Source organism: Streptomyces sp. NPDC002309, from assembly GCF_053593375.1.
The window spans coordinates 1-41995 of record NZ_JBSFCI010000055.1 but is presented as its reverse complement, the minus strand read 5'-3'; the positions used below and the strand labels follow the sequence as shown (position 1 = coordinate 41995).

Annotated in this window: 37 protein-coding genes; 26 read left to right on the top strand and 11 right to left on the bottom strand. The window is 71.6% G+C overall.

Features of this window, described 5'->3' with window-relative positions; genetic code table 11:
* The first annotated feature begins 504 nt into the window (after window positions 1-504).
* On the top strand, window positions 505-687 hold the full coding sequence (locus ACWCPM_RS31625) for a hypothetical protein (protein ID WP_450979694.1): 183 nt from the start codon (window positions 505-507) through the stop codon (window positions 685-687).
* A gap of 305 nt (window positions 688-992) precedes the next feature.
* On the opposite strand, the gene ACWCPM_RS31620 is transcribed toward ACWCPM_RS31625, so the two are convergent.
* From ACWCPM_RS31620 to ACWCPM_RS31600, 5 genes are read right to left on the bottom strand one after another with little or no spacing between them, the layout of a single operon-like run.
* Window positions 993-1427 (bottom strand): acyl-CoA thioesterase, encoded by a 435-nt coding sequence (locus tag ACWCPM_RS31620; RefSeq protein ID WP_450979693.1) that lies wholly within the window; start codon window positions 1425-1427, stop codon window positions 993-995.
* Between the two features lie 2 nt (window positions 1428-1429).
* Window positions 1430-3313, bottom strand: a complete 1884-nt coding sequence (locus ACWCPM_RS31615; RefSeq protein ID WP_450979692.1) for an acyl-CoA dehydrogenase family protein — start codon at window positions 3311-3313, stop codon at window positions 1430-1432.
* Window positions 3314-3372: 59 nt separating this feature from the next.
* Complete coding sequence (locus ACWCPM_RS31610; RefSeq protein WP_450979691.1) at window positions 3373-4590, bottom strand: beta-ketoacyl-[acyl-carrier-protein] synthase family protein; 1218 nt, start codon at window positions 4588-4590, stop codon at window positions 3373-3375.
* On the bottom strand, window positions 4587-4829 hold the full coding sequence (locus tag ACWCPM_RS31605; protein WP_381406478.1) for an acyl carrier protein: 243 nt from the start codon (window positions 4827-4829) through the stop codon (window positions 4587-4589). The genes ACWCPM_RS31610 and ACWCPM_RS31605 overlap by 4 nt, the downstream gene beginning before the upstream one ends.
* A 37-nt stretch (window positions 4830-4866) precedes the next feature.
* Complete coding sequence (locus ACWCPM_RS31600) at window positions 4867-5892, bottom strand: beta-ketoacyl-ACP synthase III (protein WP_450979690.1); 1026 nt, start codon at window positions 5890-5892, stop codon at window positions 4867-4869.
* Window positions 5893-6318: 426 nt separating this feature from the next.
* Here ACWCPM_RS31600 and ACWCPM_RS31595 point away from each other — a divergent pair, with 426 nt between their 5' ends.
* From ACWCPM_RS31595 to ACWCPM_RS31500, 20 genes are all read left to right on the top strand, one after another.
* Window positions 6319-7044, top strand: a complete 726-nt coding sequence (locus tag ACWCPM_RS31595) for a 4'-phosphopantetheinyl transferase family protein (protein WP_450979689.1) — start codon at window positions 6319-6321, stop codon at window positions 7042-7044.
* Between the two features lie 242 nt (window positions 7045-7286).
* Window positions 7287-8336, top strand: a complete 1050-nt coding sequence (locus tag ACWCPM_RS31590; protein WP_450979688.1) for a hypothetical protein — start codon at window positions 7287-7289, stop codon at window positions 8334-8336.
* A gap of 151 nt (window positions 8337-8487) precedes the next feature.
* Window positions 8488-9108, top strand: coding sequence for a hypothetical protein (locus ACWCPM_RS31585; protein ID WP_450979687.1), 621 nt, complete (start codon window positions 8488-8490; stop codon window positions 9106-9108).
* Window positions 9109-9384: 276 nt separating this feature from the next.
* Entirely contained in the window at window positions 9385-10401 is a 1017-nt protein-coding gene (locus ACWCPM_RS31580) for a 3-oxoacyl-ACP synthase III family protein (protein ID WP_450979686.1), read from the top strand.
* The gene (locus tag ACWCPM_RS31575; RefSeq protein ID WP_450979685.1) at window positions 10398-10640 is read left to right on the top strand and encodes a hypothetical protein; all 243 of its coding nucleotides are present in this window, start codon (window positions 10398-10400) and stop codon (window positions 10638-10640) included. Before ACWCPM_RS31580 ends, ACWCPM_RS31575 begins: the two co-directional genes overlap by 4 nt.
* An 8-nt stretch (window positions 10641-10648) precedes the next feature.
* Window positions 10649-11275 carry a GNAT family N-acetyltransferase gene (locus ACWCPM_RS31570; RefSeq protein WP_450979684.1) on the top strand — a complete coding sequence of 209 codons (627 nt, stop codon included), beginning with the start codon at window positions 10649-10651 and terminating at the stop codon, window positions 11273-11275.
* Window positions 11272-12030, top strand: coding sequence for an SDR family NAD(P)-dependent oxidoreductase (locus ACWCPM_RS31565; protein WP_450979683.1), 759 nt, complete (start codon window positions 11272-11274; stop codon window positions 12028-12030). Before ACWCPM_RS31570 ends, ACWCPM_RS31565 begins: the two co-directional genes overlap by 4 nt.
* Window positions 12027-12938, top strand: a complete 912-nt coding sequence (locus ACWCPM_RS31560; protein ID WP_450979682.1) for an ACP S-malonyltransferase — start codon at window positions 12027-12029, stop codon at window positions 12936-12938. The genes ACWCPM_RS31565 and ACWCPM_RS31560 overlap by 4 nt, the downstream gene beginning before the upstream one ends.
* Window positions 12928-13824 carry a hypothetical protein gene (locus ACWCPM_RS31555; RefSeq protein WP_450979681.1) on the top strand — a complete coding sequence of 299 codons (897 nt, stop codon included), beginning with the start codon at window positions 12928-12930 and terminating at the stop codon, window positions 13822-13824. Before ACWCPM_RS31560 ends, ACWCPM_RS31555 begins: the two co-directional genes overlap by 11 nt.
* A gap of 13 nt (window positions 13825-13837) precedes the next feature.
* A complete protein-coding gene (locus ACWCPM_RS31550; protein ID WP_450979680.1) occupies window positions 13838-14986 on the top strand; it encodes a glycine amidinotransferase in 1149 nt (382 codons plus the stop codon).
* Window positions 14986-22269: a type I polyketide synthase gene (locus tag ACWCPM_RS31545; protein ID WP_450979679.1), complete on the top strand. Its 7284-nt coding sequence runs from the start codon at window positions 14986-14988 to the stop codon at window positions 22267-22269. Before ACWCPM_RS31550 ends, ACWCPM_RS31545 begins: the two co-directional genes overlap by 1 nt.
* Window positions 22266-23021, top strand: coding sequence for a thioesterase II family protein (locus ACWCPM_RS31540; protein WP_450979678.1), 756 nt, complete (start codon window positions 22266-22268; stop codon window positions 23019-23021). The genes ACWCPM_RS31545 and ACWCPM_RS31540 overlap by 4 nt, the downstream gene beginning before the upstream one ends.
* A gap of 66 nt (window positions 23022-23087) precedes the next feature.
* Window positions 23088-23435: a hypothetical protein gene (locus ACWCPM_RS31535; protein WP_450979677.1), complete on the top strand. Its 348-nt coding sequence runs from the start codon at window positions 23088-23090 to the stop codon at window positions 23433-23435.
* 41 nt (window positions 23436-23476) lie between these two features.
* Window positions 23477-24151, top strand: a complete 675-nt coding sequence (locus tag ACWCPM_RS31530; RefSeq protein ID WP_450979676.1) for a flavoprotein — start codon at window positions 23477-23479, stop codon at window positions 24149-24151.
* Between the two features lie 67 nt (window positions 24152-24218).
* The gene (lanKC, locus tag ACWCPM_RS31525) at window positions 24219-26846 is read left to right on the top strand and encodes a class III lanthionine synthetase LanKC (protein WP_450979675.1); all 2628 of its coding nucleotides are present in this window, start codon (window positions 24219-24221) and stop codon (window positions 26844-26846) included.
* Window positions 26846-27559, top strand: a complete 714-nt coding sequence (locus ACWCPM_RS31520; protein WP_450979674.1) for a GAP family protein — start codon at window positions 26846-26848, stop codon at window positions 27557-27559. The genes lanKC and ACWCPM_RS31520 overlap by 1 nt, the downstream gene beginning before the upstream one ends.
* A gap of 353 nt (window positions 27560-27912) precedes the next feature.
* A complete protein-coding gene (gene rsgA, locus ACWCPM_RS31515; RefSeq protein WP_450979673.1) occupies window positions 27913-29079 on the top strand; it encodes a ribosome small subunit-dependent GTPase A in 1167 nt (388 codons plus the stop codon).
* A gap of 159 nt (window positions 29080-29238) precedes the next feature.
* The gene (locus tag ACWCPM_RS31510; protein ID WP_450979672.1) at window positions 29239-30636 is read left to right on the top strand and encodes a DNA-3-methyladenine glycosylase 2 family protein; all 1398 of its coding nucleotides are present in this window, start codon (window positions 29239-29241) and stop codon (window positions 30634-30636) included.
* A gap of 47 nt (window positions 30637-30683) precedes the next feature.
* Entirely contained in the window at window positions 30684-31187 is a 504-nt protein-coding gene (locus tag ACWCPM_RS31505) for a methylated-DNA--[protein]-cysteine S-methyltransferase (RefSeq protein WP_450979695.1), read from the top strand.
* 41 nt (window positions 31188-31228) lie between these two features.
* Window positions 31229-31867: a LysE family translocator gene (locus ACWCPM_RS31500; RefSeq protein WP_450979671.1), complete on the top strand. Its 639-nt coding sequence runs from the start codon at window positions 31229-31231 to the stop codon at window positions 31865-31867.
* 7 nt (window positions 31868-31874) lie between these two features.
* Here the strand turns inward: ACWCPM_RS31500 and ACWCPM_RS31495 are convergent, their stop codons facing one another.
* On the bottom strand, window positions 31875-32357 hold the full coding sequence (locus ACWCPM_RS31495; RefSeq protein WP_450979670.1) for a DUF456 domain-containing protein: 483 nt from the start codon (window positions 32355-32357) through the stop codon (window positions 31875-31877).
* Window positions 32358-32781: 424 nt separating this feature from the next.
* On the opposite strand from ACWCPM_RS31495, the gene ACWCPM_RS31490 reads away from it, so the two are divergent.
* Window positions 32782-34161, top strand: coding sequence for a protein phosphatase 2C domain-containing protein (locus ACWCPM_RS31490; protein WP_450979669.1), 1380 nt, complete (start codon window positions 32782-32784; stop codon window positions 34159-34161).
* A gap of 103 nt (window positions 34162-34264) precedes the next feature.
* Here the strand turns inward: ACWCPM_RS31490 and ACWCPM_RS31485 are convergent, their stop codons facing one another.
* Together ACWCPM_RS31485 and ACWCPM_RS31480 are read right to left on the bottom strand one after the other, a co-directional pair.
* Complete coding sequence (locus tag ACWCPM_RS31485; protein ID WP_450979668.1) at window positions 34265-34453, bottom strand: hypothetical protein; 189 nt, start codon at window positions 34451-34453, stop codon at window positions 34265-34267.
* Window positions 34454-34642: 189 nt separating this feature from the next.
* Window positions 34643-35056 (bottom strand): SH3 domain-containing protein, encoded by a 414-nt coding sequence (locus ACWCPM_RS31480; protein ID WP_450979667.1) that lies wholly within the window; start codon window positions 35054-35056, stop codon window positions 34643-34645.
* Window positions 35057-35293: 237 nt separating this feature from the next.
* Between ACWCPM_RS31480 and ACWCPM_RS31475 the strand changes: the two genes are divergently transcribed.
* Entirely contained in the window at window positions 35294-35695 is a 402-nt protein-coding gene (locus ACWCPM_RS31475) for an SH3 domain-containing protein (protein WP_450979666.1), read from the top strand.
* A 63-nt stretch (window positions 35696-35758) separates the two neighbouring features.
* Here ACWCPM_RS31475 and ACWCPM_RS31470 read toward each other — a convergent pair whose 3' ends face one another.
* A complete protein-coding gene (locus ACWCPM_RS31470; protein WP_450979665.1) occupies window positions 35759-36898 on the bottom strand; it encodes a helix-turn-helix domain-containing protein in 1140 nt (379 codons plus the stop codon).
* A gap of 238 nt (window positions 36899-37136) precedes the next feature.
* Between ACWCPM_RS31470 and ACWCPM_RS31465 the strand changes: the two genes are divergently transcribed.
* Together ACWCPM_RS31465 and ACWCPM_RS31460 are read left to right on the top strand one after the other, a co-directional pair.
* Window positions 37137-37751 (top strand): hypothetical protein, encoded by a 615-nt coding sequence (locus tag ACWCPM_RS31465; protein WP_450979664.1) that lies wholly within the window; start codon window positions 37137-37139, stop codon window positions 37749-37751.
* Between the two features lie 393 nt (window positions 37752-38144).
* A complete protein-coding gene (locus ACWCPM_RS31460; protein WP_450979663.1) occupies window positions 38145-38633 on the top strand; it encodes an ATP-binding protein in 489 nt (162 codons plus the stop codon).
* A gap of 55 nt (window positions 38634-38688) precedes the next feature.
* Here ACWCPM_RS31460 and ACWCPM_RS31455 read toward each other — a convergent pair whose 3' ends face one another.
* Both ACWCPM_RS31455 and ACWCPM_RS31450 read right to left on the bottom strand, forming a co-directional pair.
* Entirely contained in the window at window positions 38689-39735 is a 1047-nt protein-coding gene (locus ACWCPM_RS31455) for a DUF2637 domain-containing protein (protein WP_450979662.1), read from the bottom strand.
* 267 nt (window positions 39736-40002) lie between these two features.
* Window positions 40003-40851 (bottom strand): (2Fe-2S)-binding protein, encoded by an 849-nt coding sequence (locus ACWCPM_RS31450; RefSeq protein ID WP_450979661.1) that lies wholly within the window; start codon window positions 40849-40851, stop codon window positions 40003-40005.
* Between the two features lie 167 nt (window positions 40852-41018).
* Here ACWCPM_RS31450 and ACWCPM_RS31445 point away from each other — a divergent pair, with 167 nt between their 5' ends.
* Window positions 41019-41822: a GntR family transcriptional regulator gene (locus tag ACWCPM_RS31445; protein ID WP_450979660.1), complete on the top strand. Its 804-nt coding sequence runs from the start codon at window positions 41019-41021 to the stop codon at window positions 41820-41822.
* Window positions 41823-41995 lie beyond the last annotated feature (173 nt).

The following is a 41995-nucleotide window of genomic DNA, read 5'->3' as shown; positions in this document are numbered from 1 at the left end:
AACTCGACCTCGGGCGGATCGAGCGGTTCCTCGCACTCGCGATGTCCAGCTCGAGCGGCGATGCGCCGCTGCATAAGTCGGCGCTCTCCTGGGAGAGCGCGAGTAATACGCAACAGTCCTCACCTGCACGGATGTAGTTTGGAGCGGCCGGATCAGTAAGGATCTTCCAGCGTCGCCTCCGAGGACATGACGAACCTTGAAGTCAACCGCTGACGGACGATCTTCTCCGTGGGCTTCTGCCCACGACCAGCACGAGTATCCCGTAGACCGGTCACACCAGCCCTGTGACGTCTTCACGTTGGCGGAGGCTCGGTGGAGGCCATCGTGGTGCGCACCGGGGTGCGGGTGGAGTCCACTCGGTGCGTACCACCCGGTGGGAGAGTGTGGTACATAGCGCGCAACTCGTCGTGCCGTGCGCGCACCAGTGCGCGCACGCCGCTGCCCTGGACGTCCGGTGTGCGTGGCGCGCATCGGACCCGGGAGGCCGGGCTCTGCGACCCGCGCGTGGGACAGCCCCCGGCACAGAAGGCGGCACGCGGACAGCAGCCGAAGGAGCGGCCCGGCAAGGCGCAGCGCGAGGCGATCAAGCGGGCGCAGGCAGCGAAGAAGGCGGTGCCGCCGCCGGGCGGATCGACGCGGACCGCGTACGGCGGTACCTGCCCGGCCTGCCCCCGTCGTGATGGCTAAGGAGAGCTGAATCTCATCCCGGAGTGCAGACCCGCAGGACGGTCGGGATTCGGGATGGAGCGCGGCCGGCGACCGGACCTGGGACTGGCCGACCACACGCATCCAGGTCGAGCACAGCATCGCGCACCTCAAGAAGTGACGGTTCCTGACCCGCCTGCGGCGGGCACATTAGGGACACTGTTCGGGCTGTTGCAGGCCTGCTCTCCCATCAGCAGACCGCAGGCGCCTGAACCCGCGGCACCAGAGGTGAACGCCGAGCCTCGCCGTAACCCTCGAGGCCTCGCCGTTTACCGTGCACGAGCTCGTTAGTTCTGGACCGTGGTCGCCTGGCCCGGTCCCCCGAGGTACTTCTCGAAGAAGGCGTGCTCGGCCTCGCTGATCCGGCGGGGACGACCCTTCTCGTAGTTGAACGCCGCCATGACCGTGGACGCGGTCGCGTAGGTCTTCTCGCCGTCCTTGATCAGATAGTCGACAGCGACCGTGGCCGACTTGAGGTCGGACACCCACATCTCGATGTCGACCGGCTCGTGCCGGTGCACCAGCTGGTTCAGATAGCGGATCCGGTGCTCCACGACCACCGAACCGCCGCGGAAGAAGGCGTCGCCCCGGGTCGGCCCCAGGCGGAAGATGAAGTCGACCCGAGCCTCCTCCAGGTAGCGCAGCAGGGAGACGTTGTTCACCACTCCGTAGGCGTCCATGTCCGACCAGCGGATCGGACAGGGGTACGTGTGCCGTGTCATCTTCACTTCCTGGGAGTACGCGGAGTACGCGAAGGGGGCATCGTGAGGGGGCCGGTCGCGCCCGTCACGCGGATCCGGCTCAGGAAGGCTGCCTCCGGGTCGTCGTACGCGAGGGGCGCACGCAGCAAGCCCGGGGTGAGCCGGAACGCCTCGATCAGGCGTCGTACATGCGGCCGAAGGCGCTCGCACAGCTTGTCGAGGGCGGCGGGCAGCCCCACGACCCCTTCCGCGGTCAGCAGGCCCTTGGCCAGGTACCAGCCGGCGTCCCGCCGGATCTCGACGAGTCCGTACAGCGACGCGAGCACGCCCAGGGCGGCCCGATCCTCCTCGTCGGCCAGGGCGGGGACGGCCGCGGCGAGCTGCTCCAAAGCGATGCGGACCCCGCGGGTCCGGGCCATGTCGAGGGCCGTGTTCACGGCGCCGTTCCAGGCGTCGAAGTACGTGCCCTCGGATTCCGCCATGTCCGCCCGCACCGTCCGGTGCAGAGAGTCCTCCCGATGGCGGAGCATCTCGACCTGGACGAGCGGGTCCTCGACGCCGTCCGCCGCACGCGGGGGCCGGGCAGCGAGAGGCCGGTCCTCGCCGGTGAGCAGCTGGCCGGCAGTCGTTGCGAGGAGCACCTGGTTGTCGCCCTCAGCGGTGATGAGTCCCTGCAGCAGCGAGCCGTACTCGGCGATCCGGTTGACCCGGAACCCGCCCTGCGCTCCGCAGCGCTCGCGGCAGATCCCGGCGACCTCGCTCATCTCCCAGGTGGAGAGCGCCTTCGTGAGGGAAATCAGGTGGTTCAGCTCGTCGGACGCCGGGCGGGGGTGGGCCTCGAACTCCCGCTTCGCGTGGTTGAGGAGCAGACTCGTCGCGTACACCTTGGCCAGCGCCGGGAAGAGGTCCCGCTGATGGCTCCGGTATTCGAGTACGGGCACGTTGTTGCGGCCGGGACCGCTGGTCAGCCTGGTCTCCGCGTACCGCAGGGCTGTGTAGACGCTCGCCTTCCCGGCCCCGACGGCGGCGCTCGCCACGCACAGCCGGCCCGGCTGGATGCGGCTCATCGTCTGGAGGAAGAGCCGGCGCAGGTTTCCGCCGCCGGGCTGGAACGTTCCGTCGGACGAGAACCCGCCCGTCTCGCCGTGGAGCAGGTTGCGGCGGGGGACGGTGACCCGGTCGAAGCGGGTGAGTGCGTGATCCACGCCCTGGGTCGGCTGTTCAGGACAGGACGTGACGTACACCCCCTCGGCCGGTTTCGTGCCGTCGCTGATCCGCACGAGGAATGCGTGGACCCCGTGGTTCTTGCCGTCGGCCTTGAGGCGGGCCAGGACCACTGCGAGTTTCGGTATGTCCGTGAAGCCGGTCGCGGACATGAACTTCTGCGCGCTCGCGTCAGGGGTGTGGAGGACGAACGACTCTGTCTCCGGGCTGTACACCGCCTCCGTACGGAGGGCCGCCACGTTGTTCCCGTATCCGAGCTCGGTCGCCATGTAGGGGCCGAAGGAGTCGAGCCGGTCGAGCTCCTCCACGTGGTCCTCGATGTCGTCCCGGCCCGCGCCGAGGTCGAGGACCGTACCGAGGGCGAGGTTGTGGTGCACGAGGAGCACCGAGAAGAGCGCGGGGTCCAGGAGGGGTGCCCACTCCGCCAGGGCGAACAGCCGGCGCGGCCGGCGCAGCATGTCCCGGGGCCGCTCCAGCTCCCGGTGCAGCACGCGGGAGCGCGCGTACGTCAGCTTCCCGGCCTCCACCGAGGTCAGCCCCTCACGGGGGTCGAACGCCGGGTCGAAGAGCACCGTGCGGATGTCGCGGTGGATCTCCTCGTACTCCCCGTCGAAGACGAGGCCGGACAGCGTGGTGGCGCCGTCATGGGCGCGGGGTTGGGGCTCGATCTGCGCGGTCCCCATGGATTCCTCCTCCGTGACATCGGGCATCTTCGTCCTCGTCAACCTGGTCGCTGCGTCGGTCAGGGCGTGAAGACGAGCGTGGCGTTCTGGCCGCCGAACCCGAACGAATTGCTTAGGGCTGCGCGGACGGGCCCGGTGCGGGCGGAGCCGCGTACGAGATCGACCTCGATCCGCGGGTCCGGATCGACGAGCCCCGCCGTCGGCGGGATCAACCCGTCGCGGATCGCGAGCGCGCAGTACGCCGCCTCGATGGCGCCTGCCGCGCCCAGCGGGTGACCGGTCACTCCCTTGGTGGAGCTCACCGCCACCCCGTTGCCCAGCAGGCGGCTGACGACCGCCGCCTCGGTGACGTCGTTGAGCGGGGTCGAGGTGCCGTGGGCGTTGACGTAGTCCACGTCGCCGGCGGTCAGGTCGGCATCGCCGAGCGCCGCCCGCATCGCCAGCTCGGCACCGCGCCCCTGCGGGTGCGGCGAGGTGACGTGGTGCGCGTCCGACGAGGCGCCGTACCCGGTAAGCCGGGCCAGCGGGCGGGCACCGCGAGCGGCCGCGTGCTCCTCGGTCTCGAGGACCAGGACCCCCGCGCCCTCGCCCAGGACGAATCCGTCCCGGCCGGAGTCAAACGGGCGGGAGGCCGTCGCCGGATCGTCGGAGCGCCGGGACAAGGCACGCATCCGGGCAAATGAGGATATGTACAGCGGGGTGATGGGGGCCTCGGTCCCGCCCGCGACGACGACGTCGGCGACATCCTGCCGCAGGAGCTCCCGGCCGAGGCCGAGGGCGCTCGCACCTGCCGCGCAGGCCGTACACGGGGCGAAGCAGGGTCCGTTGGCCGAGATGTCGATCGCAACCTGACCGGCCGCCATGTTGACTAGCCCCATCGGCAGGGTCAGGGGGGACACGGACGAGGGTCCCTCCTCCAGCAGAATCCGGTGTTGTGCCTCGAGGGTGGCCGTGCCGCCCGCCCCGGAGCCGATGATCACCGCCACCCGGGAGGAGTCCGCCCAGTCGCCCGGGGCCAGCCCGGCCTGCTTGAGGGCCTCGCGCGCAGCGACGACGGCGAACTGGGTGAAGCGGTCCCACTGCCAGGAACCGTGCCCCAGCTCCTGCGGGGAGAAGTCGGGCACCTGACAGGCCATCGTGACGGGAAGGCCGTCCAGCTCAGGGAGGTGGGCGGCCGTGGGCCGACCGGCGAGCACGGTGGCCCAGTTCGTTGTCACCCCGACTCCGGCCGGGGTGACGAGCCCCGCACCCGTGACGAGCGCCGGGAAGCCGCTCATCGGGCCGTGGCGCCCTTGCTCTCCAGGAGGGCCACGATCTCGCCGACCGTCGAAAGCTCCGCCATCTCGTCGTCGTCGAGCTCCACACCGAGCTGCTTGGTCAGTGCGGTGGCCAGCTCGATCTGCGAGAGCGAGTCCAGGCCCAGGTCGTCGAAGGTCGCCTCGGCTACAACGATGTCCCGGTCCATGCCGAAACGGTTGGCCATGACCTCGGCCACGGAGTTGTACATGCTGCTCATCTCTTCTCCTTGTGTACGGTTGTTGTGTATGCGGTGTTCAGCGGAGGCTTTCGACCGACAGATCCGGCCACTCCAGGACCGTCGAGCCCCAGGAGAGTCCGGCGCCGAAGGCCGACATGAGGACGCGCGCACCGGGCCGCAGGGTGCCGTCGGACGCGAGGTCGTTGAGCAGGAGTGGGATGGAGGCGGCGAGCGTGTTGCCCACGCGGTCGATGTTGACGGCCATCCGCTCCTCGGGCAGCCCGAGTTCCTCGGCCACGGCCCGCAGGATGCGGACGTTGGCCTGATGGCCGACGAACCAGTCCACGTCGCCCACGCCCCAGCCGGCCTTTCCGAGCGCAGCCGCAGCGGAGCCGGTCATGCGCTCGACGGCCTGCGTGTAGAGGGGGCGGCCCAGCATCCGCAGGTACCAGTCCCTGGGATCCACCGTGTCCGGGGCGGGCCCGCCGTCCGCGGACCGCTGCCGCGAGCCGCCTGCCGGGATCGCCAGCAGGTCGGCGCGCGCTCCGTCGCTCCCGAGGTCGAAGGGACCGAGGGCGCCCGGCTCCGCCGGATCGCCCTGGCGCAGGATGACGGCACCGGCTCCGTCGCCGAAGATGGGTGCGGTGGCCCGGTCGGCCGGGTTCACGAGGGTGGTGAACGCCTCCGCCCCGATGAACAGCACCGTGTCGGCCGCCCTGGCGGCGATCAGCCCCGCGGCGGTGGCGAGTCCGTAGACGAAGCCGCTGCACGCCGAGGCCAGGTCGAACGCGGCAACCGTTCCCAGCCCGAGGCGGTCGGCGACTTCGGGGGCGACCGCCGGGCAGATCCGGTCTGGCGAGGTGGTCGCCACGACGACTGCGCCGACGGCCGGGTGCCCGGCGGACTTCAGCGCCCTGGCCCCGGCCTCGATCGCCAGCTCCCGGGTCGAGAGGCCGTCGGTAACCCGGTGCCGCTGCTTGATGCCGGTCCTGGTCGTGATCCACTCGTCGGAGGTGTCCAGGGTCGCCGAGAGGTCCTCGTTGGACACCACATTCGGCGGGAGGTACCCCCCGAGGCCCGTGACCACTGCTGCCATCGCCATACCCTCCTGGTGAATTCGGCATTGTTCACTGCGGCGCGTGCAATCTCCCGCCCGGTTCCGGTTCCCGTACGCGCCGACTCCGGCACGTCTCGTATGAAGGGGACGGACCCGCAGGTGCGAACGTCTTCGGTGAGGTCCGTGCGAGCGAAGCGATGCCCACACTTTTTCGCGTGCACACGGAAAATTCGGGATTCCTGCCGGTCGGACCGCCCCGCGGTTCGCCCTCGGCACACTGCCGAGTAGCCGACGTCGATCACTCTGCTTTGGCCCTTTGGGTGTGTCAAGCGCGCTCCAGGCGCCCGCTGTTGACGCTCCGAAGTGCGGGTTCCGTGAATACTGAGGGACATGACAGAGTGCGACGCGAGTGAACCGGAACGGGGCCGGAGCGGCGTGACGAGAGGGGTCGGAGATCTATTTCCGGCGTCCGTGATCCTGGTCGAAAGGTTCCACGACGTCCTCGACGGGCGGCTCTCCGACGGACCTCTCCTCAACACACTTCGCCCCGACGGGCTGTTCCCCGAGGAGTGCGGGCTCGTGGACCGGGCTATCGACCGGCGCCGACGGGAGTTCACCACCGCCCGGATCTGCGCGCGCGAGGCCCTGCGCCTCCTCGGTCACTCGCCTGTGCCGATTCCGCGGGGCCCGTCCGGCGCCCCCCTCTGGCCTGCGGGTGTCCTGGGCAGCATCACCCACTGCGAGGGTTACCGGGCGGCGGCCGTGACCATGGCGGCACGCGTCACGGGGCTGGGACTCGACGCGGAGCCCAACCTTCCGCTCGCCGACCCGGCGATGCTTCCCCTGATCTCACTCCCGAGCGAGCGCCGCCATCTCTCCGACCTGGCGGCGGACTCCGGCGCGCACACGGGAGCGGGCGGGTACGCGGACCCGGACGACGCCGAAGTGCATTGGGAGCGCCTCCTGTTCAGCGCGAAAGAGAGCGTCTACAAGGCGTGGAACCCGATAGCCGGCCGCCGGCTCGGCTTCGTCGACGCGGAGATCACCTTCTCGCCCGGGGAAGGTACCTTCCGCGCTCTCCCCACCATCCAAGGACATGGCTGGGAGACGGGCTTCGACGGCACCTGGCAACTTCGCGACGGAATCCTTCTGACGGCCGTGACAGTTGTGCCCAACATCTATGAAGAAACTCCGTAGAGCGCGGGCGCCCGGGAAGAGGTGCATGAATACGGGCGAATTCTGGGCATCTTCGCTGCGCCTTCAGGGATGTTCGGCGTCGAAACCGGACGACGCACCGAAAGATTCAGGACGCCGCAGGATTTCCGGTGTGAAGAATCCGGGAGGCTCTGGCCGGATCTGTTTGCTAGCTCTTGACCTTCCTGCCGCGAGGCAAAGAATGACCGAGACCAGAAGTACAGTGTTCGTCAGGGGGAAGCGCCATGGATGGAGCCGCATCGCGTCGTACGGACCTACTCGACAGAGTCGGAAGTACGGCTGAAAGAGTTCCTATCGCCTCGCTGGACATCGCGCATTCGCCGCGCCGCGCGGGGCTGGATGTCGGCCACGTCAGGCTGCTGGCCGAATCGGGTACGACACCTCCGCCGATCATTGTCCAGCGTGACAGCCTGCGCGTCATCGACGGCGTCCACCGCGTCGAGGCGGCCCGGCGGCTCAGTCACGACACGATCGAGGCGCGGTTATTCGACGGCACGGACGAGGACGCGTTCGTCCTCGCCGTCGAGCTCAACTCCTCGCACGGCCTGCCGCTGTCCCTTGGGGACCGCACCGCGGCGGCCACCCGGATCCTCATGACCCATCCGGCGTGGTCGGACCGCCGGATAGCGCGTACCACGGGGTTGTCCCCATCGACCGTGGGGAGCCTCCGCAAGCGGGCGACCGTCCAGATCGAACACTTGGACAGCCGCACGGGGAGCGATGGGCGTGACCGGCCCCTGGACAGCACCGCCGGCCGGCTCAAGGCCGGACGTGTCCTCACCGAACAGCCGAATCTCTCGCTGCGCGAGGTGGCGAGGCTCGCCGGAGTCGCGCCCTCGACCGTGCGGGACGTGCGGGACCGGCTGCTCGCCGGTGAGGAGGTGGTACCGCGGCACCGGAGTAGCCGGCCAGGGGAGTCCCCCGGGGCCCCACGGGCCCCTGAGCCTCCTGAGTCCCCCGGGTCCCCTACGGAGAGCGGCCCGGCCAGGGTGCGTCCGGGGCCCGCCCGGCTCGGCCCGCGGAATTTCGACCGGCAGGCAACGCTGGAGAGCCTCCGCAACGACCCGTCGATCAGGTTCAACAACGCCGGACGCGAGCTGCTGCGGCTGCTCAACCTGAGCTCCGTGGAACACGCGAGCCTGGAACGCATCGTCAATCACGTGCCGCCGCACTGGGCCGGCACCGTGGCGGAGCTGATCCGGAACAACGCCGAGGCGTGGACGGCGTTCGCCGCCGCCCTGGAACAGCGCCGTCGAGTGCAGGACGCGTCCTGATCGCACCGACCGAGCCCCCGACCTCCGGTATTTCCATCACGGAATTCCGTGTTCGATGGCCCCGCGTTGACATCGATTACCGACGGTTCTAGGTTCTGATCATCGCCGGGAAGCCCCGGAGAGACAGGAGAATTCGGGGAATCGGGGGACAATGGACGGCAGGGAAAGTGCGTCTCTGGATTTCGTTCCGGTCCTTACCGAGGATGAAGAGAAGATGCTCGACGAAGTACTTGCCGCCCCCTTCTCCTACGTTTCCACCGAGGGACCGGTGTGGCGGACCGCGGAAATGCGCCGTCGGATCGTCGAGGACGAACGCAGGTCGCACATCCTGGTCTGTCGGGACGAGCGGGTCATCGGTGCCGTCAGCTGGTCCGCCGGCCAGACGCCGGGGTACTTCCGGTTGGGCCTGACCTCGTGCTCCGACGGGGACTGGACGCCGGAAACAGTCGACGAGGCCATCCGGGCGACCCTGTCCACGGTGCTGCGGGCCGCGGAGGTGAAGCGGGTCGAACTCCTCGTCGCCACCTACAGCGAAGTACTCCTGGAGTATCTCACCGAGTATTCCGGATTCATCGTTGAAGGTGTGCTGAGAGACCGGTTCTTCATTGACGGCGAGTTCTGGCCGGGCGTAATCTGCCGGGCAGATGTCACTGAGTTCACGCAGTACAGGGAACGACTCCCGGAAAGTCGGGCCGAACTTCTTTCCTTGCTGCGAAGGAAGACGCTGGAAGATCTGAAGGCCGCCCACGACGGCACGTCGTGGAGTGCGTGACCTCGAATCTCGCGTCTACTTGAGCTCATCGTCCTTCGGGGCGGTGTATCCCAAGAAATTCAATACCCGGAAAGGAGGAACAGTCATGGATCTCACCAACGTGATCGAGCTGCAGGGCACCGAGATCGTCGCCGACGGCGTCGAGCTCCCCGCCAGCGGCGCCAGCGAGGGCTGCTGATGCCTGGGCGAGCGGGCCGGCTGTCTGCGCGTACGACGCGCAACGGCCAGCCCGCCGCCCATCCCTCTTCCGACCCGTTCCGTACCGAAGGAGGCCGCATGCCCCGATGGCAACTCACCCCGGTCAGTCCGCTCAGCGTCGGCATCGCCCTGCCGGAGCGGGTCGTCACCAACGAAGAGCTCTGCGCGACGCTGAAAACCTCGCCCGAGTGGATCGAGCGGAAGACCGGTATCCGGGAGCGGCGCTTCCTCTCCGACGGTGAGTCCATCACCGACCTGGTCGAGGAGAGCGCGCGGAAGGCGGTCCGGCAGGCCGGACTGACCATGCGTGACATCGATGTCCTGGTCGTCACGTGCAGCAGCCCCGAGTGGACCATGCCGTCCCTGGGTGTCCTGCTCGCCGAGCGCCTCGACATCGAGACCCCACGCATCATCGACATCACCCAGCACGCCTGCGCCTCCGTCGTCTACGCGACCTACACCGCGTCATGCCTCCTGCAGGAGCCAGACGTGCGCAACGCCCTCGTCGTGTGCGCTGAGGGTCCTTCCCGTGTCACCGACCCGGAGGACCGCCTGGTGCGGATCTTCTTCGGCGACGCGGCCGGAGCCATGGTCCTCACCAAGACGCCCGGCGACGCCGGCCTCCTCAGCTACGACCTGGGCAACGCGCCCTCACCGAAGGTCGCCCTGGCGGCCACCGCCTTACTGAACGGGCCGAGGACCGAGAGGGATCCGGAGATCGGGCCCTACCTCACCATGGACGGACCCACGGTGTGGCAGGAAGCCACCACCCGAGTTCCCAAGTCGCTGGCCGCGACGCTCGACGCGGCCGGGGTCGAGGTCGGCGACGTCGCCGGGTTCGCCCTGCACCAGGCCAACCTGCGGCTCATCGAGCACATCGTCGGCTCGGCCGGAATCGACATGGCCAAGGTCGCCATCACGGTCGACACCCTTGGCAACACCGGTGGCGCGTCACCGCTGACCGCGCTGTGGCGCCTCGCCGAGGACGGCCGGGCGAAGGCGGGCGACGTCATCGCGATGGGGGCCATCGGAGCCGGGTTCCTCTGGGGCTCCCTCTGCTTCCGGCTGCCCCGTGACATTCGAGTGGAGGCATGACACCCATGGACCAACTGCGCGAGATCTTCCTCGGCCTCTTCGGCGACCGCACGGGCGGCGAGGCCCCCGGCGACGACGACGTGGTCTTCGGCCGCGACAGCCGCTACGGCCTGGAGTCGATGGACACCCTGAGGTTCGCCTCCGCACTGCTGCCGGTCTTCGGCGACGCGGTCTACGACCTCAAGGTCGAGAACGTGAGCTCGCTGCGCAGCATTCACGACCAGCTGCAGCCCGCCTAGGCACGACGGTGAAGGGCCTTCTCTGCGAACTGGTGCCGCTCACCCCCGACTCCCTGAAGTCGGTGGCGAAGTGGCTGAGCGGAACCGACTGCGAAACCCTGCTGCGGGGCACGTCGAGCCAGCTCGTACGCCGCTCCCGGTACGAGACGCTGGAGGGCGACGACCGCAGGGCGGCCCTGATCACCGACCGGCATGGCACCCCCGTCGGAGTGGCGCACTACTGGCGCCTCGGCGAGGGCGTCTACGAGGTTGGCGGCGCCACGGGCGACGAGCGGTTGTGGCACACGGGCATAGGCATCGAGGCCGCGATGCTCCTCGTCGACTACCTCTTCGAGGTGCTGAACTGCCGCCGCGTCGAGTTCACCACCGGACTGCACAACAATACGACCCTCCAACTGGTGCTGGCCGACGGACTGTCTCTGGAGGCGGTCTGCGAAGACTACTTCCAGACACCTGACGGCACGCTTCCGGCGGTGAAGTCCTCCCTCACCCGCGAGGAGTACCGCCGTCCCTATCCGCACTACCAGCCGCGCGTGGGACGGCGCGTCGACAGGGACCGCGTCCGGACGCTCACCGAGGGCCTGGTGCGGCGCGCGGCAGCCCATCCCGGATTTCCCGAGGGGAACAGAGCATGAGTGACGAACGGACGACGGAGTACCGCAATGTCGTGGTCATCGGCGGTACGAGCGGCCTCGGCCAGGAGGTGGCACGGCAGTTCGCGCCCCTGGCGCAGAAGGTCTTCCTCACCTACCACGGCCGCCGTGAGGAGGCGGAGAAGACGGTCGCCGCAGTCGTGGAGGCCGGCGGGACCGCGGAGATCCGACAGCTGTCGCTGCCCACGGACGACATCGGCGGCGCGCGCATCCGGGAACTGCTCCTAGAGGCCTCGCCCTGCGACGTCGTCGTGAACTGCGCCGTCACCAACGAGGCCGCCGTGGCCACCGTCTCCAACGCCGCGGCTTTCAAGACGGTCATCGACGCCAACGTGTTCGGCACTTACCAGATCAACGCCATCAGCGCGCAGACCCTCGCCGCGACCGGTGGCGGCAGTGTTGTCAACGTGTCCTCGATCCTCACCCGGCGCTACATCACCGGGGCGATCGGCTACATCACGAGCAAGGCCGCCATCGAGATGATGACGCGCGGCTTCGCCCGCGAGTGGGGCCGCCTCGGGGTGCGCTTCACCACGGTCTCGCCCGGCCCGATCCGCGACACCAAGCTCCTCGACAGCGTGCCGCGCGAGGTCGTGGCCGAGGTCATGGGGCCCGACTTCGAGGAGAAGCTGATGCCTCCGGAGAAGGTCGCCGCCGTCATCCGCCGCATCACCGGTCCGGACTTCGCCGCCGTGAACGGCGAGGTCGTCGTCGTCGACGAGGGAGCCTCGCTGTGACCGACTCCGCCATCTACGTGTTTCCGTCGCAGGTCTACCTCGACGCGGACATCCGGCAGCGCTGCCTGGAGTCCTGGCAGATGCAGCTGCTGCTCGACCTGGCCAGCGACACCCTGTCGATCGACTTCCGTGACGTGCTCCGCAACGGCGACGAGGACCAGCTGAACGACGGGCGCTTTCGCCGCCCGCTCATCAACCTCATGGGCGTCGCCGGCTACCAGCAGGACCTGCGTAGGCGTGACGTGCAGCCGGTCTGTGTGACCGGCATGAGCCTGGGCTTCATCAGCGCCGCCGCAGCCGTGGGCTGGGTCTCGCTGGAGGACATGGTGCGGATGTCGCACACCATGGCCGCCATCGAGATCGACGAGTTCGGGGGAACCGATTACGTCAGCGTCTTCTTCTACGTCGGCGACCACGAGGCCGTCTTCCGCGAGCTGCGCGCCCACGGCAGCGACCACCTCCTGCACCTGTCCGGCCACGTCTCCAGCAACCAGTTCCTGGCGGCTTGCCGCCTCGCGGACCTGGACGTCATGAAGCCGGCCTTGATGAAGGCGGGCGCCCTCTACAAGGCGATTCCGCACAGCTACCCGGGGCACTGCGACCTCATGGCCGGGGTCCGCAAGACCTTCGCCGACGAGTGGCGCTTCAACGACCCGTGCCGGAATCTCGACATCCCCCTGATCAGCCACGACGCCCGCCCCTACACGAGCGGTGAGGCGATCGCGAAGCTGGCGGTCGAGCAGTACACCACCGTCCTCGACTGGCAGGGGATTCTGCGCTACGTCGAGAGCCTGGAGCTCGACACCCACATCGTCCTGGAACCCTCGGCCTTCGTCGTGAAGTCGATGCAGCTGGACCCGGAATGCGGCATCGAACCGGTGACGGGCGGTCTCGGCCGTGTCGAGTGACCGCGCCCTCGTCTTCCCCGGCCTGGTGCCGATGACGCGGGGCGAGCTGACCGCCGTACTGGAAACCCGGGACGCACTGCTCGAACTGGCTGAACAAATCGGTGGGTTCGCCACACGGGACCTCGATGTCACCCATGGACACGCCCGGTTGTCCTCGACCGTGCACGAATGCCTGCTCGCCGTGGCCCTGCTGCGCCGCACCGCGGCCGAGGGGCGGCGATGGGCCGCATACGGCGGCATGAGCGCCGGCTGCCTCCCCGGCCTGCTCGCCGCCGGGGTGATCACCGAGGAGACCTGCTTCCGGTTGATCCGTGACATCAACGAGACGCAGATTGCGGCCAAGGCGACACGCCCCAACGGCATCACCCTCGCTCTGCTGCCCTCGTCGGAGGGCGACGCGGAGCGGCTCGTCGAGGTCCTCGCCACCGCGGACGACCGGCCCTGGCTCTCCGTCGACCTGGGCGCCGGGCTGATCGCCCTCGCCTTCCGCGGCGACGACGTGGAGGCCCTCACCTATCGGCTCGGCACCCTCGGCACCGCCGTGCTCGACCGCATCGACCGGGCCGAGCACTGCCCCTGGGCACTCCCCGAGCCGGATGTGTTCGCGGAGCTCCTGGCGGGCGCCGAGTTCCGCCCGGCGACGGCAGCGGTCGTCTCGCCGCTCACCGGGAAGTGGGTGGACGACACCCCCGGTGCGTACCGGCGCATGCTCACCGAGCAGTGGTTCGACACGGCGAGCCTGCCCCGGCTCGTCGACGGACTGTGCGCCGTCGAATCCGTGACGGCCGTGGATCTCGTCGGCCCGGCGAAATCGGTCTACGTCCCCCGCGTCCGGGCGATGGCGGCCGGCCGGGCAGACCACCGACTCTTGACGATCGCAGGATGACAAGGAACATGCAGTGACCGAAGACAGCGTGACGACGCCCGTGGTGAACTCCTGGAACGAGTGGGACACCCTGCGGGAGGTCGTGGTCGGCTCCGCCACGGGAGCCTGCTTCGAGCCCGCCGAACCCGGAAACCGGCCGCAGGTCCGCGGATCCGGCGACCTGCCCTTCCCGACCGGCCCCAAGTCCGCCGAGGCCGTCCACCGCGCCAATGAGCAGTTGGAGGGCCTGGCGGCGGTGCTCGCCGACCAGGGCGTGACCGTGCGGCGCCCGGAGCCGTACGACTTCTCCCGGTCGCTGCGGACCCCCGCGTTCGAGGTCGAGAACCAGTACTGCGCCGTGTGCCCGCGCGACGTGATGATCACGCTGGGGAACGAGATCCTCGAGGCCACCATGTCCCGCCGGGCACGATACTTCGAGTACGAGCCCTACCGGAAGCTGGTGTACGGCTACTGGGAGGCCGACCAGCGGGTCGGCTGGACCGTGGCGCCCAAGCCCACCATGGCCGACTCCATGTACCGGCAGGACTTCTGGGAATGGCCGCTCGAGGAACGGCACGCCCGGATGCACGACTCCGAGTTCTGCGTCACGCAGGACGAGGTGATCTTCGACGCCGCCGACATGAGCCGGTTCGGTCGCGACGTCCTCGTGCAGGAGTCGATGACCACCAACCGGGCCGGCATCCGCTGGCTCAAGCGGACCCTCGAACCCAAGGGCTTCCGTGTCCACCCGGTGCACTTCCCGCTCGACTACTTCCCCTCGCACATCGACTGCACCTTCGTGCCACTACGGCCGGGCCTCATCCTGACCAACCCCGAGCGGCCGATCCGCGAATCCGAGCGGCGCATGTTCACCGAGAACGACTGGAGGCTGGTCGACGCGCCGCAGCCGGTACTCACCAACGACGACATGCCGCCGTACTGCCAGTCCTCCAAGTGGCTCTCCATGAACGTCCTCAGCGTCTCGCCCGACACGGTGATCTGCGAGGAGCAGGAGAAGCCGCTGCAGGACCTCATGTACGAGCTCGGCTTCGAGGTGCTCACCGTCCCCTTCCGCGACGTCTTCGAGTACGGCGGATCCCTGCACTGCGCCACCTGGGACATCCGCCGGGACGGCACGCGCGAGGACTACTTCCCCTCCCTCTCGTCCCGGCCGGCGGTCTGATGCCCGGCCACTCCTCCGAACTCCCGCCGACCACCGTCCACGCCCTGGTAGGCCGCCACGCCGACGGTCCGGCGGCCGGCACCGTTGCGATGGAGCACGGCGACCGGCGGGTGACCTACCGCGACCTGGACGCTATGACCCTGCGCGTGGCCGACGCACTCGGCCGCGCGGGCGTGGGGCGGGGTGACTTCGTCGGTGTCCGCCTGGCCCGGTCGCCCCGAGCGGTGGCGGCCATGCTCGGTGTCCTGCGCGCCGGGGCAGCGTACGTCCCGATCGACGTGTCCGATCCGGTGGAGCGGGTCGGACACGTGATCCGCACGGCTGGCGTGGCCCTGGTGATCACCGACGACGCGACGACGCCCGCCGCCCCCTCCGTACCGGCGCTACGGTGCGACGAGGACTGCCGGCCGCTCGACGGGGCGGGCACGGCCATCCCCGACGGTCCGGCCGTGCTCGCGCGCACCGGCGCGCCCGCCGCGGCGCCCGTCCTCACCGGTGAGGACATCGCGTACGCCCTCTTCACCTCCGGTTCCACGGGCGCCCCCAAGGGCGCGCTGATGACGCACGGTGCCCTCGTGAACCTGCTGGAGTGGCACGACCGGGCACGGCCGGGAAGCTGCCGCCACCGTACGGCCCAGGTGTGCGCGCTCAGTTTCGACTTCTCGTTCCACGAGGTCTTCTCCACCCTCGCCTTCGGCGGCACCCTCGTCTTCGCGGACGACGACGTGCGGCGCAACCCCTTCGCCCTCCTCGCCCTGCTGGGCGAGCGCAGTGTCGAGCGCCTCTTCCTCCCGGTGCCGCTGCTCGACCAACTGGCCCAGGCCGCCGCCGGGGAGGACGACGTGCTCCCGGCGCTTCGCGAGGTCGTCACCACCGGCCAGCAGCTGCGGACGACCCCGCACATCCGTGACCTGTTCCGCCGCACCGGCGCCCTGCTGCACAACCACTACGGCGCGACCGAGTTCCAGGACGCCACCGCCCACACTCTGGACGGCGACCCCGACGCCTGGCCCGCCGTCGCCCCGGTTGGACGCCCGATCGACGGCGTACGGGTCCGGATCCTCGATGAGGACCTCACCGAGGTGCCCGCGGGCGAGGAGGGCGAGCTGTGTGTCCTCGGCGCCGGAGTGTCCCCCGGATACATCGGCCGGCCCGACCTGACGGCGCGTAGTTTCCTCGACGATCCGGCCGGCGGCGGCCGGCTCTACCGGACCGGCGACCTGGCCCGGATCGGGCGGGACGGCGTGATCGAACTCCGCGGCAGGATCGACACCCAAATCAAGGTGGGCGGGGTACGGATCGAGGCGGGGGAGATCGAGGCCCTGCTCCTGGAGCACCCGGGCGTGCGGGACGTTGCCGTGCTCGCACACGAGATCGACGGCCACACCCGGCTCGTCGCTCATGTCGTCCCCGCGCCCTCCCTGCCCGGCGCCAAGGCCGCGAGTCTCCTCGACGCCTTCCTCGCGCTCAAGCTGCCGCGGGCGATGACGCCCGAGGCCTACGCGTTGCTGTCCGGGATGCCGCTGACCGCGAGCGGCAAGACCGACCGTGCCCGGCTGACCCCGCCCGAAGTCTTCCAACGGCTCGCGGGTGAGGAGGTCGTCGAGCCCCGGAGCACCACCGAACAGGTCCTCGCGGAGGTGTGGAGGTCGGTGCTGCGGCTGGACGAGATCTCCGTCGACGACCGCTTCTTCGACCTGGGGGGCACCTCCCTGCTCCTTGTCCGGGTACGGGCCGAGCTGGCCCGGCGGCTCGGCCGCGACGTCCCTTTGGTGGACCTGATCCAGTACCCGACGATCCGGGCGCACGCCGCTGTGCTCGACGGAGCCGCCGGGACCGCCGGGGACGCGCACCTCCCGCACGCCGATCGCACGGACACCACCGAGGACATCGCCGTCATCGGCATGGCGGGCCGCTTCCCCGGCGCGCCGGACGTGGAGACGTTCTGGCACAACCTCCGCCACGGCGTCGAGTCCGCGGGGCCGCTGCTCGGCGGCGGCGCGGGCCAGCGGGACCCCGGCATCGCCGGGAACCCGGACTTCGTCGCGGCCGGCGCGGTCCTGCCTGACATCGACCTGTTCGACGCCGAGTTCTTCCAGCTGAGCCGCAAGGAGACGGAGCTCCTCGACCCGCAGCAGCGCCTCTTCCTGGAGTGCGCCTGGGAAGCGATGGAGTCCGCCGGACACGCGCCGGGGGGAGCCTCGGCGGACCGCGTCGGCGTCTTCGCGGGCGCCGGCATGAGCACGTACCTCCTCAACAACCTGGCTACGCACTTCGGTTACGGGTGGGGCAAGGCCCTCACCGAGTCGGACCTGGAGCAGTTCCAGCTGAAGCTCGGCAACGACGGCAACTACCTCGCCACCCGGGTGTCGTACGCCCTGAACCTGCGCGGTCCGAGCGTGGGCGTGCAGTCGGCCTGCTCGACCTCCCTGGTCGCGGTCCACCTGGCCTGCCGGAGCCTGATCGACGGTGACAGCGACATGGCACTGGCGGGCGGCGTGCACGTGGTCGTGCCTCAGGACGCCGGGTACCTCCACGAGGAGGGCATGATCATGTCCGCCGACGGCCACACCCGGACCTTCGACGTCGACGCCACCGGCACCCTGTTCGGAAACGGCTGCGGCGTCGTCGTCCTCAAGCGGCTCTCACGCGCCCTGGACGACGGCGACCGCGTGATCGCCGTCATCAAGGGGTCCGCCGTCAACAACGACGGCAACGAGAAGATCAGCTTCACCGCCCCGAGCGTTGCCGGCCAGGCCGACGTGGTCCGCACCGCGCTCTCCCGCGCGGGTGTGAAGCCGTCGGAGGTGGGTTACGTCGAGGCTCACGGCACCGGTACGGCCCTGGGCGACCCCGTCGAACTCGCCTCGCTCACGGGAGTGTTCGGCACGGGTGACGGAGCCGTCTCCATCGGCTCGGTCAAGACCAACATCGGGCACCTGGACGAGGCCGCCGGCGTGGCTGGACTCATCAAGGCCGCCCTGTGCGTGCGGGACGGCGTCCTCGTCCCGAGCCTGCACTACCGCGCGCCCAACCCCGAGATCGACTTCACGCGGTCCCCGTTCCGGGTGAGCACCGAGACCACCGCATGGGAGACGGACGGCGCCCCGCGCACCGCGGGCGTCACCTCGCTCGGCGTGGGCGGCACCAACGCCCATGTCGTCGTCCAGCAGGCGCCCGAACCGGAAAGTGCCTCGGAGACCGGTTCCGCCCCGCTCGGCGACCATGCCGATGACGGCGCCGCCCGGCTGCTCGTGTTGAGCGCGCGCGGCGAGCGGGCGCTCGCGGAGCTGTCCGACCGGTACGCTGCCCACCTGGGCGCGGCGCCCCGCGACCTCTCCTTCGCGGACGTCTCCTTCACTGCGGCCACGGGCCGCCGACACTTCCCCTACCGCCGTGCGCTGGTCGCTGATTCCCCCGCCGACGCCGCCGCACAGCTCGGCGAGCGGCCCGGCGGGATCACCGTCCCGCCGGGCCGCCTCGCCCTCCTGTTCCCGGGGCAGGGCCCCCAGTACGCGGGCATGGGCCGTGAGCTCTACGATCGGGAGCCGGTGTTCCGGGAGGCCCTGGACCGCTGCACCACACTGCTGCGCGACCGCCTCGAACACCCGCTGCTGTCCGTTGTGTTCGCGGCAGAGGGCGAGCCGTTCGGAGCGGACGGCAAACCGTCCCCGCTCGGGGAGACTGGATATGCCCAGCCCGCGCTGTTCGCGTTCGAGTACGCCCTCGCTCGGCTCTGGCTCTCCTGGGGCGTGCGGCCCGATGTCCTGCTCGGGCACAGCCACGGTGAGTACGCCGCGGCCTGCCTCGCCGACGTCTTCTCCTTGGAGGACGCCCTGACCCTGGTCCATGCCCGGGGGCGGCTGATGCAGGCCCTGCCGGAGCCCGGCGCGATGGTCGCCGTCGCCCTCGACGAGGCCTCGGTGGCCGGGTTGCTCGGCCCCCACAGTGCCGTTGCCGTGGTCAACGGCCCCCGTTCCACGGTGATCTCGGGGCGCGCCGACGAGATCGCCGCCACCTGCGCCGTGCTTGCCGAGCGTGGCGTGCGGCACCGGAAGCTGAACATCTCCATCGCCTCGCACTCGCCCCTGATGCGGCCGATGCTGGCCGAGTTCGAGGCGGTCGCGCGCTCGGTGCGCTACCACGAGCCGCGCGTCGAGATCATCTCCACCGTCACCGGCGCGCCCATCGGGAAGGAGATGGCCGACTGGCGGTACTGGGTCGACCAGATCACCCGGCCGGTGCGCTTCCACGACGCGGCGACCGCCCTGCGGTCGGCCGGTACCCGCGTGCTGCTGGAGATCTCACCCAAGCCGACGCTGCTCCAGCTCGTCGAGGACCTCTTCGACGAGGGCGACGCGGCGCTCGTCCCCAGCATGCGGGCTGGCGGCGGCCACGAGCAGGTGCTCGGCGCCCTCGGCGCACTGTACGAGGCGGGCGTCAACCCCGACTGGGACGCGGTCCTCGGTGGCCGCGGCCGGCGCCGCGTGGCCCTGCCGACGTACCCCTGGCAGCGCGAGCGGCACTGGATCGACGCCCCGGCCAGGACGGGTGAACCGGCGTGGACCGGTGAAGCGGTGCGGGCCGGGGAGCCGGTGCGGGCCGGTGCGGACTTCCTCGGCGCGCGGCTCGGCCTCGCGGGCGGCGGCGGTGTGCGGTTCACCTCGACGGTCGGGGTGGGCACCGTGTCCTGGCTGCGGGACCACCGGGTGTTCGGTTCCGTGGTCATGCCGGGCGTCGCCTTCCAGGAACTCGCCTGCGCGGCGGCCCGCGAGGCCTTCGGTCCGGTCCCCGCCCTGGTGCGTGACTTCCACATCCACCAGGCCCTGGTGCTCTCCGACGAGACCTCGCTGCGGCGGATGCAGGTCGTCCTGGCGCCCGAGGGGGACGGCATGTACGCCTTCGAGGTCCACTCGGCCCCCCTGCCCGAAGGCTCCGGCACCGGTCCGGAGCAGCCCGAGGAGTGGACCCTGCACGCCTCGGGGCAGCTGGGGTCCGGGGCCGCGGAGGCGCCCTCGGTACCGCTGCCGGCGCCCGGAGCTCTCGGCGCACTGCGGATCCGGTTCGCGGACCATCCGCTGAATCCCGACGAGATCTACCAGCGGGAGCGGGAACGGGACATCGACCTCGGACCGCTTTTCCAGGTGACCGACCGGCTGTGGCACCGGGACTCCGAGGCGCTGTCCCACATCGTGCTCGGGCCCGCCCTGCGCTCGGAGACGGACCGCCATCGGGTGCACCCCGTGCTTCTGGAGGCGTGTTTCCTCGCGCTGACCGTCACGTACCCGGAGAAGCTGGGCCGGCGGACGTACGTACCGCTCGGCGTGGACCGCATCCGGATCAAGGGCCCCGCAGCGGGAGACGAGGCCTGGTGCCATGCCCGGATCCGGCCCACGGACCAGGACGACCCGGAGACCCTGCGGGCCGACATCGACCTGTGGGCCCCGGACGGCACGCTCCTGCTCGCCCTGGACGGGGTGCTGCTCAAGCGCGCGGCGCGCGAGACGATGATCCCCTCGGCCCGCGAACCCTGGCGGGACTGGCTGTACGAGACCCGCTGGAACCCGACCCGGCTGCCCGCACCGGCGGCGTCGGCGGGGCGCTGGCTCGTCGTGTCCGACGATCCGTTCGGCGGCGCCCTCGGCGACTTCGCCCGGCTCCACGGGGTCGCGTGCGAGGTCCTGACCGGTGAGGCGGCGCAGGGCTCGGCGCCGGAGGAGTACGACCTGGTGGTCCTGTGCGGGCCGTCCGATCCGCGCACCGGGGCCGGGGACGGGGACGGGGGCGCCGCGGCGGACGCCGAGGTCGAGAGCGCCCGGATGCTCCACCTAGTCCAGCGCCTCGCCGCCCGCACCGACGGTACCGCGCGCTGGTGCCTGGCCACCCTGGGCGCCCGGCCCGTGGGCGGCCGGTCCGTCACCGCACCCGCCGGGGCGGCCGTTTGGGGCCTCGGCAGGTCGGCGGCGGCCGAACACCCCGACGTACGCCACCTCCTGGTGGACCTCGACCCGGCGACGCCCGTCGAGGCCAGGGCCGCGCTGCTGTACGCCGAACTCACCCAGGTCTGCGCCTCGAAGGAACAGCCCGAGCACCACCGGGTCGGCTACGAGGGCCACCGCCGGCACGTCGAGGTACTCGCGCGCGCTTCCGCCCCCGCCCGGCCGGAACCGGATCCGCGTACGGGCTCCGCGCTGCGTCCCGACGCCACGTACCTGGTGACCGGCGGCTTCGGTGGCCTCGGTCTGGCGGCGGCCCGGGCGCTGAGCGCCTCGGGGGCCCGTCACCTCGTCCTCCTGGGCCGCACACCGCCGGGCGACACGGCCCTGCGGGAGATGGAGGCCCTGCGTGCCGAGGGCTGCGCCGTCCGCGTGGTCACGGCGGACGTCGCCGATCCGGAGCAGCTCGCCCGGGCCCTGGCACCGCCGTCCGACGGTCCGGAGCAGCCGCAGCTCGCGGGCGTGCTGCACCTGGCCGGAGTCCTCGACGACGGGGTGCTGCTGCTCCAGTCGCCGGACCGGCTCCGGCGGGTCATGGCCCCCAAGGCGCGGGGCGCGTGGAACCTGCACAAGCTCACCCGCGACCTGCCGCTGGACTTCTTCGTCCTGTTCTCATCGGTCTCGGGGCTGCTGGGCACCGCGGGTCAGACGACCTATGCGGCGGCCAACGCCTTCCTTGACGGGCTCGCCTCCCAGCGGCGCGGACTCGGGCTGCCGGCCCTGTCGGTGCAGTGGGGCTCGTGGTCGGAGGCGGGCATGAGCGCCCGGGCAGGGGTCAACACGAAGCTGGTCGCCCGGGGCGAGGGGGTCATCCCGCTCGCTGACGGACTCGCCGCGCTGCTCGGTCTGCTGACCGTGCGACCCGACGACGGCGCCCTCGCCGTGCTGCCCGCGGACTGGACGCGGTTCGTCGACCGCGACGCCCCCGCGCTGCGCGGTTTCCTGACGGCCATGCCCGGCGCCGGGAGGAGCCCTGCGCAGAACGGCGGCTTCCGGGCGACGTTCGATGCGGCGCCCCCCGGGGCGCGCGGGGAACTGCTGCTGGCCCGGGTCCGGGAGGAGGTTGCCCGGGTGCTCGGCGAGACGGCCTCCGGCGCGCGGGAGACGGACGACCTGGACGTCTTCGCCCGCGGCCTCGACTCGCTGACGGCCATCGAGCTCAGACGGAATCTGCAACGTGCCCTGGGGTGCCGGCTCGGTCAGTCGGCCGTGTACGACCACCCGACCGTCGCGGCGCTCGCCGGGCGTCTGGGGGAACTGATCGAGGACGGGAGCGGTACGCGATGACGAAGTTGGTGTGTCTGCACCACGCGGGCGGCAACCCCTCGGTCTTCCGCCCGTGGGAGTCGTACGCGCATCCGGGGATCGAGGTCGTCCCGATAGCCCTCCCAGAGATCCCGGCGCCGGCCGCGACGGACACGACGACGGCCGACGATGTGGCGCCGCGCCGGCAGATCGGCGCGCTGGTCCCGGTCCTCGCGGACCTGATCCGCGAAGAGGTCGGCGACGAGAGTTTCGTGCTCTTCGGGAAGAGCATGGGAGGTCTTCTCGCCTATCTCGTCACCCGGCATTTCGGGGAATGCGGTGGACCGCTGCCGAAGGCACTCGCCGTGGCCAGTTTCGGTGCGCCGCACATCCCTTGGCAGAATTTCACGGAAGGATATGAGGACGACCGGAAGCTCGTGCGATATCTGCACGAGATCGGGAGCATCCCGGATTGGGCGGTCGAGCATCCCGAATGGGTGGCGCCCTACCTCGGGCGGCTCCGCGAGGACGCCCGGATGTGCGCCGAGTTCCGTTTCGAGCCGCAGGGCGGCCCGCTTGCCATGCCGCTCCGGGTGTTCGGCGGAGACCGGGATCCGCTGGTTCCGGTCGAGGCGGTACGCAAGTGGTCGGAGCTGGGTGACGACGTCGAGGTGACGATCCTGCCTGGTGGCCATTTCCTGGTCTCCGAGGACATCGGTCTGCTCAGGAAGTCGGTTTTCGGCCTGGTCTCCGTAATTCGGCCACAGGCGTGTGGTGTCGAGCCCGCCATATGACGTACCGTGGAGGCCAGTTGACAGTTTCTTTGCCGACCGCAGGCATACCCCAGGAGGCTCACAGGTATGAAGCGAATTTTCGGCCTCGCGGCAATCGTCGCGGGCGGAGTGCTCGCCCTTTTCTTTCCGGATCTCGAATTCGGCTGGTTCAGGGGGCGTCCATTGGGAATCGCCCTGGTCGTCATCGGTGGAATCGAACTCCTGGAGAGCACGCGCCGCCGCAAGCCCAAGGGTTTCGTCGAGGAGCTACGCGACGACCTCGGCCTCGGTTCGCGGAACCGCGACAGGTACGAGGACCGGGACGGGAGCCGCGGCAGGGACCGTGAGCGCGACCGGGACCGGGAAATGGTGCGGGAGTTCGACCAGGAGGTGGAGCGTGAGGCGCGGAAGTACCGCGACTACCCGGACCTCTGACTCCCGCGGGGACAGCAACACGAACGGGGAGTGACCAAGCGATGCCGGAGTTCGGCACCATCGAGTTCGACAAGAGCGAAGAGGCCCGGTCGAGGCGGGCGAGACTGTTCCTCGTGGCCACGGGCACGCTGTCCACGGCGCACCTGCCCTTCTGGCTCAACTGGCTGTCGTCCAACCGCCCCCACTACGAGGTGACGATCGGGCTGACCGACTCGGCCAGGAAGTTCGTGAGCGCCCCGGCGCTCGCCGCGATCACCGGCTTCCCGGTGGTCGGCAACACCTGGGACACGGCCGACGGCATGCAGCCGGTCCACACTCGCATCGCCGCCGATTACGACGGCCTCCTGGTGTTCCCGGCCTCCGTCGCCTTCACCTCGGCCCTGGCCGCAGCCTCCGGCGCCTCGCCGTTCCACCTGGCCGCCCTCGGTACGGCGGCACCGGTCGTGCTCGCCCCCACGTTTCCGCCCGGGGTCGCCGCCAGTCCGCTCGTCGCCGACGTGTTCCGCCGACTGGGCTCCGTACCGAACTACCACGTCGTCGCGCCCCGCAAGGGGACGAGCCGTTCGACCGGAGCCGAGACGGACGTGACCGCTCCCCTGTGGGACGTGATTGCGGCGCTCGAGGCGGCGGGCCGGGCCCCCGCCCCCACCGACGCCTCCGCGCCGGCGGCGGCCACCACCCTGACCGAACCGGCACCGGCGCCCGTATCCGCCTGACGCCCCGCCCGACACCCATCGGTGCGCGGGCCGTTCCGACAGCGACGCTCAACAAGAGGCCGAGCACATGGACTACTTCTATTACACGTTCGCCGACCCCGACGCGTACGACGACATCGGCCGCTGGAAGGCCGACCCGCGGGACCCAAGATTTGACCGGATCCGCAGCGGCCTGACCGCCGTCCGCCACGCCGAAGGATGGCACTACGCCCAGTACGGGATCTGGACGGTCTGCCGCCCCGGCCCCGAGCCGGTGCGCGGCCAGGGCTGGAAGATCCATGTCGCGGTGACGCCCGAGACCTTCGCCCCGCTCGTCGACGTCGTCTCCGCCTTCTGTTACGAGCGCGGTGTCCCCTTCAAGTTCCTCGCGCGCCACGAGTACGCCTGGCTGATCAACGCCAAGTACGCGCCGCGCCCGGTCAGCGGAAAAGGCGTCGTCCTCTACCCGGCCGACGAGCAGCAATCCATCACCCTGGCCACCGAGCTGACGGCCCTCCTGGAGTCCTGGCAGGGCCCGCGGGTCCTGTCCGACCTGCGCCTCGACGAGGGCGTCGTCCATGTCCGGTACGGGGCCTACACCCGCCGGTACTGCCGCGACGCCGAAGGCAAGGTCACCTTCGCGCTCGCGGACCCGGAAGGCCGTCTCGTCCCGGACCGCAGGGCCGTGCCCTTCCGCGCCCCGTCGTTCGTGAGCGTGCCCGAAGCCTTCACCGCCCCGGCGCTCGTGCCGGACGGCCCCGTGCCGCCGTACCGGATCGACAAGACGCTGCACTTCTCCAACAGCGGTGGCGTGTACCTCGCGACGCACAAGGAGACCGGCGCCCAGGTCGTCCTCAAAGAAGCGCGTCCGATGGCGGGCTACGACCTGATCGGCGGCGATGCCGTCGAGCGGGCCCGGCAGGAGTACGCGGCCCTGCGCAGGTTCGCCGACCTGCGGGCTGTACCCGCCGCCCACGAGCAGTTCACCCGGCAGGGACATCTGTTCACGGTGATGGAGTACGTTCGGGGCACCACGCTCCTGGAGTGGTGCGCCGCCAAGCAGCCCTACCTGCTGCGTCCCGACCCGATGACGCCGCCCACCGCGGAGGACATCCGGGAGTACCGCGAGCAGCTCGACACCATCCTCCCCCAGGTCCGCGCCTTCCTGTCGGCGCTGTGGGAGCGGGGCCACGTCTTCGGGGACGTGCATCCGGGCAACGTCATCGTGACCCCGGACCTGGAGGTCAGGTTCATCGACCTGGAGGCGTGCATGGAGGAGGATGCCCCACGTTCCTTCCCCGGCGCCCCCGGGTTCAACGACTACACCCGCACCGGCCGGGCGGCGGACGAGTACGCCCTCGGCATGCTGGAGCTGTCCTGCTACCTGCCGCTCACCCATCTCGTACGGATGGACGCGGCGAAGCTCCCCGTCCTGGTCGCCACCAGCGCGGAGCGTTACGGGCTGCAGGCGGAGTGGGCCGAGCGGGTCCTGCGCCTCTGCGCCCCCGTCGAGACCCCGGCGGCCACCGGGACACCGGCACCTGTCGAAGCCGGGACCGTCGCACGTACGGCGTCCAGCCATCTCGACGACGCCCTCGGCTTCGAGGAGTGGGCCGCGCAGATCGTCGCCGGCCTCGCGGACACCATGACCCCGGACCGCACGGACCGGCTCTTCCGCAACGACTTCTCAGGCTTCACCCTGTCCCCGGTCTGCCTCGCCACGGGCGCCTCCGGCGTGCTGTGGTCACTCCTCGGGACGCGCGGCGTCGACGCCCCGGAGCTGGTGGAGCGGATCGTCGACTGGATCGCTGTCCGCGGCCGGGAATCGTCCGCCGTCCGGCTCGAATCCGGCCTGTACGACAGCGAACTGGGCGCCGGATACGCCCTCTGGCGGCACGGCCGCCCCGAGCACGCCCGGGGCCTCGTCGACGCTGCCCTGGCGAAGGACGGCCACGGCGCCGGACTCAGCCTGTTCAGCGGCCTCGGAGGCGTCTTCCTGGCCACCGCCGAGATGGCGGCCGCGACCGATCCGTTCGTCACGACGGCCACGGCGGAGAAGCTTGGCGGGGAGCTCACCGACCGTGCCCGGCGCTTCCTGGCCCGGCTCAGGGCAAGCGAGACGCCCGACGTCGCCCACTTCGGGGTCCTGCACGGCGTCGCGGGCATCGGTCTCGCCGTCCACCGCTACGGCCTGCTCGTGGACGACGCCGAGGCGGTGGACCTGGCACGCGAGCTGCTGGAGTTCGAGCTGACCGGCTACGTGCGCTGTGCGGACGGCTCGCTCCAGTTCAACGAGGCCGAACGCCGAAGCCTCGGCTACGTCGAGGTCGGCTCGCTCGGCACAGCGCTCGTCCTCTCCGAGTTCGCCCGGCACGAGGGCTGGGCCCCCTCCGAGGCGGGCATCCCCGACCTGGTGCGGGCCAACGGCCCCGAGCTGATGGTCCAGAGCGGGCTCTTCCGAGGCCGGTCCGGTTTCATCGCGGGCCTGACCTCCCTCGCCCGCGACGGACACGAGCAACCTGCCCGGTCGTTCGTCGAACGCCACATGAACCAGCTGGGCCTGCACGAGATCCGCCCTGCGGAAGGCCGGCTGCACTACCCCGGCACGCGCAACTACAAGCTCTCCTCCGATCTGCGGACCGGCAGCGCCGGAGTGCTCACGAGCATCGCCTTCGCGGAGGGGCGCCGCGACGCGTGGCTCCCCGGAGTCAGGTAGTGGGCGACGTTCTGGGCCAAGTCCTGCCCCTGGCTCTGCTCGACACCCTCGGCGTGTCCACGATCGCCATCCCCGTCTGGTTCCTGCTCATGCCGTCGGGGCTGCGGATCGGCCGCGTCTTCGGCTACCTCGCCCTCGTCTCACTGGGCTACCTCGTGCTTGGCCTGGTGCTCCTGAGCACCCTTGCGGCGGTGCGCGAGGACCTGAAGAGCGCGCTGGCATCGCAGGCCGGCGACACGGCGATGGGGGCGGCCGGCGGCGCCCTGCTCCTCCTCGCCGTCTGGTACGGCCTGCTGCGGCGGGAGAGGCCAGGCTCCGGCCGGCTCGTCCGCTGGCGGGATCAGGCGGTGGGCCGGTCGTCGACAGCGAAGAGCCTGATCACAGTCTCCACCCTGGCCGTCGCCCTCGAAGCCGCCACGATGTTCCCCTACTTGGCGGCCATCGGCACCCTGAGCGACTCGCATCTGCCCTGGCTGTCACAGGCGGCCGTCCTGGCGGTCTACTGCCTGGTGATGGTCGCCCCGGCCGTGCTCGTAACCCTGGCCCGGCTGGTCTCGAAGAGCGCGGTCCACCGGCCGCTGCGCAGGATCGACATCTGGCTGAGGGACAACGCCCGGGAGAATACGGCCTGGCTCATCGCCCTCGCGGGCTTCATCCTGCTGTCGAACAGCACGGCCTACGAACGGATCATCGCTCTGCTCTCCTACGACTGACGGAGGGACAGGGCCCTGACAAGCAGTGAAGAGAGATTCCTCCGATCCGGTTCCACGGATCGGAGGGGTTCTCCTGGCCGTCAGGTGGGGCCCCGAATTTAATGGGTGGTGTCCTGCCCTGGTGTGGGGCTATGGTTCTGCTCGTTCCGAGGTGCGGCTGTGTGTCGTTGCCGGGGGCGCGGTGTTGGTTCGTTGAGAAGAAGCAGGAGGTGAGGACGTTGATGACTGTCATGGTGACGGGCGCTGCCCGCATTCAGGAGTTCATCGTTTCCACCCCTGTGGTCTCCGGCTGACACCCACTCGACTTCCGCGCGCTGAGCGCGCCGCCGGGGCCACCCTTCGAAGGGTTCCCCTTGTTCAACGCTTCGCTCAACACGTCTTCCACTTCTGATGCTCAGCACGTCCTCGCCGTCTACGGCTGGGACGGGGGCTGGGAAGCGGAGTTCGCTCCGTATGCCGCGCAGGGTCTGGTCCCCGGGCGGGTCGTTCGGGTCGACCGCGGTCAGTGTGACGTCGCCACCCCCGCCGGTGTCATCCGGGCCGATACCGAGTTCGTCGTTCCCCGTGACCCGATGAAGGTCGTGTGCACGGGGGACTGGGTCGCCGTCGATCCCGAGGGTGGTGATCCGCGGTACGCACGCACGATCCTGCCTCGGCGGACCGCCTTCGTGCGGTCGACGTCCTCCAAGCGTTCCGAAGGCCAGGTGCTGGCCACTAACATCGATCACGTCGTCATCTGTGTGTCGCTCGCGGTCGAACTCGACCTCGGGCGGATCGAGCGGTTCCTCGCACTCGCGATGTCCAGCTCGAGCGGCGATGCGCCGCTGCATAAGTCGGCGCTCTCCTGGGAGTCCGGCGCGCAGCCCGTGGTCGTCCTGACCAAGGCCGACCTGGTCCCGGACGCGGTGACGCTGTCCTACCTCGTGCAGGACGTGGAGACCGCTGCGCCGGGCGTGCCCGTGCTGGCGGTCAGCGCCGTCGGCACGGACGGACTGGACGTGCTGGCCGCCGTCGTCGCCGGGGGGACGTCCGTGCTGCTCGGACAGTCCGGCGCGGGCAAGTCGACGCTCGCCAACGCGCTCCTCGGCCAGGACGTCATGGAGGTGCAGGCCGCCCGGGACGTCGACGGCAAGGGGCGGCACACGACCACCACGCGCAACCTGCTGCCGCTGCCCGGCGGCGGTGTCCTGATCGACACGCCGGGGCTGCGCGGGGTCGGGCTCTGGGACGCCGGCATCGGGGTCCGGCAGGTGTTCGCCGAGATCGAGGAGCTGGCGGCCGACTGCCGGTTCCACGACTGCGCCCACGAGTCCGAGCCGGGCTGCGCGGTGCTGGCCGGGATCGACTCGGGTGAGCTGCCGGTACGGCGGCTGGAGAGCTATCGCAAGCTGCTCCGGGAGAACCAGTGGATCGTGGCCAAGACGGACGCCCGCCTGCGGGCGGAGATCCGTAAGGACTGGAAGCGCAAGGGCGCCGAGGGGCGGGCCGCGATGGAGGCCAAGCGGGGCCGTCAGCGTTAGGACGTGCCCCGGGCCAGGCACGGAAGGGGGCACGGGCGGTGCGTCACGTCACCGCCGCACCCACCCGTGCCCGTCCCCGGGGTACTCCGACGCACGTCACACAGCAGCGTGTCCGAATTCCGCCAGTCGCAGCCCTCGCCAGGGCGCAGACTGGACAGCGTGACGGACGAGGACACCAGGTACGCGGCGGTGCGCAGCAGGGACGCCCGGTTCGACGGCGAGTTCTTCTTCGCGGTCGAGACCACGGGCATCTACTGCCGGCCCAGCTGCCCCGCCGTCACCCCCAAGCGGCCCCACGTGCGGTTCTTCCCGACGGCCGCCGCCGCGCAGGGAGCGGGCTTCCGCGCCTGCCGGCGGTGCCGCCCCGACGCCGTGCCGGGGTCGGCCGAGTGGAACGTCCGGGCCGATGTCGTCGGCCGGGCCGTGCGGCTGATCGGTGACGGCGTCGTGGACCGCGAGGGGGTCGCTGGGCTCGCCGCGCGGCTCGGCTACAGCGCCCGGCAGGTGCAGCGGCAGCTGACCACCGAGTTGGGCGCCGGGCCGGTGGCCCTGGCCCGGGCCCAGCGCGCGCACGCCGCGCGGGTGCTGATCCAGACCACCGGCCTGCCCCTCACTCAGATCGCGTTCGCGGCCGGGTTCGCGAGCGTGCGGCAGTTCAACGACACCATGCGCGCGGTGTACGCCTCGACCCCGAGCGAACTGCGGGCCGCCGCGCCCAGGGGACGCACCGCTCGCCGGGCGGACACCCCGGGCGCCGGCATCCCGCTGCGGCTCGCCCACCGGGGGCCCTACCACGCGGGTGCCGTGTTCGACCTGCTCGCCCGCGAGGCCGTACCCGGCGTGGAGGAGGTGAGCGGGGCGCCCGGCCGGCGCGTCTACCGGCGTACGCTCCGGCTGCCCTACGGCACCGGCATCGCCGCGGTCGACGAGCGCACCGGGAGCTCCGGCTCGGCCACCCACCCGGGCGGCTGGCTGGACGCCCGGATGCACCTCACCGACCAGCGCGACCTCACCACCGCCGTGCAGCGGCTACGGCGGCTGCTGGACCTCGACGCCGATCCCTACGGCGTCGACGGGCGCCTCGGCGCCGATCCGCGGCTCGCACCCCTGGTCGCCGCGCGGCCCGGGCTGCGGTCGCCCGGCGCCGCCGACCCGGAGGAACTGGCGGTCCGGGCCCTGGTGGGGCGGGCGGCGGCCGAGGGGCTGGTCCGGCGGTACGGCAAGGCGCTCGACGCGCCCTGCGGCACCCTCACCCACCTCTTCCCCGAACCGGCCGTCCTCGCCGACGCCGAACCCGAGGGCACCCTGGGCGCCCTCGCCAGGGCCCTCGCCGACGGCGCGGTACGCCTCGATCCGGGCGCCGATCGGGACGACGCGCGGGCCGCCCTGCGCGCCGTACCCGGCCTGGACGCCGCCACCGTCGCCGTCATCCGCACCCGCGCCCTCGGCGACCCCGACGTCGCCCCACCTGGCGCGGACCTTCCCGACAGCTGGCGCCCCTGGCGCTCGTACGCCGTACAACACCTGCGCACAGCAGGGGAGCTGGAGTTCCCGTGAGCACCACCGCCCGTACCCCCGCGACCACCCCCGCGGCCGTTCCCTCCGTGGAGACCCACTGGGCCACCGTCGGCAGCCCTCTAGGCGAGCTGCTGCTCACCGCCGACCCGGACGGCACCCTCACCTCCCTGTCCGTCCCCGGACAGAAGGGCGGACGGACGGTCGAGGAGGGATGGCGGCACGATCCCGCCCTCTTCGGCGAGGCGCGGGAGCAGCTCGCCGCGTACTTCGCCGGGGAGCTGAAGGAGTTCCGGCTGCCACGGCGCACCGAGGGGACGCCGTTCCGGCGGCGGGTGTGGGACGCGATCGACTCGCTGCCCTACGGCGCCACCACCACGTACGGCGAGATCGCCGCGCGGATCGGCGCCCCGCGCGCGGCCGTGCGGGCCGTCGGCGGCGCGATCGGCGCCAACCCGCTCCTCGTCGTGCGCCCCTGCCACCGGATCATCGGTGCCGACGGCTCGCTGACCGGCTACGCGGGCGGCCTGGAGCGCAAGGTGCGGCTGCTGACGCTGGAGGGCGCGCTGCCGCCCGCGGGCGCCGCCGGATAACCGATTGAACCGCGCGCGGCCCCCGTGGTTCCGTGGGCGGCATGGTGTCGACCGACCGACTCGCGGCCTTCGCCGCCATGTCGTTCCTGCTGATCATGGTCCCCGGGCCGAGTGTGCTCTTCGTGATCGGGCGTGCCCTGGCGCAGGGGCGCAGGGCCGCCCTGACCACGGTGGTGGGCAACACGCTGGGGGCGTACGCCGCCGTGGTCGCCGTGGCGTTCGGTGTGGGGGCGGTGGTGGAGCGGTCGGCCGTCGTCTTCATGGCGCTGAAGCTGGCCGGCGCCGCCTATCTGATCCACCTGGGCGTCCGGGCGATACGGCAACGGCACGCGCTGCGGGCGGCGTTCGGCCGGGCGGAAGCCGGCCCCGGAGGACTGCGCACACTGTGGGAGGGGTTCGCGGTCGGGGTGACGAACCCGAAGACGATCGTGTTCTTCGCCGCCGTGCTGCCCCAGTTCGTGGACCGCGCGCAGGGGCACGTCATCGCGCAGATGCTGCTGCTCGGCCTGGTCTTCAACCTCATCGCCGTCGCCTGTGACAGCGTCTGGGGGCTGGCCGCGGCAGGCGCGCGCGACTGGTTCGCCCGGTCCCCGGGCCGGCTCGCGGCCGTCGGTGGCGCCGGCGGTCTGACCATGATCGGCCTCGGGGTGACGGTCGCGGTGACCGGCCGCAAGGACTGAGGGGCGGTCAGCCCCGGATCACGACGATGAGCCAGGCGGCCATGATCAGCTGGCAGGTGAACAGCTCCGCGAGCACGCTGGAGCCGCCCGAGCGCATCGCCGTGCGCACGGCGGCCCAGGCCCCTGCGTGGCGGCCGAGCCGAAGACGTTCGCAGAGGTAGATGCCGGCCATGAAGCCGGGGATCGCGCCGACGACCGGAACGAGGACGAAACCGGCGAGCGAGCCGAGCCCGGCGTACACGGCCATCTGCGGGGTGGCGCCGCTCTCGCGGAGCCTGCGCGGCGGCAGGGCCCAGCGCACCACCTGCGCCAGGAACAGCGCGACGGTGGCCCCGACCAGCACGAACCAGGCGGCCGGCCCCGGGTCCTGAAGCGCCCACCACATGACCGCCGCCCACACCAGCCACGACCCCGGAACACCGGGCACCAGCACTCCGCACAGACCGGCCAGCATCAGCAGTCCGGCCAGCAGGAGCTGCCACACTCCCATCTGCCCAGCCTGCGGGAACCCGCGGAACCTCGCAGGTCGCAGGTCGCAGGTCGCAGGTCGCAGGTCGCAGGTCGCAGGTCGCCGGGTGCGGGAGGGCGCCGGGTCGGCCGGCCGTGGCGCAAACAGGCCACGTCGCATTTGCGCCACGACACCTCGTCGCCGTACCGCGCGTAACCCTGCCATGGTGAGCCCACCGGCGCCGACGGGCACCGGGTGTATCGCGTCGCCGGGCGGCTCTCCCGTGGGGGGTGGAGTCGCCCGGTGGCCACTGCCCCGCACCCGTGCACGGCCCCCGCGCCCACGCCGTCCTTCTCGGTCACCTGTACGGCAGGTCGCCCCGACGTGTCGTGCGCCCGCGGTGAGCCGCGGGCCAATTTCCGAACGCCCCGTTTTCATCCGGCCCGTACGGTGGACAATCGAGGGCATGAACCAGCAGGGGGGAAGGCCCGCCGGTCAATCCGACGACTGGTGGGGGCAGCTGTACGACGGCACCACCGAGGACACGGGCCCCGCGCGCACACCCGAGTCGCTCGACGACCGTTTCGCCTCGGCGGCGGACGCGGTGACGGGACCGCCGGGCGATCCCGGCGGCTCACCGCCCCCACGCCCCGGCGACGCACCACCGCCATGGGACGGCGCCGGCCGCCCGGACGCCCGGCCCGGCGCCGACAGGCCCGCCCCCGGGCCTCGCGACGCCGGGACCGCCCCGTCCGCACCGCTCCCGCCCAAAGGCCCCACCACCTCGGCCACAGGCCGCACCGCCCCCACCTTCGCGGAGCCGCCCCCGCCGTTCCCGCCGCCCCCACCCGCACCGCCCCGTCTGGCCCCCGTCGCCCCCGCCCCGCTGCACCACGTCGGTTCAGGACCGCCCACCTACGAGCCCGAGCCCACCGCTCTCCCGCCCGCCGACCCCGACGACCTCGGCGACGTGGTCGCCGACACCGTCCTGGACGGCGCCCACTACGGCGCCTGCACGCTGCGCGCGGCCTCCGTGCGCGGGGACTCCGCGCGCTACCGGGGCGAGCCGCGCCGCGACGCCCTGTTCACCGCGCGGTTCGGCACCGGAGACACCGCGCTCGTGCTGGTCGCGATGGCCACCGGCGCCCGCGCCACCGCCGGCGCGCACCGCGCCGCCGCCGAGGTGTGCCGGTGGATCGGGCGCGCGGTCGGGAGCAGCCACCCGCGCCTCGCCGAAGACATACGCGCCGGCCGGCGCGGCGACCTCAAGTCCGGACTGCACCGCCTCACCGACCGCAGCCTCGGCAGACTCCGCGCCAGCGCCGCCGAACAGGGCCTGCGGCCCGACGAGTACGCCGCCACCCTGCGCTGCCTGCTCCTGCCCGCCGACCCCGGCTGCCGCACCCGGGTCTTCTTCGGTGTCGGCGCCGGAGGGCTGTTCCGGCTGCGGGACGGCGCCTGGCAGGACATCGAACCGCGGACCGGCGATATCGCAGGCGAGCCCGTCCTCGGCTTCGGCTCACCGTCCGCCGAGACCTCGGCGGGCGACCGGCTCACGATGGACCTCGGCATACCGACCCCGCCGAGCCCCTACGAACCGGCCCCCGAGCCACCCCGCGAACCCTTCCGCTTCCGCGCCTCCGTCGCCCGGCCGGGTGACACGCTCCTGATGTGCACGGGCGGCCTGGCGGAGCCGCTGCGCGGCGAACCGGAGCTGCCCGCGCATCTGCGGCAGCGCTGGGCGGCCCCGGAGCCACCGGGCCTCGCCGCCTTCCTCGCCGACACCCAGGCACGGGTGAAGGGCTACGCCGACGACCGTACGGCGGCCGCCGTGTGGGAGGCGTGAGGGCGAACCCTGTGGATCGATGTATCTCGGTGTGACCGCGCTGTCGCGGCATGCTCGCGCGGGTGCGCCCCGCAGCGCGTGGCTGCGGGGCGCCTGGTGAGGTTCAGTCGACCATCTGCCCGTCGTACATGCCACCCTTGCACGTGTTGTTCGCCCAATTGACCGTTCCGCCGCCCTGCTCGCACTCACCCGGGGTGAGGCTGGCGGCCGAGGCGGTGGTGGCGCCTGTGAGGCCGAGTCCGGCGAGGGCTGCCGCGGCGATGACGGCGGCGAGGAATCGTCGAATGCGCATGTGGTTTCCCTTTCACGGATTGCCTCGGTTGGGGACACTAGCCAGCATGATCTTCACCCATTTGGGTGGCGCGTTGGAGTACTCCATTCGGGTGACGCCGGTGGAGGGTGAGTCACTGACCAGGACGACAGAGCAGCTCGCCGGTGCCCTCAGGGCACCTTCCGCCACAAGGGCCCGCACACCGACGTGTCACGGTCCGTAACACTGCGGGACGCCGGGCAGCCAGTTGTCCGGGTGCGAGATGTAGTAGCTCGCCATCCACCCGTCGAAGCCCCGGGTCCGGTTGTCCACGAAGACCCAGTACGGGTTGCCGCCGACCGTCTCACCGCGCGTCTGGCACAGCACTTCGAGCCGGTCGCCCGGCTGCGCCCTGCCGGCCACCTGAGGGCAGTTGCCGGGTGAGGGGAACTCGGGGCAGCGGTAGCCCGGGGACGGATCCTCGCGGACGTTCACATCCGTCGCCCAGGTGGTGAACACCGGGCTCGCCGGCCGCTGTTCCGCAGCCGCGCCGGCGGGCGCGGCGCCCACCGTCATGGCGAGCGCGCACAGCACCGCCGCCGCGCCGCCCCGTCGGGCGCCCCGCCTCGCTGACTTGCTCGACATGTCGTCCCCTTCCGATCGTTCGGGCACGTGCCCGTCCCGGGCCCGTCGCCGGTCAGGTGCGTCGCCCGCACCACCGGGTGGACGGGCGCGCACGCCGCGCCGTATGAGGACGGGACGAAGGGACATGTGCCGCGGGACGGCCATACGCCGAGGCGCCGGGCTGCGTCCATGAGGCGGCGAGGTACGCCACCGGGTCGCGAACGACGAGCCCGGTTCCGGCCTGACGAGGAGTCCACCATGTTCAAGCGCAGCGCCCGTCTCACCGCCGCCGGCCTCGCGGCCGGTACCGCCCTCACCCTGTTCGGCGGGGCCGGTGCCTCCCAGGCCGCCGCCGGTGCCTCCCAGCAGGCCGCCGGCACCGTCCAGGCCTCCCCGATCCTGCAGCCGAACAGCAACATCAGGACCGGACCCGGTACGTCGTACCGGATCCTCGGCACCAGCGGCCCGGAGGGGGCCACCGGAGTGGTGAAGTGCTACGGGCGCGGTGAGCGCGTGACGGCCGGCGGTTACACCACGGACGTCTGGTACCAGGTCACCGTCCACTTCCCCGGGCACACCTACTACTTCGTGTGGGCCTGGGGCGGCAACGTCAACGTCGGCGCCGACCCCGCGCCCGGTGTCGAGGTCTGCCCCTCCTGACGGTCCGCCGCGATCCCGTCGGCGACCACGGCGCCGGCCGATCCTCGGCCTGTCCGGCAGGGCCTACTCCACGTAGGGCGTCCAGCGGCGCGTCGCGGTGTCGTAGGCGTACCGGGGCAGGTCCGTGAGGGAGGTCGTGCGGAACGGACGGCCGTCGTCGTCGATGCGGAGCGTGCCGGACCGGCCCTGGGAGGACCAGTCCAGTTCCAGGTACCACGCACAGTCGCAGGTCGCGGTGCGGGCGTTCACCAGGAGGACCTCCGGGTCCTCGGCGGAGACGCGGTAGGGCATGCGCACCGCGGGGATCGGGTCGCCCGCGTCGTTGCCGGGCATCGCGCGGGCGAGGGGGCGGTCGGCGTCCAGGTCCACCGCGAAGTGGCGGGGCGTCAGCGCGCCGCCGCAGCCCTGGTCCATGGCGTACGCCGTGCCGGGCACCGGGTCGGCGCGGCCGACGACGCGGACGCGCAGCGCCTCCAGGACCACGGCCGTGGACGTCCTGCCCTGCACGGAGACCCGGATGTTCGTCTCCCGCCCGTGCACGGCGTCCTGGGTGGCCGCCCACTGCCCGGCGTCCTGCGGGGCGGGAGGCGGGGGGACCCGGTCGGGAGATCTGCGGATGACGTAGTCGTGACCGCAGCCGAGCGACCACGCCTGGGAGTCGGCGGTCCAGGCGAGCGGAGCCGTGACGGCCATCGGACGCGGGGACCTCGCGTCCTCCTTGCCGCCGCCACCGTCCGGACGCAGGGCGACGAGGGCGACGAACAGGGCGGAGGCGAGTCCGGCGGCGAGGGCCGGCCGGCGCCCTCGGTACCAGGAGCGCCCGCTCCTTCCGGTGACGGCGGGCACGGACGCAGGCGTCTGCGCGGGCGCCGGCTCCGTGTGGGGCTCCGTCGCACGGGGCTCCGGCGGCGGGGTGCCGTTCGCGGAGGCCTCCTCCTGGCTCCGGCCTCTCCGGCGGGCCGCGGTGGCGAGAAGCCACTGGCGGTGGAGGTCCAGCCGCTCCTCCGGGGAGGCGCCGCACAGCGCGGCGAAGCGTTCGACCGGCGCGAAGTCGAGCGGGACCGCGTCACCGGCGCAGTAGCGGTGCAGTGTCGAGGTGTTCATGCCGAGGCGGCGGGCCAGCGAGCCGTAGCTGCGGTCGGTGCGCGCCTTGAACGCCCGCAGCAGCGCCGCGAACTCCTCCACGTCGTCGTGTGCCGGCACCGTACCCTCCGTCCCGACCCGGGACGGCATCCCAGGCACTCACATATCTGCACGTCAACCGGGCTGGGATGGTTCCACCGTGCCGGATGTCGCGTCGGCTGTTGCGGCCGTCCGCCGGGACCGCCGATGCTCTCGGTGTCGCTCCCCGTTCCGCCGGACCGGCCTCCGGCCCCGGCACCGAGAGCGACGCTTCCACTTCGTACGACTCATCCGACACGACCCGTTCACGGGGGGACCCATGCCCAACCGCATCCGAGCCGGTGCGCTCACCGCACTCGTCGTCGCCGGGCTCACCGCGCTCACGACCCTCGCCGCACCGGCGGGTGCCGCCGCGCCGAAGCCTTCGCCCAAGTTCCTCTCGGCCTCACAGCTGCCGCCGCACCCCTCGTCCTCCTGGACCGCCGGCAAGGTCACCGACGGCGTCCCGCCCGAGCTCGACCTGTGCCTGGCCGACGTCTTCCCGGGCTACGACTCCCGTTACCGGGACTTCCGCACCGACCTGGACACCAGCGCCCGCCAGCTGACCATCGTCACCGGCAGCGTCACCAAGGCCAAGGCCCTGGCGAACCGCATGAACAAGGAGATCCGGAACTGCGCGGACCGCCTCGAGCAGGACCCGGAGATCGGCGCCACACATCGCGACCACGGTGCCCTGCCGGTCGAGGAGGGCGCCCGGGTGCACGCCCTGCACACCTGGACCGCCTGGGGTGCCACGGACATCCGCCTGATGTCGGTGGGCCGCGACGGCCGGACCGTCACCGTCGTGGACTGGGCGCAGATGGGCGACTTCTCCGACGCCCCCGTCCGCGCCTTCAAGCGGACCACCACCACCGCGGTGAACAAGCTGTACTGATCGCGCAGTGCCCTCCGGGAAACGGCGGCGCCCTCTCCCACGGGGGTGGGGAGGGCGCTGCCGTGCCGTACGGATTCGGCCGGTCCGCCCCGCCGCGTCCCGGCTCCGCCACGGCGGACGGCGAGCGGACGCCGAGAACCGGCCGTCCCACGCGCTGCGCGACCAAGGCCGGATCGGCAGCCCCGTGTGGGCAGTTGGGGCGATCAGTTCCGGACCCTCCCGCACCGGACGCGCGGGCGCCCGCCCCGGTGGGGTGGCCGGGGCGGGCGCAGCCGTGGCCGAACACCCGGTCGTTGACGATTCCACATGACTGCCTCGGCGGCCATCGGGCATGGATCCCCGTGAACGTGTTCGGCCAGGAGGGGAACCGACATCGGCACGGGGGCGGGGGAGATGAAGAGGCAGGCACGAGGGGGCGGTCCCACGACGTTCGGGGCCTTCTCGGCGGGGACGGTGGAGGAAGAGGCCGACGGCGCCACGGAGCAGGCACGGGCGCCGCAACTGAGACGCAGACTCGGGCGGGCGGACCTGAGGGCGGTCCCGGAGGCCCGCAGAGAGCTGCGCGACCTGCTACGGCACTGGGGACAGCCCGGCCGGGCGGAGATAGCGGAACTGCTCACCAGCGAACTCGTCACCAACGCGATCGTCCACACCGATCACGAGGCGGTCCTGACGGCCATCGTAGGGTCCCACGGACTACGGGTGGAGGTACGGGACTACGTGGCCCGCAGGCCGCTGCCACGGGTGGCGAGCCCCGACGAGAACACGCACGGCAGGGGGCTGGTGCTGGTGGAGTCCCTCGCGGACGCGTGGGGCGTCCGGCCGCACGAACGGGGCAAGTCGGTGTGGTTCGAGCTGGAGGCGGACGCGGAGGCCGCCTGAACGGCACGGGGTGCGGTCCGCGTCGGACCGCACCCCCGTCCCGTGCTGTCCGGTCCTAGCCGAACTGCCGCTCCAGGTCCTTCAGTTTGCGCTCGAGGGAGTCGAGGCGCGGGAGGGCCATGGTGTCGTCCTCAGCGGTCAGGTCGACCGTGATCGGGTCCGAACCGGTGCGGACGGGCTCCAACGAGGGCCGGGTGCGGACCGGGAGGGGTTCCGCGGTGGATATGGCAGGCTCCGCGGGGACGCGTTCGGCGCTCTGTTCCACGGCGGGCAGTTCGGCCTGCCGTCCGCCGCCCCGGCCGACGAAGCCGCGGCCGTGGCCCCGGCTGATGGCCTTGAGCTGCGCCCGCTCCAGCCGCTCCTGCTCACGCCGCCGCAGCCGCGTCTGCTCCTTCTGCCGCTTGTCCTCGCGCACCTCGTCGACGGCCTCGTCGAGGGTGCGGACGCCCTCCAGCAGCATCAGCGACCACGCCTTGTACGTCTCACGCGGCGCCCGCAGCCAGCGGACTATGCGGATCTGCGGCAGCGGACGCGGAATCAGACCCTGCTCGCGCAGGGCGGCCCGGCGGGTCTGCTTCAGCGCGCGGTCGAAGAGGACCGCCGCCGAGAGGGACATGCCCGCGAAGAAGTGGGGGGCGCCGTCGTGGCCGAGGCCGCGGGGGGCGTGCACCCAGTTGAACCAGGCCGCCGCGCCGGCGAACGTCCACACCAGTATCCGGGAGCCGAGCGCCGCGTCGCCGTGGCTGGCCTCACGCACCGCGAGCACCGAGCAGAACATCGCCGCGCCGTCGAGCCCGAACGGAACCAGATATTCCCAGCCGCCGCTGAGGCCCAGGTTCTGCTGGCCGAAGCCGACGAGGCCCTTGAAGGAGAGCGCCGCGGCGACCGCCGCGCAGCAGAAGAGGAGCACGTAGGCAGCGGTGCCGTATATGGCTTCCTTGCGCCTGCGGCGCTCCTCCATACGCTCCCACGAGTCGTCAGCGCCCGCGTCGTTCCCCGCGGAGCGCTTGCCGCGCTGGAGTACCGCAACCGCCGTCAGCATCCCCGCGAGCAACACGGCGCTCGGTAGCAGCCAGTTCAGCGATATGTCGGTCAGTCTCATCTGGGGTCCCTTGCATTGGGATAGGGCGTAACGCCCGCCATGGTGGCCCAAACCATCCGGCCCTCAGGGGGTTTCGGGGCAAGAGGCCGCCAGAGAAGTGCAAGGGGATGCCCGGGGCGGCGTTCTGCTCGAACTGCCGCGTGAGGGGCGGAGTTGAGTTCGAATAAGACTACCCGTACGAGTGATGCGGGTGGAGCGGTGGTGCGGGTGCGGTCGTGCGGAGCAGTCCCCGATGATCTTACTGGATGTGACGGGGCGTGAGCCGCCTCAACCGGCCGTCGTGGCCAGCAGCTTGGTGACGCGGTCGGCGTCGCAGGTGCGGGGGCAGGTGGCGCAGGTGTCCTCGGGGCGGAGCGTGTAGAACATGCAGCAGCTCACCCGGTCCCGGGTGGGGAGTGCCTCGCCGTTCGGGCCCTTGAGGTCACGGAAGGCGGCCGAACCCGCGTACGGTGTGGTCGCACCGGGCAGCAGCAGCTCCAGTTCGCCGCGTGCGCGGTCCTCCTCGGACAGAAGGTGGGCGACGTACCACAGGCCCTCGACGATCTCGTCGGTCGCCATGCCCCACAGTGCCCGGCCGCGGCGGCGCATCCGGGGGCCGAACGCGGCGAGGACCGGTTCGAGGTGCTCGGCGACGGCCGCGCGCACCTCGGCCCGCAGGGCCTCCTCGTCCGGTACCACCGTGGCACCCGGAAGGGCGGCGGCGGGGTCGTCGGGCAGGCAGGCGAAGCCGTGCGGGCGGACGACGAGGTGGCCCATGGGCAGGCCGGGGGCGTTCCGGTCGTACGAGACATGCGTCACGGGGTAACGGGGGACGCGGCGGCTCAGGAACCACGGGACGGTGATCAGCAGGCAGGCCGGCCACGCGTAGCGGTGCAGGCCGAAACTGGCTATGACGTCGGGGCGGGCCCGCCGGCCGTAGTCGCTGACGACCTGGGCGTCGTCGTGGGCGAGGAACTCGTCGAGGGCGGTGCCGCCTGCGGCGAGGGCGTCGCTGGTGATCCATCCGGGGCCGGTGGGGAACGGCTCCGCGTCGGCCAGCTCCGTGACGGCCATGCTGGGGATGACTTCCATGAGGCGGGCGTACGCGCTTGCTGTGGCCGAGGCGGGCACGGGCATACGGGGACCACCCATTCGCAGAAGTCAGGGGCCGTGTAGAGGTAAGGCTTACCTTACCCGACATCGGGCGGATATGAACCGGGGGCTTCTGCGCCTAAGGTGCTTGACGGACGAGTAACAAGCCGCCGTTAATGACCCGAAGTGCCGACACGTCCGGAGGAGGACCCGTGGAGCGAGGTGCGCAGGGCTTCGCCGAGGGCGGCTTCGCCGATTTCGCCGTGCCCCAGGTGCGGGTGCCTACGTCGTCAGCCGGTGCCGGTGCCGGTGCCGCTGAGGGGCGGGGGCGGGGGGTCGATCAGGGTGCCGGGGCCGTGCGGGGGGAGCACACGCACGGTGAGGCGCCGATCCGTCCCGTGGTGCAGCGGGCCTCCGTGCGGGGGCAGGTCCTGGCCGCGCTGCGGGCCGCGCTGGTGCGCGGGGAGTTGCGGCCGGGGGAGGTGTACTCGGCGCCGGCACTGGGGGAACGGCTCGGGGTGTCGGCGACGCCGGTCCGGGAGGCCATGCAGCAGCTGGCGTCCGAGGGCGCGGTCGAGGTCGTCCTCAACCGGGGCTTTCGGGTGGTCGAGCGGGACGCGCGTGAGCTGGCCGAACTCGCCGAGGTGCGGCGGCTGATCGAGGCGCCGGTGATCCTGCGGCTGGCGGGGGAGGTGCCGTCGGACCGGTGGGCGGAGCTGCGGCCGGCGGCCGAGGCGACCGTGCGCGCGGCGTCCTCCGGGTGCCGGGTGACGTATGCGGAGGCCGACCGGGCCTTTCACCGGGCGCTGCTGGGACTCGCCGGGAACGAGCAACTGGTGCGGATCGCCGATGACGTGCAGCACCGGGCGCAGTGGGCCATGGTGGAGGCCTCCGGGGGGCGTACGGAGCTGGTGGCCGACGCGGCCGAGCATGCCGCCCTGGTCGATGCGCTGGTGCTGCGGGATCTGGACGCCGTGCGGGTGGTCGTGGAGGAGCATTTCGCTCGCTGGTGTTAGGTGTTTCGATGCCTGCGGCGCCTGTCTGTGTCCGGTGGGGGTTGCTGTCGCGCCCAGGGTGCGGCTTGTCGTCGGGGTCGGGCCGGGGGGTGTCCGTCCTCGGAACGGCGCGGAATCGGTCTCTCACCGACTTACCCGGGTTGACGCGCCAACCGCTGCGGGCGGACACCCCC

Coding starts and splice junctions, on each gene's coding strand:
- ACWCPM_RS31600 (WP_450979690.1), bottom strand. CDS start 5,892: ATGGCGATGGCAGCAGTGGTCACGGGCCTCGGGGGGTACCTCCCGCCG.
- ACWCPM_RS31460 (WP_450979663.1), top strand. CDS start 38,145: ATGAAGAGGCAGGCACGAGGGGGCGGTCCCACGACGTTCGGGGCCTTC.
- ACWCPM_RS31580 (WP_450979686.1), top strand. CDS start 9,385: ATGCCCCGATGGCAACTCACCCCGGTCAGTCCGCTCAGCGTCGGCATC.
- ACWCPM_RS31530 (WP_450979676.1), top strand. CDS start 23,477: ATGCCGGAGTTCGGCACCATCGAGTTCGACAAGAGCGAAGAGGCCCGG.
- ACWCPM_RS31620 (WP_450979693.1), bottom strand. CDS start 1,427: ATGACACGGCACACGTACCCCTGTCCGATCCGCTGGTCGGACATGGAC.
- ACWCPM_RS31475 (WP_450979666.1), top strand. CDS start 35,294: ATGTTCAAGCGCAGCGCCCGTCTCACCGCCGCCGGCCTCGCGGCCGGT.
- ACWCPM_RS31605 (WP_381406478.1), bottom strand. CDS start 4,829: ATGAGCAGCATGTACAACTCCGTGGCCGAGGTCATGGCCAACCGTTTC.
- lanKC (WP_450979675.1), top strand. CDS start 24,219: ATGGACTACTTCTATTACACGTTCGCCGACCCCGACGCGTACGACGAC.
- ACWCPM_RS31480 (WP_450979667.1), bottom strand. CDS start 35,056: ATGTCGAGCAAGTCAGCGAGGCGGGGCGCCCGACGGGGCGGCGCGGCG.
- ACWCPM_RS31490 (WP_450979669.1), top strand. CDS start 32,782: ATGAACCAGCAGGGGGGAAGGCCCGCCGGTCAATCCGACGACTGGTGG.
- ACWCPM_RS31495 (WP_450979670.1), bottom strand. CDS start 32,357: ATGGGAGTGTGGCAGCTCCTGCTGGCCGGACTGCTGATGCTGGCCGGT.
- ACWCPM_RS31590 (WP_450979688.1), top strand. CDS start 7,287: ATGGATGGAGCCGCATCGCGTCGTACGGACCTACTCGACAGAGTCGGA.
- ACWCPM_RS31575 (WP_450979685.1), top strand. CDS start 10,398: ATGACACCCATGGACCAACTGCGCGAGATCTTCCTCGGCCTCTTCGGC.
- ACWCPM_RS31615 (WP_450979692.1), bottom strand. CDS start 3,313: ATGGGGACCGCGCAGATCGAGCCCCAACCCCGCGCCCATGACGGCGCC.
- ACWCPM_RS31565 (WP_450979683.1), top strand. CDS start 11,272: ATGAGTGACGAACGGACGACGGAGTACCGCAATGTCGTGGTCATCGGC.
- ACWCPM_RS31465 (WP_450979664.1), top strand. CDS start 37,137: ATGCCCAACCGCATCCGAGCCGGTGCGCTCACCGCACTCGTCGTCGCC.
- ACWCPM_RS31535 (WP_450979677.1), top strand. CDS start 23,088: ATGAAGCGAATTTTCGGCCTCGCGGCAATCGTCGCGGGCGGAGTGCTC.
- ACWCPM_RS31585 (WP_450979687.1), top strand. CDS start 8,488: ATGGACGGCAGGGAAAGTGCGTCTCTGGATTTCGTTCCGGTCCTTACC.
- ACWCPM_RS31450 (WP_450979661.1), bottom strand. CDS start 40,851: ATGCCCGTGCCCGCCTCGGCCACAGCAAGCGCGTACGCCCGCCTCATG.
- ACWCPM_RS31545 (WP_450979679.1), top strand. CDS start 14,986: ATGCCCGGCCACTCCTCCGAACTCCCGCCGACCACCGTCCACGCCCTG.
- ACWCPM_RS31485 (WP_450979668.1), bottom strand. CDS start 34,453: ATGCGCATTCGACGATTCCTCGCCGCCGTCATCGCCGCGGCAGCCCTC.
- ACWCPM_RS31500 (WP_450979671.1), top strand. CDS start 31,229: ATGGTGTCGACCGACCGACTCGCGGCCTTCGCCGCCATGTCGTTCCTG.
- ACWCPM_RS31455 (WP_450979662.1), bottom strand. CDS start 39,735: ATGAGACTGACCGACATATCGCTGAACTGGCTGCTACCGAGCGCCGTG.
- ACWCPM_RS31540 (WP_450979678.1), top strand. CDS start 22,266: ATGACGAAGTTGGTGTGTCTGCACCACGCGGGCGGCAACCCCTCGGTC.
- ACWCPM_RS31610 (WP_450979691.1), bottom strand. CDS start 4,590: ATGAGCGGCTTCCCGGCGCTCGTCACGGGTGCGGGGCTCGTCACCCCG.